54 protein-coding genes and 1 riboswitch (1 of these 55 only partly in view) are annotated in these 54,343 nt (G+C 74.9%); of the genes, 30 read left to right on the forward strand and 24 right to left on the reverse strand.

The window, feature by feature from the left end; genetic code table 11:
• Positions 1-891: the 5' portion of a PP2C family protein-serine/threonine phosphatase gene (locus tag ACWGJO_RS03130; RefSeq protein ID WP_452181873.1), read on the reverse strand. It extends 201 nt beyond the left edge of the window; only the first 891 of its 1,092 coding nucleotides appear in the window; it begins with the start codon at positions 889-891; its stop codon lies off the left edge, out of view.
• A 262-nt stretch (positions 892-1,153) separates the two neighbouring features.
• Here ACWGJO_RS03130 and ACWGJO_RS03135 point away from each other — a divergent pair, with 262 nt between their 5' ends.
• Complete coding sequence (locus tag ACWGJO_RS03135) at positions 1,154-2,131, forward strand: pseudouridine synthase (protein WP_452181875.1); 978 nt, start codon at positions 1,154-1,156, stop codon at positions 2,129-2,131.
• A gap of 28 nt (positions 2,132-2,159) precedes the next feature.
• On the opposite strand, the gene ACWGJO_RS03140 is transcribed toward ACWGJO_RS03135, so the two are convergent.
• The 3 genes from ACWGJO_RS03140 to ACWGJO_RS03150 form a co-directional block, all read right to left on the reverse strand.
• Complete coding sequence (locus ACWGJO_RS03140; RefSeq protein ID WP_452181876.1) at positions 2,160-2,564, reverse strand: nuclear transport factor 2 family protein; 405 nt, start codon at positions 2,562-2,564, stop codon at positions 2,160-2,162.
• Positions 2,565-2,699: 135 nt separating this feature from the next.
• Complete coding sequence (locus tag ACWGJO_RS03145) at positions 2,700-6,383, reverse strand: SpoIIE family protein phosphatase (protein ID WP_452181877.1); 3,684 nt, start codon at positions 6,381-6,383, stop codon at positions 2,700-2,702.
• Positions 6,384-6,623: 240 nt separating this feature from the next.
• Entirely contained in the window at positions 6,624-8,135 is a 1,512-nt protein-coding gene (locus tag ACWGJO_RS03150; protein ID WP_452181878.1) for an MFS transporter, read from the reverse strand.
• A 122-nt stretch (positions 8,136-8,257) separates the two neighbouring features.
• Between ACWGJO_RS03150 and ACWGJO_RS03155 the strand changes: the two genes are divergently transcribed.
• Positions 8,258-8,803 carry a winged helix-turn-helix transcriptional regulator gene (locus ACWGJO_RS03155; RefSeq protein ID WP_452181879.1) on the forward strand — a complete coding sequence of 182 codons (546 nt, stop codon included), beginning with the start codon at positions 8,258-8,260 and terminating at the stop codon, positions 8,801-8,803.
• A gap of 93 nt (positions 8,804-8,896) precedes the next feature.
• Here the strand turns inward: ACWGJO_RS03155 and ACWGJO_RS03160 are convergent, their stop codons facing one another.
• The 4 genes from ACWGJO_RS03160 to ACWGJO_RS03175 all read right to left on the reverse strand — a co-directional run bounded on the left by ACWGJO_RS03160 (position 8,897) and on the right by ACWGJO_RS03175 (position 12,860).
• Positions 8,897-10,099: an alpha/beta hydrolase family protein gene (locus tag ACWGJO_RS03160; protein ID WP_452181880.1), complete on the reverse strand. Its 1,203-nt coding sequence runs from the start codon at positions 10,097-10,099 to the stop codon at positions 8,897-8,899.
• A 145-nt stretch (positions 10,100-10,244) separates the two neighbouring features.
• On the reverse strand, positions 10,245-10,877 hold the full coding sequence (locus tag ACWGJO_RS03165; RefSeq protein WP_452181881.1) for a hypothetical protein: 633 nt from the start codon (positions 10,875-10,877) through the stop codon (positions 10,245-10,247).
• Positions 10,878-11,247: 370 nt separating this feature from the next.
• Positions 11,248-12,312, reverse strand: a complete 1,065-nt coding sequence (locus ACWGJO_RS03170; protein ID WP_452181882.1) for a serine hydrolase domain-containing protein — start codon at positions 12,310-12,312, stop codon at positions 11,248-11,250.
• A 134-nt stretch (positions 12,313-12,446) separates the two neighbouring features.
• Positions 12,447-12,860 carry an HIT family protein gene (locus ACWGJO_RS03175; RefSeq protein ID WP_452181883.1) on the reverse strand — a complete coding sequence of 138 codons (414 nt, stop codon included), beginning with the start codon at positions 12,858-12,860 and terminating at the stop codon, positions 12,447-12,449.
• A gap of 182 nt (positions 12,861-13,042) precedes the next feature.
• Here ACWGJO_RS03175 and ACWGJO_RS03180 point away from each other — a divergent pair, with 182 nt between their 5' ends.
• On the forward strand, positions 13,043-13,375 hold the full coding sequence (locus tag ACWGJO_RS03180; protein WP_452181884.1) for a YegP family protein: 333 nt from the start codon (positions 13,043-13,045) through the stop codon (positions 13,373-13,375).
• On the opposite strand, the gene ACWGJO_RS03185 is transcribed toward ACWGJO_RS03180, so the two are convergent.
• Positions 13,287-13,982: an MSMEG_1061 family FMN-dependent PPOX-type flavoprotein gene (locus ACWGJO_RS03185; protein ID WP_452181885.1), complete on the reverse strand. Its 696-nt coding sequence runs from the start codon at positions 13,980-13,982 to the stop codon at positions 13,287-13,289. The genes ACWGJO_RS03180 and ACWGJO_RS03185 overlap by 89 nt on opposite strands.
• 161 nt (positions 13,983-14,143) lie before the next feature.
• Here ACWGJO_RS03185 and ACWGJO_RS03190 point away from each other — a divergent pair, with 161 nt between their 5' ends.
• Positions 14,144-14,458, forward strand: coding sequence for an antibiotic biosynthesis monooxygenase family protein (locus ACWGJO_RS03190; protein WP_452181886.1), 315 nt, complete (start codon positions 14,144-14,146; stop codon positions 14,456-14,458).
• Between the two features lie 9 nt (positions 14,459-14,467).
• Here ACWGJO_RS03190 and ACWGJO_RS03195 read toward each other — a convergent pair whose 3' ends face one another.
• Positions 14,468-14,716, reverse strand: a complete 249-nt coding sequence (locus tag ACWGJO_RS03195) for an SCO4226 family nickel-binding protein (protein ID WP_452181887.1) — start codon at positions 14,714-14,716, stop codon at positions 14,468-14,470.
• A gap of 237 nt (positions 14,717-14,953) precedes the next feature.
• Positions 14,954-15,081, forward strand: a riboswitch (FMN riboswitch).
• A 224-nt stretch (positions 15,082-15,305) separates the two neighbouring features.
• Between ACWGJO_RS03195 and ACWGJO_RS03200 the strand changes: the two genes are divergently transcribed.
• The 10 genes from ACWGJO_RS03200 (at position 15,306) to ACWGJO_RS03245 (ending at position 24,127) form a co-directional block, all read left to right on the forward strand.
• Entirely contained in the window at positions 15,306-16,043 is a 738-nt protein-coding gene (locus ACWGJO_RS03200) for a riboflavin synthase (protein WP_452181888.1), read from the forward strand.
• A 56-nt stretch (positions 16,044-16,099) separates the two neighbouring features.
• Entirely contained in the window at positions 16,100-16,687 is a 588-nt protein-coding gene (locus ACWGJO_RS03205) for a nicotinamide mononucleotide transporter family protein (protein WP_452181938.1), read from the forward strand.
• Positions 16,688-16,692: 5 nt separating this feature from the next.
• Positions 16,693-17,970 (forward strand): bifunctional 3,4-dihydroxy-2-butanone-4-phosphate synthase/GTP cyclohydrolase II, encoded by a 1,278-nt coding sequence (locus ACWGJO_RS03210; RefSeq protein WP_452181939.1) that lies wholly within the window; start codon positions 16,693-16,695, stop codon positions 17,968-17,970.
• A 113-nt stretch (positions 17,971-18,083) separates the two neighbouring features.
• Complete coding sequence (gene ribH, locus ACWGJO_RS03215; RefSeq protein ID WP_452181889.1) at positions 18,084-18,557, forward strand: 6,7-dimethyl-8-ribityllumazine synthase; 474 nt, start codon at positions 18,084-18,086, stop codon at positions 18,555-18,557.
• A 101-nt stretch (positions 18,558-18,658) separates the two neighbouring features.
• Entirely contained in the window at positions 18,659-18,931 is a 273-nt protein-coding gene (locus ACWGJO_RS03220) for a phosphoribosyl-ATP diphosphatase (RefSeq protein ID WP_452181890.1), read from the forward strand.
• 55 nt (positions 18,932-18,986) lie between these two features.
• Positions 18,987-19,835, forward strand: a complete 849-nt coding sequence (gene hisG / locus ACWGJO_RS03225; RefSeq protein ID WP_452181891.1) for an ATP phosphoribosyltransferase — start codon at positions 18,987-18,989, stop codon at positions 19,833-19,835.
• 144 nt (positions 19,836-19,979) lie between these two features.
• Positions 19,980-20,420, forward strand: coding sequence for a PH domain-containing protein (locus ACWGJO_RS03230; protein WP_359898675.1), 441 nt, complete (start codon positions 19,980-19,982; stop codon positions 20,418-20,420).
• A gap of 224 nt (positions 20,421-20,644) precedes the next feature.
• On the forward strand, positions 20,645-21,988 hold the full coding sequence (locus ACWGJO_RS03235; protein ID WP_452181892.1) for a hemolysin family protein: 1,344 nt from the start codon (positions 20,645-20,647) through the stop codon (positions 21,986-21,988).
• Positions 21,985-23,031, forward strand: a complete 1,047-nt coding sequence (locus ACWGJO_RS03240) for a hemolysin family protein (protein WP_452181893.1) — start codon at positions 21,985-21,987, stop codon at positions 23,029-23,031. Before ACWGJO_RS03235 ends, ACWGJO_RS03240 begins: the two co-directional genes overlap by 4 nt.
• A 109-nt stretch (positions 23,032-23,140) precedes the next feature.
• Entirely contained in the window at positions 23,141-24,127 is a 987-nt protein-coding gene (locus ACWGJO_RS03245) for an NAD-dependent epimerase/dehydratase family protein (protein ID WP_452181894.1), read from the forward strand.
• 86 nt (positions 24,128-24,213) lie between these two features.
• Here the strand turns inward: ACWGJO_RS03245 and ACWGJO_RS03250 are convergent, their stop codons facing one another.
• Complete coding sequence (locus ACWGJO_RS03250; protein WP_452181940.1) at positions 24,214-26,280, reverse strand: AAA family ATPase; 2,067 nt, start codon at positions 26,278-26,280, stop codon at positions 24,214-24,216.
• A 390-nt stretch (positions 26,281-26,670) separates the two neighbouring features.
• Positions 26,671-27,327, reverse strand: coding sequence for a uridine kinase family protein (locus ACWGJO_RS03255; RefSeq protein WP_452181895.1), 657 nt, complete (start codon positions 27,325-27,327; stop codon positions 26,671-26,673).
• A gap of 210 nt (positions 27,328-27,537) precedes the next feature.
• Here ACWGJO_RS03255 and ACWGJO_RS03260 point away from each other — a divergent pair, with 210 nt between their 5' ends.
• Positions 27,538-28,701, forward strand: coding sequence for an acyl-CoA dehydrogenase family protein (locus ACWGJO_RS03260; RefSeq protein WP_452181896.1), 1,164 nt, complete (start codon positions 27,538-27,540; stop codon positions 28,699-28,701).
• Positions 28,702-28,814: 113 nt separating this feature from the next.
• Here ACWGJO_RS03260 and ACWGJO_RS03265 read toward each other — a convergent pair whose 3' ends face one another.
• A complete protein-coding gene (locus ACWGJO_RS03265) occupies positions 28,815-29,336 on the reverse strand; it encodes a hypothetical protein (RefSeq protein ID WP_452181897.1) in 522 nt (173 codons plus the stop codon).
• 229 nt (positions 29,337-29,565) lie between these two features.
• Here ACWGJO_RS03265 and ACWGJO_RS03270 point away from each other — a divergent pair, with 229 nt between their 5' ends.
• The 5 genes from ACWGJO_RS03270 (at position 29,566) to fxsA (ending at position 34,538) form a co-directional block, all read left to right on the forward strand.
• Entirely contained in the window at positions 29,566-30,006 is a 441-nt protein-coding gene (locus tag ACWGJO_RS03270; protein ID WP_030243361.1) for an Lrp/AsnC family transcriptional regulator, read from the forward strand.
• A gap of 31 nt (positions 30,007-30,037) precedes the next feature.
• The gene (locus tag ACWGJO_RS03275; protein ID WP_452181898.1) at positions 30,038-31,645 is read left to right on the forward strand and encodes an amidohydrolase; all 1,608 of its coding nucleotides are present in this window, start codon (positions 30,038-30,040) and stop codon (positions 31,643-31,645) included.
• Between the two features lie 42 nt (positions 31,646-31,687).
• Positions 31,688-32,140: an N-acetyltransferase gene (locus tag ACWGJO_RS03280; protein ID WP_452181899.1), complete on the forward strand. Its 453-nt coding sequence runs from the start codon at positions 31,688-31,690 to the stop codon at positions 32,138-32,140.
• A 95-nt stretch (positions 32,141-32,235) separates the two neighbouring features.
• Positions 32,236-33,834: an apolipoprotein N-acyltransferase gene (gene lnt / locus ACWGJO_RS03285; RefSeq protein WP_452181900.1), complete on the forward strand. Its 1,599-nt coding sequence runs from the start codon at positions 32,236-32,238 to the stop codon at positions 33,832-33,834.
• 125 nt (positions 33,835-33,959) lie between these two features.
• Entirely contained in the window at positions 33,960-34,538 is a 579-nt protein-coding gene (gene fxsA, locus ACWGJO_RS03290; RefSeq protein WP_380630901.1) for an FxsA family membrane protein, read from the forward strand.
• Between the two features lie 180 nt (positions 34,539-34,718).
• On the opposite strand, the gene ACWGJO_RS03295 is transcribed toward fxsA, so the two are convergent.
• The 3 genes from ACWGJO_RS03295 to ACWGJO_RS03305 form a co-directional block, all read right to left on the reverse strand.
• Positions 34,719-35,093 carry an RNA polymerase-binding protein RbpA gene (locus ACWGJO_RS03295; protein ID WP_031071348.1) on the reverse strand — a complete coding sequence of 125 codons (375 nt, stop codon included), beginning with the start codon at positions 35,091-35,093 and terminating at the stop codon, positions 34,719-34,721.
• Positions 35,094-35,409: 316 nt separating this feature from the next.
• Positions 35,410-37,017, reverse strand: coding sequence for a hypothetical protein (locus ACWGJO_RS03300; protein ID WP_452181901.1), 1,608 nt, complete (start codon positions 37,015-37,017; stop codon positions 35,410-35,412).
• A 110-nt stretch (positions 37,018-37,127) separates the two neighbouring features.
• Positions 37,128-37,322 carry a hypothetical protein gene (locus ACWGJO_RS03305; protein ID WP_359827363.1) on the reverse strand — a complete coding sequence of 65 codons (195 nt, stop codon included), beginning with the start codon at positions 37,320-37,322 and terminating at the stop codon, positions 37,128-37,130.
• Between the two features lie 397 nt (positions 37,323-37,719).
• Here ACWGJO_RS03305 and ACWGJO_RS03310 point away from each other — a divergent pair, with 397 nt between their 5' ends.
• The 4 genes from ACWGJO_RS03310 to ACWGJO_RS03325 all read left to right on the forward strand — a co-directional run bounded on the left by ACWGJO_RS03310 (position 37,720) and on the right by ACWGJO_RS03325 (position 40,415).
• Positions 37,720-38,145 carry an ankyrin repeat domain-containing protein gene (locus ACWGJO_RS03310; protein ID WP_452181902.1) on the forward strand — a complete coding sequence of 142 codons (426 nt, stop codon included), beginning with the start codon at positions 37,720-37,722 and terminating at the stop codon, positions 38,143-38,145.
• Positions 38,146-38,168: 23 nt separating this feature from the next.
• The gene (locus ACWGJO_RS03315; protein WP_452181903.1) at positions 38,169-38,684 is read left to right on the forward strand and encodes a GNAT family N-acetyltransferase; all 516 of its coding nucleotides are present in this window, start codon (positions 38,169-38,171) and stop codon (positions 38,682-38,684) included.
• Between the two features lie 48 nt (positions 38,685-38,732).
• Positions 38,733-39,839: a serine hydrolase domain-containing protein gene (locus ACWGJO_RS03320; protein ID WP_452181905.1), complete on the forward strand. Its 1,107-nt coding sequence runs from the start codon at positions 38,733-38,735 to the stop codon at positions 39,837-39,839.
• 75 nt (positions 39,840-39,914) lie between these two features.
• Positions 39,915-40,415, forward strand: a complete 501-nt coding sequence (locus ACWGJO_RS03325) for an NUDIX domain-containing protein (protein WP_452181906.1) — start codon at positions 39,915-39,917, stop codon at positions 40,413-40,415.
• 7 nt (positions 40,416-40,422) lie between these two features.
• Here the strand turns inward: ACWGJO_RS03325 and ACWGJO_RS03330 are convergent, their stop codons facing one another.
• The 3 genes from ACWGJO_RS03330 to ACWGJO_RS03340 form a co-directional block, all read right to left on the reverse strand.
• The gene (locus ACWGJO_RS03330; protein ID WP_452181907.1) at positions 40,423-41,076 is read right to left on the reverse strand and encodes a vitamin K epoxide reductase family protein; all 654 of its coding nucleotides are present in this window, start codon (positions 41,074-41,076) and stop codon (positions 40,423-40,425) included.
• A gap of 106 nt (positions 41,077-41,182) precedes the next feature.
• Entirely contained in the window at positions 41,183-41,995 is an 813-nt protein-coding gene (locus ACWGJO_RS03335) for a DsbA family protein (protein WP_452181908.1), read from the reverse strand.
• A 169-nt stretch (positions 41,996-42,164) separates the two neighbouring features.
• Entirely contained in the window at positions 42,165-42,839 is a 675-nt protein-coding gene (locus ACWGJO_RS03340; protein WP_359909048.1) for a hypothetical protein, read from the reverse strand.
• Positions 42,840-43,070: 231 nt separating this feature from the next.
• On the opposite strand from ACWGJO_RS03340, the gene ACWGJO_RS03345 reads away from it, so the two are divergent.
• The gene (locus ACWGJO_RS03345; protein WP_387688377.1) at positions 43,071-43,949 is read left to right on the forward strand and encodes a CHAD domain-containing protein; all 879 of its coding nucleotides are present in this window, start codon (positions 43,071-43,073) and stop codon (positions 43,947-43,949) included.
• Positions 43,950-44,017: 68 nt separating this feature from the next.
• On the opposite strand, the gene ACWGJO_RS03350 is transcribed toward ACWGJO_RS03345, so the two are convergent.
• Positions 44,018-44,872: a helix-turn-helix domain-containing protein gene (locus ACWGJO_RS03350; RefSeq protein ID WP_452181909.1), complete on the reverse strand. Its 855-nt coding sequence runs from the start codon at positions 44,870-44,872 to the stop codon at positions 44,018-44,020.
• Positions 44,873-44,990: 118 nt separating this feature from the next.
• Between ACWGJO_RS03350 and ACWGJO_RS03355 the strand changes: the two genes are divergently transcribed.
• A complete protein-coding gene (locus ACWGJO_RS03355; protein WP_452181910.1) occupies positions 44,991-45,764 on the forward strand; it encodes an SDR family NAD(P)-dependent oxidoreductase in 774 nt (257 codons plus the stop codon).
• Between the two features lie 50 nt (positions 45,765-45,814).
• On the opposite strand, the gene ACWGJO_RS03360 is transcribed toward ACWGJO_RS03355, so the two are convergent.
• Entirely contained in the window at positions 45,815-46,627 is an 813-nt protein-coding gene (locus tag ACWGJO_RS03360) for a uracil-DNA glycosylase (RefSeq protein ID WP_452181912.1), read from the reverse strand.
• 148 nt (positions 46,628-46,775) lie between these two features.
• Between ACWGJO_RS03360 and ACWGJO_RS03365 the strand changes: the two genes are divergently transcribed.
• The 3 genes from ACWGJO_RS03365 to ACWGJO_RS03375 all read left to right on the forward strand — a co-directional run bounded on the left by ACWGJO_RS03365 (position 46,776) and on the right by ACWGJO_RS03375 (position 48,791).
• Positions 46,776-47,840, forward strand: coding sequence for a slipin family protein (locus tag ACWGJO_RS03365; protein WP_452181913.1), 1,065 nt, complete (start codon positions 46,776-46,778; stop codon positions 47,838-47,840).
• 80 nt (positions 47,841-47,920) lie between these two features.
• Positions 47,921-48,370: a CBS domain-containing protein gene (locus ACWGJO_RS03370; RefSeq protein ID WP_452181914.1), complete on the forward strand. Its 450-nt coding sequence runs from the start codon at positions 47,921-47,923 to the stop codon at positions 48,368-48,370.
• A 253-nt stretch (positions 48,371-48,623) separates the two neighbouring features.
• Positions 48,624-48,791: a hypothetical protein gene (locus ACWGJO_RS03375; protein ID WP_452181915.1), complete on the forward strand. Its 168-nt coding sequence runs from the start codon at positions 48,624-48,626 to the stop codon at positions 48,789-48,791.
• A 21-nt stretch (positions 48,792-48,812) separates the two neighbouring features.
• Here ACWGJO_RS03375 and ACWGJO_RS03380 read toward each other — a convergent pair whose 3' ends face one another.
• Positions 48,813-51,704 carry an FAD-binding and (Fe-S)-binding domain-containing protein gene (locus tag ACWGJO_RS03380; RefSeq protein WP_452181916.1) on the reverse strand — a complete coding sequence of 964 codons (2,892 nt, stop codon included), beginning with the start codon at positions 51,702-51,704 and terminating at the stop codon, positions 48,813-48,815.
• Between the two features lie 88 nt (positions 51,705-51,792).
• On the opposite strand from ACWGJO_RS03380, the gene ACWGJO_RS03385 reads away from it, so the two are divergent.
• Complete coding sequence (locus ACWGJO_RS03385) at positions 51,793-52,029, forward strand: hypothetical protein (protein WP_452181917.1); 237 nt, start codon at positions 51,793-51,795, stop codon at positions 52,027-52,029.
• A 6-nt stretch (positions 52,030-52,035) separates the two neighbouring features.
• Here ACWGJO_RS03385 and ACWGJO_RS03390 read toward each other — a convergent pair whose 3' ends face one another.
• Together ACWGJO_RS03390 and ACWGJO_RS03395 are read right to left on the reverse strand one after the other, a co-directional pair.
• A complete protein-coding gene (locus ACWGJO_RS03390) occupies positions 52,036-53,040 on the reverse strand; it encodes a glycosyltransferase family 2 protein (protein ID WP_452181918.1) in 1,005 nt (334 codons plus the stop codon).
• Positions 53,041-53,257: 217 nt separating this feature from the next.
• The gene (locus ACWGJO_RS03395; protein ID WP_452181919.1) at positions 53,258-53,911 is read right to left on the reverse strand and encodes an aggregation-promoting factor C-terminal-like domain-containing protein; all 654 of its coding nucleotides are present in this window, start codon (positions 53,909-53,911) and stop codon (positions 53,258-53,260) included.
• Positions 53,912-54,343: the final 432 nt, after the last annotated feature.

Raw genomic sequence — 54,343 nt, forward strand, 5'->3', positions numbered from 1 at the left:
GACGTCACCCGGCTCCGGCTCGAAGCGCCGGTCCGGGTACCCGCCGCCGGTGAGCCCGAGCAGCCCCAGCGGCGGCGCCGGGAACGGCGGCTCCAGCTCGCTCACCCGGCCCGCCCGGCGCAGCAGCGGGGGCGGGTGGCCGCAGTTCACCAGCCGCACCGGCCCCCGGTCCGCCGCCACGTCGAGCAGCAGCGCGGTGGCGAACCGCCCCTCGTCCGACGGCCGGGCGGCGAGCGCCGCGTCCAGCCGCTCGGCGAGCCGGCCGGGATCGGGTTCGGTCCGGGCGGCCTCCCGGAACACCCCGAGGACGTCCGCCGCCGTCTCCACCGCCGGCAGTCCGTGCCCCTGGACGTCCCCGAGCAGGATGCGCACCCCGAAGCGGGTCTCCACCACGGCGTACAGGTCCCCGCCGATCCGCGCCTCGGCGGCCGCCGCCACGTACCGCACCGCCACGCGCAACGGCCCGATCCGCTCCGGCGGCGGGCGCAGCAGGGCCCGCTGCGCCGCCTCGGCCACCGTCCGGACCTGGAACAGCTCCCGCTCGCGGGCCGCCACCAGGACGACACTGGCGGCGCTGGCCAGGGTCGAGGCCAGGACGGTGACCTGCACGCTGATCCGGACCGAGAGCGGCAGCTGCGCGTTGGCCGACTCCAGCAGCCCGACGGTGAGCAGCGCCACCGCACCGACCAGCAGCGGCACCCGGGCCCGCCGGGTGGTCGCGCCGGCCAGCACCGGGGCCACCGCGAGCAGCGGGGCCAGGGTGGTTCCGGGCCCGATCGCGAGTGCGGCCACGACGGCGGCGACCAGCAGCAGGAGCGCGCCGTAGAGCAGCAGCCGGGTCCGCCTCGGCAGGTGCAGCGGCGGCACCCCGTCCGGGCCGTCGGCGGTCACGCGTCCTCCAGTGGTGCCGGTCGGTCGGTCCGGCGGGTCGATCCCGGGGGTGGTCCGGCCGGCCGGTGTGCAGGTCGGTCGGATCGGGTCGGGTCGGGTCCGGCCGGGGCGGGTCCGGCCGCACCCCGGTCCGCCGGCCGCCCGGCGTACGGTCGGAGGCCCCCGGCGGAACGAGGGCCTCCGGTCCACTGTCCCTGCCCGGCCCCGGGTCAGCACCTCGGCCGCGGGACGCGCGCCGGCGCGCACTACGCTGGGCCGGGAGATGAGACGCAAGAGCCGCCGACCGGCCTCCCCCCTCCCGCAGCGCCACGGCGTGGACCCGGTGCACCTCCGGCTGCCGCTCGAAGGCCCCTGGTCGACGGTGCGGGACCACCTGGTGGACCGGCTGCCCGCCGTCCCGGCCGAGCGGATCGACGCGGCCCTGCGGGACGGCGAGATCGTCGGCGAGCACGGCCCCGTCGCCCCGGCGGAGCCGTTCCGCCCCGGCGCCCACCTCTGGTTCCACCGGGACCGGCCCGAGGAGGTGCGCGTCCCCTTCGAGCTGGTCGTGCTGCACCGCGACGAGCACCTGGTGGTCGTCGACAAACCGCACTTCCTGGCCACCACCCCGCGCGGCCGGCACGTGGCCGAGACGGCGCTGTCCCGGCTGCGGCACAGCCTCGACCTGCCCGCGCTCAGCCCCGCCCACCGCCTGGACCGGCTCACCGCGGGCCTGGCCATGTTCGTCGTCCGCCCGGAGGACCGCGGCGCCTACCAGACGCTGTTCCGGGACCGCCTGGTGCGCAAGGAGTACCGGGCGATCGCCGCGTACGACCCGGAGCTGAGCCTGCCGCGCACCGTACGCAGCCACATCGTCAAGGAGCGCGGGGTGATCGCCGCGCGGGAGATCGACGCCCCGCCGAACAGCGAGAGCCGGATCGACCTGCTGGAGCGCCGTGACGGCCTGGCCCGCTACCGGCTGCGGCCGCTGAGCGGGCGCACCCACCAGCTGCGGCTGCACATGTGCGGCCTCGGACTGCCGATCCTCGGTGACCCGGTCTATCCGGTGGTGCTGCCCGAGCCGGCCCCGGACGACTTCCGCGGCCCGCTGCAGCTGCTCGCCTCGACCGTCGAGTTCACCGACCCGCTGACCGGCCGCGAGCGCCGTTTCGAGACCCGCCGCACGCTGGCCGCCTGGACCGACCCCCAGGGCTGGGCCGACGGTGCCGCGACCGGGTCCCAGGACGTTCACAGGCCCTGAGGGGCGGTCCGCGCGGGGCGGGCCGCGGTCAGGCCAGCAGCGTCCGGGCCACGTGGTCGGTGTCCAGGTACTCGCGGACGGCGGTGATCAGGCCGTCCGTCACGGTGAACACCCCCAGGCAGCGGTTCTCGTACGCGGCGCCGTTGGCGGCCGTGCCGACGCTGGTCCACTCGGCCACCGCCTGCGGGCCGTCGGCGAGGACGTGGGTGAGGGTGATGACCGGCAGGCCGTCGGCGGCGAACAGGGCACCGACCCGGCCGAGGAAGTCCCCGAAGATCTCCTGCTTGCCGTGCCAGGTGCGGGAGAGCGGGAGGCCGCCCGGGTAGCTCCAGGTGGCGTCCTCGGCGAACAGGGCGATCGCGGCCTCGCGGTCGCCCGCCGCGAGGAGGGTGACGTAGTCGGTGACGACGGTGCGGGCGTCGGGGTGCTGCACGGTGGGCTCCTGCGGTTCGTCCGGGCGGGGCCGTCCCGCTCGTGGCACCAGACAACCGCCGGGGCGGCCCGCCGGGCCAACAACCGCGGCGGCGGCCCGACAACCGTCCGTTGTCCACGCGGGCGGGGCGGCCGTTCAGGCGGGCGGGGCGGTCCCCGGGGGCAGCTCCAGCTCGAACCAGACCACCTTGCCGTCCTTGGTCCGGCGGCTGCCCCAGCGGTGCGCGAGCTCGTTGACCAGGTGGATGCCCCGGCCGCCCTCGTCCTCGGTGCGGGCACGGCGGATCCGCGGCACCTCGGACTCCTGGTCGGCGACCTCGACGGTGAGCACCCGGTTGCAGTACAGCCGCAGCTGGGTGGGCGATCCGGCGTGCACCAGGGCATTGGTGATCAGCTCGCTGGTGAGCAGTTCGGCCCAGTCGGCGAGCGCGTCGAGCCCCCAGGCGGTCAGCGTTTCGCGGGTGAAGCGGCGCGAGTGGGCGACCATGGCGTGGTCCCCGGTGAGCGGGAGGGTGGCGATCCGGTCGGCTCCCCGCGGCCGGACCTGCGCCATGATGACGGCGATGTCGTCCTCGCCGGTGGTCTCGGTGAGCCGACTCAGGACGGCCTCGCAGGTCTGCTCCAGCGAGTCGCGCCGGTCGGCGACGGTCCGGCAGAGCAGCTCCAGCCCCTCGTCCAGGTCCTGGCCCCGGCGCTCGACCAGGCCGTCCGTGTAGAGCGTGAGGATGCCCTCCTCGGGGAGGGTGAACTCGGCGTTCTCGAAGGCGACTCCGCCCACCCCGAGCGGAAGGCCGGACGGCAGCTCGACCAGGTGCGCCCGCCCCTCGGTGTCGGCGACCACGGGCGGCAGGTGCCCGGCGCTGGCCGCGGTGCAGTGGTGGTCCACCGGGTCGTACACCACGCAGACGCAGGTGGCGAACTGGCCCTCGCCGACCGTCGCGGTCGCCTCGTCCAGCCGGTACAGCACCCGCGCCGGGTCCAGGTCCAGGGTTATCAACGTCCTTGCCACCGTGCGGAGCTGGCCCATCGTGGCGGCGGCCCGGATGCCGTGGCCCATCACGTCGCCGACGATCAGCGCGACCCGCCCGGAGGACAGCGGCACCACGTCGAACCAGTCGCCGCCGACCTCGCTGACCACGCTGCTGGGCAGGTAGCGGTAGGCGAGGTCCAGCCCGAGGGTGCGGTGCACCTCCTGCGGCAGCAGACTGCGCTGGAGGGTGAGCGCGGTGTCCCGCTCGCGGCGGTAGAGCCGGGCGTTGTCGATCGCCAGCGCGGTGCGGGCGGCCAGCTCCTCGGCCAGCGAGCGGTCCTCCGGGCCGAACGGTGCCGGGTTGCGGGTGCGGACGAACTCCGCGCCGCCCAGCACGTGTCCGCGCGCCACCAGCGGCACCATCAGGTACGAGTGCACCCCGGCGTCCAGGCTCGGCTGCACCCGGTCGGGCGAGGCGACGATCCGGCGCAGCTCCTCCTCGGTCACCTCGGCGACCAGGATCGAGCGCCGGGTGCGCAGGCTCTGCGCGTACAGGCCGGCCGACTGCGAGGTCTCGCCCACCTCGTCGGCGGCCTCGTGCATGGCGCCGTCCGAGCCGGTTTCGCCGACCGCGACCGCCCGCATCAGCACCGGTCCCTCCGCCGGGACGGCCCCGGGCTCCTCGCCGCTGAGCACCGCCTCGCGCAGGTCCACGGTGACGAAGTCGGCGAAGCGCGGGATCACCACTTCCACCAACTCCCGGGCCGTGCGGTACAGATCGAGCGTGGTGCCGATCCGGTTGCTGGCCTCGTTCAGCAGCGACAGCCGCTGCTGGGCGGCCCACGCCTCGTCCAGCGCCCGCTGCCGGGCGGCGGCCGCGTCGCGCTCGCGGGTGAACAGCAGCGCGTTGTCGATCGAGACGGCCGCCCGCAGCGCCAACTCCCCGGCCAGCGCCACGTCGGCGTCCTCGTACGGGCGCTCGACCAGCGTGCGGTAGAAGCCCGCCACGCCGACCGGCGTGCCGCGCGCGATCAGCGGGACCACCATGAACGACTGCACGTTCTGCTCCCGGACGGCGGCCTGGCGCACCGGGTCCTCGGCGAACCAGGCCATGCCCTCCTCGTCCATCCGCGGCACCAGCACCGGCTTGCGGTGCGCCAGGCACCACGCGTACGGCGAACCGGGCAGGAAGCGGTGCAGGTTGCCGGCGCGGTCGATCGGGGACAGGGTCGAGCCGCGCACCGAGTGGAAGGCCATCCGCCGCAGCAGCGCCGAACCGTCCACCGGGGCGGTCGCCTCGCGCTCGCCGCGGACCAGTTCCTCCAGTACCTCCACCACCACCGTGTCGGCCAGCCTCGGCGTCGCGACCTCGGCCAGCTCCTGGGCGGTCTGGGCGAGGTCGAGCGTGGTGCCGATCCGGGTGGAGGCCACGTTGACCAGCGCCAGGCGCTCCTGCGCGGCCTTGGCCTCGCGCAGCGCCTGCTGCCGGGCCAGCACCGTCCGGTGCTGGCGCAGGTACAGCCGGGCGTTGTCGATCGCGACGGCGGCGCGCGAGGCCAGCTCGTCGCCGAGCGTGATGTCGGCCGCCGCGAAGGACTCCCGCGAGCCGCGCCGCGAGTACACCACCATGCCGAGCGTCGTGCCGCGCGCCACCAGGGGGGTGATCCGCACCGAGCGCGGGCGGTCGCCGAAGAAGGCCTGGCGGCGGCTCTCGTTGAGGCGCTCGCTCAGCGCCGGCAGCTCCCAGGACGGCACCACCACCGTGCGCCCGCCGGTCAGCGCCCGGGCGTACGGGGAGTCCGGCGGCAGCTCGTACACGGCGTCCAGCGGCAGCGCCTCGGCCGGGTACTGGCTGTCGGCGGAGGCGATCGCCAGGCGCCGTACCAGCAAGGGGGAGTCCGGTGGGGACGGCTCGACGCCACGGCCGGCCACCAGCTCCTCCAGCCCGAACACCGCGCTGATGTCGGCGACCCTGGGCACCATCGCGTCGACCAGTTCCCGGGCGGTCTGCCGCAGGTCCAGCGTGGTGCCGATCGAGGCGGTCGCGTCCACCAGCAAGGACAGCCGCTCCTGGGCGCGGGCCGCCCGGGCGTCGGCGTGGAACCGCTCGGTGATGTCGATGACGGTCGCGCACACCCCGAGCACCCGGCCGCCGCGGTCCCTCAGCCGGAAGTAGGAGGCCGACCAGGCGTGGTCGTGGCTCGGGTCGCCCGGGGTGCGGCCGTGCGCGAGGTCGTCCATCACCGGCTCGCCGCTCTCCAGCACCCGGCGCATCACCGCCTCGGACTCGGGGCCGTTGATCCTGGGCAGCACCTCGGTGAGCCGTCGGCCCAGCGGGCCTTCGACGCTCAGGCCGTTGGCTTCCGCCAGCGCCCCGTTCAGCCGGACGAAGCGCAGGTCGGTGTCGAACACCGCCATGCCCACCGGGGACTGGGTGAAGAACCCGTCGAGGAGGGCCAGGTCGGCCTGGAGCCGGTGCAGCGTGGTCACCTCGGAGGCGACCGCCAGCACCATCGGGGCGCCGCCGGGGCCGAGGATCGGATGGGTGCGGAACTCCAGGTCCACCAGGTGCCCGTCCCGGTGCCGGACCGGGAAGACCCCGGACCAGGGCCGGCCCGCCAGGATCTGCCGGAACAGCTGGAGCACCTCCGGCCGGTGCTCGTCGGAGGTCAGCAGGGTCGCCGCCCGGGCACCCACCGCCTCCTGCGCCGGGTGTCCGAGCAGCGCCTCCGCGTCACTGCTCCAGTGCAGGATGCGTCCGTCGGCGTCGATCAGCGCAGTGGCGATCGGCACCATCAGCAGGGCGTCCTGCCGAGGCTGCCCCGCGCGCTGCGCGTAGTGGTCCACCATGGCCAGAGAACCGTCCCAGATACCGTCCGGAGATCGTTCCCACCAGCAACTGCCATCTTCGCACGCGCTCCCGGGCGGCCGCTCACCGTGGCAGCCGGCGCTCGGGGCGCTCCGGGAGGACGTCCGGCCACGGTCCGGGGTCGGCGTCCGGCGACCGGCCCGGGTGGCGCCCGGGCGGCGGCGCCGGTGGAAGCCCGGTCCGGTGGGTGGGGCGTCCGCCCTGGGCCGACGTCCGGTGCGTCACCGCAGGGCGGCGGGCCGGCGGGCCGGCCGTGCGGCGTCCGTCCCCGCGCCCGAGCGGGCTTCGGCGGCGCGGGCGGCGAGGGCGAGCAGCGCGCCGGCCAGGCAGAGGGCGGCCGCGACCAGGACGGCCCGGTCGGCGCCCGCCGCCAGGGCGCGGGCCGCCGCCCCGGGCTCGGGCGAGCCGGGCCGGGCGGATCCGGCGACGGCGACCGTGACCGCCACGCCGAGGGCCGAACCCAGGTAGCGGGAGGTGTTGTTGGCGCCGGAGCCCATCGCCGCCCGGTGCGCCGGGACGCTGCCGATCGCCAGCCGGGCCAGGGCCGCGTTGAGCACCCCGCTGCCGACGCCCGCAACAGCGAGACCCGGCACCAGCCGCAGCCAGGACGAGCCGGGCGCGAGCCCGTACAGTCCCAGCTCGCCCGCGCCGCAGATCAGCAGGCCGAGGGAGACCTGGGTGGCGGCGGACAGCCGGGCGGCCAGGCGGCGGGCCTGGAGCGCGGAGACCACCGACAGGCCCGACCACAGGGCCAGCACGCCGGCCGCGGCCGGACCGGACAGGCCGAGCACGCCCTGCAGCAGGGTGGGCAGGTAGCTCATGAAGCCGACCAGCGACAGCCCGGTGAACAGCGCCCCGCCGGTGGCCGCGACGAAGCCGGGCTCGCGGAACAGGGCGAGGTCCAGCATCGGCTCCCGGACCCTCGCCTCGACCACCGCGAACGCCGCCAGCAGCAGCACCCCGCCGGTCAGCAGCGCCACCGCGGTGGGCCGCCCCCAGCCGTCGCGGCCCTCGGCCAGTCCGGCGATCAGGCAGGAGGTGCCGGCGGCGAGGGTGAGCACCCCGTACGGGTCGAGCGCCCGCGGCCGCTCGGCCCGCGACTCGGTGAGGACGGCGACGGCGAAGCCGGCCACCACGGCCGAGCCCGCCGCGATGCCGCCGCCGACGGCGCGCCACCCGGCCCACTGCTGGACCAGCGCGCCGTACACCGGCCCGACCGCGATGCCGAGGCCGACCGCCGCGCCCCAGACGCCGAGTGCCCGGATCCGGTCGGGCCCGGGCGGGTGGGCGTGGCCGATCAGGCCGAGCGCGGGTGCCAGGACGGCCGCCGAGGCGACACCGAGGAGCACCCGGGACGCCAGGTAGACGGCGCCGCCGGGGGCGAGTGCGGCCAGTGCCTCGGCGGCCGTGAACAGCAGCACGCCGAAGGTGAACACCCGCTTGCGGCCGTGGTCGTCGGCGGCGCTTCCGGCGGTGAGCAGCAGCGCGGAGATGCCGACCAGGGTGCCGGTGAGGATCCAGGTGCGGCCGGCGGCGCCCAGGTGGGCGGCCTGGGCGGTGGCGGCGAGCGAGGCGGTGGGGGCGGTGTACGCGACGGTGGTCAGGGCGGTCGCCGCCGCGGTGGTCGCCAGCGTGGCGGCGGGCCGGAGGCGCGGGCCCGGGGCGGTGGGGGCGGTGGGTGAGGCGGTCGAGGCGGGTGAGGCGGGTGAGGAGCCAGGTGGTGCGGGGGACATGGGTGTTCCCTCCGGGGGGCCGGACCCTTTGGTCTGGTGAATGAACCTTCATCTCGGGCGGCATGCTACCATCGTCAGTCTGTTCATTGAACCCTCAATGGGAGTGGACTAGGCTGACGCCCATGGCCCTGGGAACCGACTACGAGCTGCAGGAGTGCGCACTGGCCCGGGCCCTGGAGGTGGTCGGCGAGCGCTGGAGCCTGCTGATCGTGCGCGACGCGTTCTACGGGGTGCAGCGTTTCAACGACTTCCTCGCCCACCTCGGCATCCCGCGCGCCGTCCTCACCTCGCGCCTCAACGCCCTGGTCGCGGCCGGGGTGCTGCGCAAGGAGCCGTACCAGCGGGCGCCGCTGCGCCACGGCTACCTGCTCACCGGGACCGGCCTCGAACTCTGGGGCCCGCTCTACCAGCTGAGCCGCTGGGGTGGCCGGCACGCCACCCACGGCGGCTCGTACCACCTCTTCGCACACGCCGACTGCGGCACCGACCTCGACCTGGTCGGCGTCTGCCCCGCCTGCGGCGGCGGGCCCGTCCCGCCGACCGCGGTCGTCATGCGCCCCAACCCCGCCCGCGCCGGCTCCCACCGGGAGGACCCGGTTTCCCGCGCCCTGGTCCGCCCCCACCCGCTGCTCGAACCGATCGCCTCGGCGGCGCCCCCGACCGGCTGACCGCCGGCCCGCACGCCGACGGGGCCGTCGGCGTCGTGCCGACGGCCCCGCCCGGAACGGCTGTCACCCGGGAGCGGCGACCGGGGACAGCCCTCAGGAGGTGAAGCGCACCTCCGGGTTGGCGGCGCTCGGCCCGTCGAGCAGCGGCTGCGGGACGCCCTTCAGCTGGAGGTCGAAGAAGGCCCCGACGTACTGCCGGGTGAGCGCGAGGGCGCGCCCGCTCCCGAGGGTGGTGTACGGGCCCTTGGGGAGGCCGAGTCCCTCGATGAAGACCGGGAGGTCGGTGAAGCTGCCGTGGTCGGAGCCGTCGACGGTCAGCAGGCGCTTCCAGCCGTCCAGCCGGGCCCAGCTCGTGACCCAGGACGGGTCCTCGGCGCCGTCGGCCAGCACGTGGCCGATCATCATGAACGGCTTGCCGCCGAGGCCGGACTCGGGCACCAGGTAGTGCATGGTGCCGTCCATGTTCACCCCGGCCCGGATCCGGTCGTCGGTGAGCAGGGCGGGGACGGTGGAGGCGCCACCGGCGGAGTGTCCGGCCATGCCGATCCGGTCGCGGTCGATCAGCCGGGCGTAGCGCCAGGCCGGGTGCGGGCGGTCGGTCAGCCGGTCGATGACGAAGGAGACGTCCTTCGCCCGGCCCGCCTCCAGGCGCGCCGCGGCTTCGTCGCCGACGACCGTGCCGCACGCCGCACAGGGGAGCGTCCGCCCGTCGGGGAAGGTGGTCCCGGTGTTCTCGTGGGTGTGGTCGATCACCGCGACGACGTAGCCGTGGCTGGTCAGGTCCTCGGCGAGGCCGCTGAGCGTGGCGCGCGGCATGGTGAAGCCGGGCGACAGGACCACCAGTGGGTAGTGGCCGCCCTGCGGGCGCGCCCCGGACTCCGACCACGTCCGGGCTCCGGACACCGCCTCGGTCGGGATGGTGTTGCCCGCCACCTTTCCGTCCAGCAGCGCCCGGGCGGCCGCGGGCGTCATGTACGGGGCGGGGGTGCCCGTCCCGGCGTGCGCGGGGTAGTACATCGAGACCATCAGCTGACGCGGACCGGAGGCGGGCACCCACGGGTCCGGACGGGTCCGGTCCACCAGGTGCAGGACCTCCTGCCCGACCGCGTACGGCCCGGTCGGGCGGGGGAGTTCGATCCGGGCGGCGGCCCGGTCGGCCCGGCCGGCGGCGGTGTCGGCGGCTGTGGTGCCGGAGTTGACGGGCGGCGCGGCCAGGGCCGGCACGGCGGCGGCGACGGACAGCGGAAGTGCGAGCAGCAGGGCCGCCGCGGCGGCGGTCGTACGGAGTCGGCTCATGCCGGCGACGGTAGTTCGTGGGCAAGGGAACTGACGTCCGCTCAGCGGCGTACTGATCCCTTCCGGGAAGGGCTGCCGGCGCCCTTAGGGGTGGGCGTCGGAAGGGCGGGCGGGTGCCCGCCCGACGGCGGTCGACCGACGGGAGTCAACCGACTGCGGCCGCCCGGAGGTCCTCCAGGAAGTCCGCGGCCGCACGGGCGTTGGGCACCGCGAGGGCCAGCGGGAGACCGGCCGAGCGGGTCCGGATCTCCAACTCGCCGAGACCGGACGCCCGGGCCGAGCGCACCTCCGCCCACCGGTGGGCCTCCGTCGCGGCGAGCGGGTGCGGCGGCCGGTGCACCAGCCCGCCGGCCGTCACCGTCAGCCGCCCCCGGACGAAGCGCACGCTCCCCTCGGTGCGCAGCGTCTCGTGCAGCGCGGCCCGGAACCCGGGGGAGAGGCGCTCCTCCAACTCCAGGAACAACGCGCCCAGGCCGCGCAGGTGCGCCAGCTCCAGCGGCTCGTCCGCGCCCGCCGGCCATATTCGCCCGTGCTCGGGCACCCCGCGCGGCCCGCCGGGGGAGTACTCGGTGGCCTCCATGGTGCTCCAGGGCAGCGACATCTCCCCGCCCTCGGCCGGGACCAGCACCAGCCCGCCCTCGTGGACCCGGACGGAGCGCAGCCCGGGCGCGTGGCGCAGCCGCTCGTACCCGCTCACCGCCACCACCGCGGCGGCGGCCAGCACGGGCGAGGGCCACCACCCGCCGAGTGCCACGCAGACCGCCACGGATACGACCACCCCGCAGGAGTGCAGCCACACCCGCGCCGCCCAGGACAGCGGCCGGCACCTCCGGTGCACCCGCACCACCGGGCCGAGCCGACCGGCACCACCGCTCGTCCCGGTGGTGCGGGAAGCGCCGGTCGCACCGGCCGAACCGGAAGCGCCGGCCGACCGCACGCGCGTCGGCGACCACGTCACCGCCATGGCGACCCCCTCTCACTCGGCGGAATCCCCCGTCGGAACCGCGACCGCCGGATCCCAGCATCAACCGCTCGTCGCCGCTGGCGACAGTGCCAATCGGCACCTTTTGGCCCGAATCGGCCCCGCTATCATCGCGCCCCGGCCGGGGCCGCCCACCAGCGGGGGTGCGAACGGGGCGGGCCCGCCCTCACCCCGCCGTCGCGAACCCGTTCTGCAGCCCGCGCAGCAGCGCCGTGCCCGCCGGATCGGCCGACCGGCGGGTGTTGACCAGCACCACCGCGCCCACCTGCTTCTCCGGGTCGAAGGCGACGAAGGAACGGAAGCCGCCCGTGCCCCCGTTGTGCCAGATCTGGAGGTGCCCGCCCTGCTGGGCGCGCAGCCGGTGCCCGAGCCAGCCCAGGTGCGTCCAGGCGAACGGGTTGACCCGGTGGCGGGTCTCCCGGGTGAGGTCGATCGCCGGCGACAGCGGCGCGTCCGGCTCGCGCGCGGCGGCCAGTTGGGCCCGCAGGAACACCGCCAGGTCGGCGGCGGTCGAGCGGAGCCCGCCCATGCCGGGCACGGCCGCGAAGGTCCAGGGCGGCACCGGCCGGCCGCCCGGCGTGTGACCGTGCGCCAGGCGCGCGGACCGTTCCCCGTCCGGCCGCAGACCGGTGTCCGCCAGGCCCAGCGGCGCACCGACCTCGCGCGCCACCAACTCCTCGTACCCGAGGCCGGACCGCTGCGCGAGGGCCAGGCCGAGCAGACCCGCGCCGAGGTTGGAGTAGCGGAATCCACGCCCGGGCGCGGACCGCAGCCGCGTCCGCGCGAGCCCGTCGAGCACCTGCTCGGCGGTGCAACCGGCGTACGGATCGGGCATGTTGGGGGACAGCAGCGACTGCAGCGCCATGCCCCGGGGCAGTCGGGGGAGCCCCGAGGTGTGGGTGGCGAGGTGCCGCAGGGTGATCGGTTCCCGGCCCTTGGCCGGGACGACGGCACGACCGCCCGAGGGCCCGGTGAGCACCTCGGCGAGCGGGTCGTCCAGCCGGACCGCACCGTCGAGGGCCAGCCGCGCGAGCACGAGCGAGGTGAACACCTTGGTGACGGAACCTATCTCGAACAGGGTGCGCGGCCCGGGCACCCCACCACCCGGACCGGTCCGCCCGGCGCCGCGGATCTCCACGTCACCGCCGGCCAGCCCGGCGACCACCGCGCCGACGTGGCGGCCCGCGAGCCGGTCGGCCGTCTGCTGCACGAGGCAGGCGAGTTCGTTCATGGTCGCGAGCCTAGACACCCTCACCGGCCCGGATCGTCCGCCCGGAAAACGATATCGACCCCCGCCGGTGCTCCCGCAGACGTATGCCCGGTAGTGGCCCGCACGCCGGCGACGTCCTCGACCCGCCGCGCCCCTCAGCCCTCCAGCGCCTCCCGCAGCCGACCCGCGACCTCCGCCGCCCCCGCCTCGTCCGGATACCGCCGCCGCGGCCAGAAGAACCCGCGCAGCCCGTCCTTCGGATTGCGCGGCACCACGTGGACGTGCAGGTGCGGCACCGACTGGCTGATCCGGTTGTTCGCCGCGACGAAGCTGCCCGCCGCGCCCAGCCCGCGCTCGACGGCCGTCGCCACCCGCTGCACCCGCAGGAAGAACGGTCCCACCTCCGCGGCCGGCAGGTCGGCCAGGGTCGGGTGGTGGGCGCGCGGCACGACCAGCACGTGCCCGGGGAACAGCGGCCGGCGGTCCAGGAAGGCCACCGCGGCCTCGTCGTCCAGCACCCGGTGCGCCGGCTCCTCGCCCGCCACCACCGCACAGAAGACGCAGTCCATCCGTCCATTCAAACCACCGGCGGCAGCCCCGGCACTCCCGCCGACCCCCGCGGATCCGGCTTCACCCGTCCGGCTCCCGCCCGGGTGCGGCCGCCCCGGCGCCGGGCGCACGGTGGCGCCGGGGGCAGGACGGCGGGCGCATCGAGCGTTCCGCGAGGAGGCCCCGCGAGGAGGTGGCCCGGATGCCGGGCAAGTTCGAGGTCTATCAGGACGCCGGCGGCAAGTACCGGTTCCGGCTCAAGGCGGGCAACGGCGAGATCGTCGCCACCGGCCAGGGCTACGCCAGCAAGGACGCCGCCCACAAGGGTGTCGAGGCGGTCCGGCGGGCCGCCGACGGCGCGGCCTTGGAGGACCTTCCCAGGGCGGCGCGCGCGGAGCGGGGTCGGTACGGAGCGGGGTCCGCAAGGCGCCGGCACCTCACTCGTGTCACTCGTACCGGTACAGCAGCGCCTCCCGCTCGTACTGCTCGATCAGCTCCACGGTCAGCGACTCGTCCCGCAGGTGCGAGAGCGTGACCTCCGCCGAACTCGGCTGGGCGTCCTTGGCGAGCCAGTTCTCCGGCTTCCACGCCGAGGAGCGCAGGAAGGCCTTCGGGCAGTGCCCGTACACCTCCTCGACGGCGACCACGATCGCGCTGCGCGGCGGCTTGCCGACGGCGGTCAGCTGCCGCAGCAGCTCCGGCTCGGTCGAGACGCAGGCCCGCCCGTTGACCCGCAGCGTGGCGTCCCGGCCCGGGACGACGAAGAGCAGCCCGATCCGGCCGGTCTCCAGGATGTTGTGCAGGGTGTCCAAGCGCTTGTTGCCGGTGGCGTCCGGAATGGCCAGGGTGTACGGGTCGAGCACCGAGACCAGCCCGGCCGGCCCGCCGCGCGGGGAGACGTCGCAGCGTCCGGCGGCGTCGGTGCTGGCCACGAACACCAGCGGGGAGCAGGCGATCAGGCGCTGGGCGACCTCGTGCAGGTGGTCGACCTGCTTGCGGCGGGCCTGGTCGCCGGGCTGCTCGTAGATCTCCCGCAGCTGGGCGGGATCGCTGAGCGCGCCCGCGTGGAGGGCGTCGAACAGGCCGCCCGGCCGGTCCGGCGCGGAGGTTGACGAAACGGCAGATTCCGGTGTGGTCGTCATACCGGGAATGTAGCCGAGGCCGCTCGGCGCACCCCGCCCCCGCACTCCCGCGGCCCTCCGTGAAATTCCGCCCTCACCCCTCCCCACCAGCGGTTCCACGCTCATAATGGGGGCCAGGGAGCACTGGGACGAGGCCCGCCGGGCAGCCGGAGGTGGTGGTCGTGATCGTCAGAATCTGGACCGGGCAGGTCCTCGCCGATCGACTCGATGAGTTCTGCGCGCACCTGGCCGCCCAGGTGATCCCGGAGCTCGGGCGGACCGAGGGCTGCCTCGGCGGCGAGCTGCTGCGCTCGGTGTCCGAGGACCGGCACCGGGTGCTGGTGCTGAGCCGCTGGCGCGACGAGGAGGCCCTGCGCGGGTACGCGGGGCCGATGTGGCGGATCCGGCCGGTCTGGTCCGAGGGTGAGCTGAGCTACCTCGCCCACCCGCCGGAGGTCACCCACTTCTTGCAGATTGCCGCACCGGCCACGCTCTGAGCCGGGCTCTCACACCGACAGCGGCACCGAATGGATCTCGTCCGCCGGGTGCCCGGAGCGGTCGTGGACCCGCTGCACGGCTTCCTTGGACGGCGCGTCGGAGAGGCAGTACACCGTGCCCGATTCCGGGTCCGCCCAGGCCTGCTGGAAGTGGACGCCCTCCTCGCCCTGGATCGCCAGGTCGGCCGCGTGTGCCTGCCTGAGCTGCTCGGCCGTGATTCCGGTCATCCCGTGGTGGACGTCCATGAACTTCGCCATCGCCCTCGCCTCCGTAGCTTCGACGTGTCATCGGCAGGGCCCCGACTACCAGCCTCGCCCCCGCCGTCCGCCTGCGCCACCAGACCGCCGGGCCCGCGCCCGCGGACCGGCTCGCGCGAGCGGCGGACGGCACCCCGCCGCGCATTCCCCGCACGCCCGTGAAACAGACCACAGGCACGGGGCCTCCCTGCCGTTGCGCCGACCGTGGCACAATGACGGCATCAAGCAGTGACGTTCAGCGCACTCCGGGGTCGGTGAAAATCCGAACCGGCGGTTACAGTCCGCGACCCGTCCGCAGCCAGCGGCCGGTTGACCAGGTGAAATTCCTGGACCGACGGTTAAAGTCCGGATGGGAGGCGTGCGCGGGCGGACGAAGAGCAGTACCCGTGGGTCCAGTGGCGGAGAACCGTCCTCCGGGCCCCGGTCAGGTGAACGACGGGAGCGGTGTCTCCCGTGCCGGGCGAGCGATCTCCCGGCGGCCTCGGCATCCCCGGCGACGGGTGGTGTCCCCGGTCCGTGCGCCGGTGCCCGTCCGTGTCATCTCCCATGCCGCCCCGGAGTCCGCGCCCCAAGCGCGAGGAGAACCCGGGTGTTCACCGGCATCATCGAAGAGCTCGGCGAGGTCGTGTCGATCCAGGAGATCGGCGACTCCTCGCGGATCCGCCTGCGCGGCCCGGTGGTCTGTACGGGTGCCCGGCACGGCGACTCCATCGCGGTCAACGGCGTGTGCCTGACCGTCGTCGACGGCCCGGCGGAACTGGCCGCCGGAACCGGCGAGTTCAGCGCCGACGTGATGGCCGAGACGCTGCACCGCTCCAGCCTCGGCGAACTGGCGCCCGGCTCCCGGGTCAACCTGGAGCGCGCCATGGCGCTCGGCGACCGGCTGGGCGGTCACCTCGTCCAGGGCCATGTCGACGCCACCGGGCGGCTGTTGAGCCGCGAGCCCGGCGAGCGCGACGCGGCGGGCGACCTGCGCTGGGAGGTGCTGCGGTTCTCGCTTCCCGAGACCATCGCCCGCTACCTGGTGGAGAAGGGCTCGATCACGGTCGACGGCGTCAGCCTCACCGTGGTGGAGGCCGCGCGGGACAGCTTCACCGTCAGCCTCATCCCGGCCACCCTCGCGCTCACCACGCTCGGCGCCAAGGGCGTCGGGGAGAGCGTCAACCTGGAGGTGGACGTGCTGGCGAAGTACGTCGAGCGGCTCCTGGAGTCCCGCACCCTCCCGAACCTGCCGAACCTCTCCAACCTGTCCGACCTGTCCAACCTGTCCAACCTGTCCGACCTGTCCGGCCGGCCGGTCGACGGAACCCCGGGGGAGTCCAAGTGAGCTGGCTCAGCGGCGAGGCGTTCACCGTCCTCGGCGAACACGTCAAGTGGGCCGACATGTTCGGCAACATCCTCGGCCTCGGCGGGCTCGCGCTCGGCTGGCGCCGCTCGGTCTGGAGCTGGCCGGTCCAGCTGCTGTCCGGCGCGGTGCTGATCGCGGCCTACTTCGGCGGCCACGTCCCCGGCCTGATCGGCAAGCAGCTGATCGTGATCGCCACCGCCACCTGGGGCTGGGCGCAGTGGCGGCGGGGCCGCCGCGACAGCGGCACGATCGCCGTACGGTTCGCGAGTCGGCCCGAGCGGCTCGTGCTGGCGGCGGGCACCGCGGCCGGCACCGTCGCGCTCGCCCTGCTCTTCACGTCCTTCCCCAGCCTGTCCTGGAGCCCCTGGTCGGACGCCTACATCTTCGTCGGCACGCTGGCCGCGATGGTCGCCCAGGCCCGCGGCTGGGTGGAGTTCTGGTTCGCCTGGATCGCGGTCGACGCGGTCGGCGTGCCGTTCGCCTTCAACAGCGGCTACACCTTCTCCGGCCTCACCTACTCCGTCTACTTCGTCCTGGTGCTGCTCGGCCTGCGTTCCTGGTGGCTGAGCACCCGTGAGCCGCGCGCCAAGTCCGCCACCGTCCCGCAGGGAGCCACGGTATGACCGAGATGACCGGGAACCAGTCCAGCAACGGCGCCACCGGGTCCGAGCCCGAACTCGTCCTCGACCCGGTCGAGCGGGCGATCGCCGACATCGCCCTCGGCCGCGCCGTGATCGTGGTCGACGACGAGGACCGCGAGAACGAGGGCGACATCGTCTTCGCCGCGTCCGCGGCGACCCCCGAGCTGATGGCCTTCACCGTCCGCTACAGCTCCGGCGTGATCTGCGCCCCGATGACCGGCGAGGAGCTGGACCGCCTCAAGCTCCCGCCGATGACCCAGGTCAACGAGGACCGCAAGGGCACCGCCTACACCGTCTCGGTGGACGCCCGCGAGGGGGTCGACACCGGTATCTCCGCCGCCGACCGCGCCCGCACCGTACGGCTGCTCTCCTCGTCCGGCACCCAGCCCGGCGACCTCACCCGCCCCGGGCACGTCTTCCCGCTGCGCGCCGTCGAGGGCGGCGTGCTGGTCCGCCCCGGGCACACCGAGGCCGCCGTCGACCTGGCCCGGCTGGCCGGGCTGCCGCCGGCCGGCGCGATCGCCGAGGTGGTCAACGACGACGGCAGCATGGCCCGGCTGCCCGAGCTGGTCGCCTTCGCCCGCGAGCACGGCCTCGCGATCATCTCCATCGAGGACCTGATCGCCTACCGCCGCCGTACCGAGCTGCACGTCGACCGGGCCGCCGTCACCGCCCTGCCCACCGCGTACGGGGAGTTCACCGCCGTCGGCTACAGGGGCACCATCGACGGCGTCGAGCACCTCGCGCTGGTGGCCGGCGGTCTGGACGCGCAGGGCCGGCTGCCGGACGACGAGGACGTCCTGGTGCGGGTCCACTCCGAGTGCCTGACCGGTGACGTCTTCGGCTCGCTGCGCTGCGACTGCGGCCCGCAGCTGCAGGCCTCGCTGCAGCGGGTCGCCGAGGCCGGGCGCGGCGTGGTGCTGTACCTGCGCGGCCACGAGGGGCGGGGGATCGGCCTGGCCCACAAGCTGCGCGCGTACGAGCTGCAGGAGCGGGGGCGGGACACCGTCGACGCCAACCTGGACCTCGGCCTGCCCGCCGACGCCCGGGACTACAGCATCGCCGCCCAGATGCTGGTGGACCTCGGCGTCCGCTCGCTCACCCTGCTCACCAACAACCCGCAGAAGCTGACCGCGCTCACCGAGCACGGGCTCAAGGTCAAGGGGCGCGAAGCGGTCGAGATCGCGCCCGGCGAGCACAACCTGCGCTACCTGCGCACCAAGCGCGACCGGATGGGCCACGAGCTGCCCGGCCTCGATTCCTGATCCCGGGCCCTGACCCTGACCCTGACCACCCGCACCCGCACCCGCACGACAGCCACCCGCACCCGCACGACAGCCACCCGCACCCGCACGACAGACAGAACGGACGTAGAGACATGAGCGGCCACGGAGCCCCCGAGCTGACCATCGACGGCGCCGCCGACCTCAAGGTCGCCGTCGTCGCCGCCCAGTGGCACGACACGGTGATGAACGGCCTGCTGGACGGCGCCCACCGCGCGCTCAAGGAGCTGGGCGTCGCCGAGCCGGCCGTGCTGCGGGTGCCCGGCACCTTCGAGCTGCCGGTCGCCGCCAAGCGCCTCGCCGAGCGCGGCTACGACGCCGTGGTGGCCCTCGGCGTGGTGATCCGCGGTGGCACCCCGCACTTCGACTACGTCTGCCAGGCGGCCACCGCCGGCCTCACCCAGGTCAGCGTCGACACCGGCGTCCCGGTCGGCTTCGGCGTGCTGACCTGTGACAACGAGGAGCAGGCGATCGACCGCGCGGGCCTGCCCGGCTCCGCCGAGGACAAGGGCCACGAGGCCGTCACCGCCGCCGTCGCCACCGCCGCGGTCCTGCGCGCGGCGCTCTGACGACGAACCGCCCGGTCCCGGAGCACGGACGTCCACTGGACTGTCCACGCTCCGGGACCGTTTACCGTCCGTCCGCCCGCACGCCGTAAGGTGGGCCCATCATGGCTTCGAAGACATTCGAGGAGCTCTTCGCCGAGCTCCAGCAGAAGGCCGCCACCGGCGACCCCTCGTCCTCCCGTACCGCGCAGCTCGTCCAGCAGGGCGTCCATGCGATCGGCAAGAAGGTCGTCGAGGAGGCCGCCGAGGTCTGGATGGCCGCCGAGTTCCAGTCGGACGAGCAGACGGCGGAGGAGGTCTCGCAGCTCCTCTACCACGTTCAGGTGATGATGATCGCCCGCAGACTGACGCTCGACGACGTCTACAAGTACCTCTAGAAACCCCGCTCCCAGAGCACACCCATCCTCCCAACAGGTAAGGAAGCAACCTCCCATGCTGCGCATCGCCGTCCCCAACAAGGGTTCTCTCTCGGGTCCCGCGGCGGAGATGCTCCATGAGGCCGGCTACCGCCAGCGGAAGGACCCCAAGGAGCTCGTCCTCGTCGACCCGAACAACGAGGTGGAGTTCTTCTTCCTCCGCCCGCGGGACATCGCCGTCTACGTCGGCTCCGGCCGCCTCGACGTCGGCATCACCGGCCGCGACCTGCTGCTGGACTCGCACTCCAACGCGGAGGAGGTGCTCGCCCTCGGCTTCTCCGGGTCGACCTTCCGCTTCGCCCGCCCCGAGGGCGTGGACATCGAGGACGTCAAGGGCCTGGAGGGCCTGCGGATCGCCACCTCCTACACCGGCCTGGTCGAGCAGCACCTCGCCGACCACGGCGTGAAGGCGACGGTCACCAAGCTGGACGGCGCGGTCGAGACCGCGGTGCAGCTGGGCGTCGCCGACGTGATCGCCGACGTGGTGGAGACCGGCACCAGCCTGCGCAACGCCGGCCTGGAGGTGTTCGGCGAGCCGATCCTGATCTCCGACGCCGTGGTGATCCGGCCCAAGGGCGCGGGCGAGGACACCCGGGTGGAGCAGTTCCTGCGCCGCCTCCAGGGCGTGCTGGTGGCCCGCCGCTACGTGCTGATGGACTACGACATCCGCGCCGAGAAGGTCGGCTCCGCCGTCGCGCTCACCCCGGGCCTGGAGTCGCCGACCGTCTCCCCGCTGCACACCGAGGGCTGGGTCGCGGTGCGTTCGATGGTGCTCCGCAAGGAGGCCCAGCAGATCATGGACGACCTGTGGGGCATCGGCGCCCGGGCCATCCTGGTCACCAACATCCACGCCTGCCGCCTCTGACCAGGGGGCCCGCCGCCCTCGAACCGCGTGTCCGGGCGACCTGCCCGCCGGCCCGCGGGTAAAGAACGGTTCAATGGGGCGGGGACGCCGACCGCGTCCCCGCCCCTCGTGCTGCCGCAACCAGAACCACCCCGGAGACCCCACGTGTCCACGCCGCCCGTCCAGTTCCCCGTCACCTGGGCGCCGCGCCGCACCCGCGCCGTGCTGCTGCCGGTCTGTGTGCTGCTGGTGGCGCTGTTCTCCGCGATGGCCGTGCTGCTCCCGGAGAACTGGCAGCTCAACGACCGGATCATGATGATGGCCAGCGGCGTCCTGTTCGCCGGCGTCGGCCTGATGCTGGCCCGCCCCCGGGTGAGTGCCGACGCGGAGGGCGTGACGGTGGTCAACTTCGTCCGCCGCCGCCGGCTCGCCTGGGCCGAGATCGTCCGGGTCAACTTCCGCCAGGGCGACCCGTGGGCCACCCTCGACCTCGCCGACGGCACCTCGCTCGCCGCGGTCGGCATCCAGTCCGGCGTCGGCAAGGACCGGGCGATCGCGGACGCCCGCGCACTGCGCGACCTGGTCGAGCAGCACGCCCGGGTCTGAATCCGGACCCGCCCCCACCAGGGGTTCTCCGTTCCCGGCGGGCCGAACAGGCCCCTTACCCCCATCCGGGTATGGTCTACGCTGGTAAAAGCAGGGCAAACTTCGTCCTGCCCGAAATCGAGTGCCCGAACCCGACCAGAGGAGTGACACTCCCCCTCGATGGACGATCCGTCCGGTAGTACCTGCGCCGCCTCGCTTCCCGACCCCGGAAGGCAGGCGGCACTGTGATCACCGCTTGGCTGCTGTTGCTCGCGGCCGTTCTCCTGATCCTCGCCAACGGCCTCTTCGTGGCCGCCGAGTTCGCCTTCGTGACCGTGGAGCGCGGGGAGGTCGACCGGTCCGCCGAGGCGGGCGACGCCAAGTCCCGCCGCGTCGCCGGGGCCCTGCGGCACCTCTCCTTCGAACTCTCCGGTGCCCAGCTCGGCATCACCGTCACCTCGCTGGTGGTCGGCATGCTCGCCGAGCCGGCGCTGTCCACCCTGCTCGCACCCGTGATGTCCGCGATCGGCGTGCCCGACTCGGCCGCCCGCGGCGTCTCCGTGATCGTCGGCATGGTGCTGGCCACCGTCGTGCAGATGGTGATCGGCGAGCTGGTGCCGAAGAACTGGGCGATCTCCCGCCCGCTCCAGGTGGCCCGCGCGGTCGCCGCCCCGCACATGGCCTTCTCCTTCGCCTGCCGCCCGCTGATCAGCTTCCTGAACGGCGCCGCCGACCGGACCGTCCGGGCCTTCGGCATCGAGCCGCAGGAGGAGCTGGCGCACGCCCGCACCCCGGACGAGCTGGTCTCGCTGGCCCGCCACTCGGCCAGGGCCGGCGCCATAGACGAGGAGTCGGCGACCCTGTTCGTCCGGACCCTGGGCCTGCGCGAGCTGACCGCGGAGTCCGTGATGACCCCGCGCGTCGACGTGGCCGCGCTCCAGCGCGACGCCACCGCCTCCGACGTCATCAACCTGACCCGGGCCACCGGCCTGTCCCGCTTCCCGGTCTACACCGACAGCCTGGACGAGGTCACCGGCACCGTCACGCTCAAGGACGCCCTGGCCGTCCCGGCCGCCCGGCGCGGCCTGGTGCGGGTCGGCGAGCTGGCCTCGCCGCCGCTGCTGGTGCCCGAGACGCTGCCCGCCGAGCGGCTGCTCGACCAGCTGCGCCGCCTCCAGCCGATGGCCATCGTGGTCGACGAGTACGGCGGCACCGCCGGCGTCGTCACCGTCGAGGACATCGTCGAGGAGATCGTCGGCGAGGTGCAGGACGAGCACGACCCGGATGACCACCCCGAGCTGTTCCCGCTGCCGCCGGTCAACGGCCGGCCGGTCTGGGAGGCCGACGGCCGCGCCCGGATCGACCAGCTGGAGCGGATCGGCCTGAACGCCCCGGACGGCCCGTACGAGACCCTGGCCGGTCTGGTCTCCGACCTGCTCGGCAAGCTCCCCGAGGTGGGCGAGCAGGCCGAGCTGCCCGGCTGGCGCTTCACCGTCACCGGTGTCGACCGCCACCGCACCACCGAGGTCCGGGTGGAGCGCACCACCGCGCCCGCGCAGTTCGACGAGGACCGGGAGGAGGGCCGATGACCGCCCTGCAACTGGCCGTCGCGCTGCTGCTCCTGCTCGGCAACGCCTTCTTCGTCGGCGCCGAGTTCGCCGTGGTGTCGGTGCGCCGCAGCCAGATCGAACCGCTCGCCGAGGCCGGGCACAAGCGCGCCCGCACCGTGCTGCACGCGCTGTCCAACGTCTCCGCGATGCTGGCCGCCGCCCAGCTCGGCATTACCGTCTGCTCACTGGGCCTCGGTGCCCTCGCCGAGCCGACCATCGCCTCCCTGCTGGAGGGCCCGTTCCACGCGATCGGCGTCCCGTCCACGCTGATGCACCCGCTCTCGTACGGGATCTCGCTCGCCGTCGTGGTCTTCCTGCACATGGTGATGGGCGAGATGGTGCCGAAGAACATGGCCATGGCCGGCCCGGAGCGGGCCGCGCTCTGGCTCGGCCCGCCGCTGGACCGGCTGGCCCGCTGGCTCACCCCGGTGATCCGGGTGCTGAACGCCCTCGCCAACGGCATCCTCAAGCTGTTCCGGGTGGACGCCAAGGACGAGGTCGAGTCGGTCTTCACCACCGAGCAGCTGATGTACCTGCTGGCGGACTCCCGGGACGCCGGGCTGCTCGACGAGGGCCGCCAGGAGCGCCTGGAGGACGCGCTGGAGCTGGGCCACCGCCCGGTCACCGAGGTGCTGCTCAAGCCCGAGCAGCTGGTCACCGTGGACACCAAGGCGACCGCCGCCGAGGTCGAGGAGCTGGCGCTGCGCACCGGCTTCTCGCGCTTCCCGGTCACCGACGGCGACCCGGCCGGCCACGGCTACCTCGGCTACATCCACCTCAAGGACGTCCTCGACGTGGAGGACACCTCGACGCCCGTCCCGGCCCGCCTGTGGCGGCCGATCACGGTGCTGCGCGGCAGCCTCCCGCTGGACGACGCCCTCGGCGCGATGCGCCGGGCCACCTGCCACCTGGCCGCCGTGCTGGACCAGGACGGGCGCACGCTCGGCGTGGTCATGCTGGAGGACGTGCTGGAGGAGCTGGTCGGCGAGGTGCACGACCCGGACCACCGCGCCACGGCCTGACGCCCGCCCGGCAGGTCCGGGCCCCGCTGACGGCGTGTTCGCTCCCGGCGATTTCGCCCAGAGCATGCAGCCGTTCCATGCCGGCCACCCCGGGAGCAGGGTGGTCGGCATGAGACTTCTCCTGCTGGGTGGAACCGAGTTCGTCGGACGGGTCGTCGCCGAAGAGGCGCTGGCCAGGGGATGGGAGGTGACGGCCCTCAACCGCGGCACGCGCCCCGCGCCCGAGGGCGTCCGGACACTGCTGGGCGACCGCACCGCCGAGGGCGGCCTCGCGGCGCTCGGCACCGGGGAGTGGGACGCCGTGGTGGACACCTGGTCCTGGGCCCCCGCGGCGGTGCGCGACAGCGCCCGCCTGCTGAACGGCCGGGTCGGCCACTACGCGTACGTCTCCAGCCGGTCGGTGTACGGCTACCCGCTGCGGGCCGGGGCCGGCGAGGCCGCGCCGGTGGTCGCCTCCTCCCCGGACCTCACCGGCGAGGTGCCCTACGCCGAGGCCAAGCGCGGCGCCGAACTGGCGCTGGAGGCGGAGTTCGGCGGGCGGGCGCTGCTGGTCCGGGCCGGGCTGATCCTCGGCCCGCACGAGAACATCGGCCGGCTGCCGTGGTGGCTCAACCGGATCGCCGAGGGCGGCCCGGTGCTCGCCCCGGGGCCGCGCGGGCTGGCCCTGCAGTACATCGACGTCCGCGACCTCGCGGCCTGGACCCTGGACGCCTCGGCGGCCCGCCTCGCCGGCCCGTACAACCTGGTCGGCCCGTCCGGTCACGCCACCATGGGCGAGCTGCTGGAGGCCTGCGTACGGGCCACCGGCTCGGATGCCGAGCTGCGCTGGACGGACCCGGAGCGGATCCTCGCGGCGGGCGTCGAGCCGTGGACCGAGCTGCCGATCTGGCTGGCGCCCGGCGAGCTGTACGACTTCCTGCACACCGGCTCGGTCGAGCGCGCGCTCGGCGCGGGGCTGCGCTGCCGCCCGGTCGCCGAGACCGTGGCGGACACCTGGGCCTGGCTGCGGTCGATCGGCGGCAGCGCGCCGCGGCGGGCCGACCGGGTCACGGTCGGGCTGGACCGGGAGCGGGAGGCGGCGCTCCTCAACGGCTGAACGGGCGGGCGGGCCGGTCCCCGGGCGGGCGGTGGCCGGTTCCGCCCGTCGGTCGACCCCGGCCGTCGCCCGGTTCGGCCCGCCGGTCAGCTCCGGCCGTCGATCAGCTCCCCGTACGCCTGGACCAGGTCAGGCAGCCGCAGGGTGGCCAGGTCCTCCCGGCCCGGCGGCTCGCGCAGCAGGGACAGCCGCAGGTCCCGGTAGGCGCAGGACTTCTCGTACAGGGTGCGGATGAACCGGCCGTTGCCCAGCTCGTCGATCCAGCCCTCGCGGACCACGTGGGCGCAGATGCTGGCCAGCTCCTCGGCGGCGTCCTCGTCCCAGCCGTCGCCGTCCCGGCCGGCCAGCGAGGCGCCGATCGCGGTCAGTTCACCCGGGCGGTAGCTGGGGAAGTCGACCCGGGTGGTGAAGCGGGAGTTGAGGCCGGGGTTGGTGGCGAGCAGCCGGTTCATGCCCTCGGGGTAGCCGGCCAGGATCACCACCAGCCGGTCGCGGTTGTCCTCGGCACGCTTGAGCAGGACCTGGAGCGCCTCGTCGCCGTACGCGTCGCCCTTGGTGTAGCCGGAGTTGGAGAGGCTGTACGCCTCGTCGATGAAGAGCACGCCGTCCAGCGCGGAGTCGATCAGCTCGTTCGCCTTCACGGCGGTCTGGCCGAGGAACTCGCCCACCAGGTCGGCGCGTTGGGCCTCCACCAGGTGGTCGCCGGAGAGCAGCCCGAGGGCGTGGAAGACCCGGCCGAGGATGCGGGCCACGGTGGTCTTCCCGGTGCCCGAGGGGCCGGAGAAGACGAAGTGGCGCTTCGGCGGCTGGACGGGCAGGCCCTGCTCGGCCCGCAGCCGCGACATTCTCAACTGCGCGGACAGCGCCCGCACCTGGCGCTTGACCGGCTCCAGGCCGACCATCAGCGAGAGTTCGGCCAGGGCCGCGTCCAGCTCCCGCTCGTCGCCGGCGGACCGGGACTCGGGCACGGCGGCGGTCCGGGGCTGAGCCCGGCCGAGGGCGGGCAGCGGCGGGGGTGCGGCGGAGGCCGGTGGCGCGCCGGAGCCGGAGCGTTCCCCGGCGGCCTGGGCGGCGCCGTCGGCCGCGCCGCCGTCCAGCAGGGCGCCGCCGGCGGTCAGGGCGCCGTCGGCCGGGGGCACGTCCACCAGTCCGGCGTCCACCAGCCCGGCGTCCACCGAGGGCCCGCCGTCCGACGGGAAGCCGCCGGACAGGGCGCCGGTCGACACCCCGTCGCCGGAGACGGTCGGCCCGCTCGGCCCGCCCGCGTCCCCGAATTCCTCGCCGTACCCGGGCAACCCGCCGTACCCGGGCAACCCGGCGAACCCGGCCTCGTCCGGGTACTCGGCGTCGAAGCCGGGGGCGTCCGGCAGGGCGGCGTCGGCCGCTCCCGGGCGCCCGCCGGCCGGCAGGCCGTCCGCGATTGCGTCCATGAGTCCGTCCGCGAGCGCGTCCTCGGCCGCGATGGCCGTCAGCCGGGTCGCGGTGTCCATGAACGCCGGGTCCGCCCGGTGCACCGCCCGGTAGAGCGGCAGCGCCGCGGCGCTGCGTCCGGCGCCCTCGTACGCCCGGGCCAACCAGTACCGCAGTTCCTTGCGCTGGGGCTGTTCGGAGCGGCAGCGGGCCAGCGAGACGGCCAGCGGCGCCTGCGCCTGGGCGCACATGTCGAGGCGCACCCGCGCCATGCCGGCGAACAGCCCGGCCTCGATGCCGAGCAGCGGGTCGTCCAGCAGTCGGTCGGTGTCCCTGATCAGCTGCTCCCAGTCCTTGAGCAGGTAGGACCGGCAGGCGTACAGGAAGCGGGCGCAGGGGTCCTCGCCGGGCGCCGGGCACTGTTCCAGCGCCCGGTCCAGCTCGGTCAGGTGGCGGCCGTCCAGCCAGTGCGAGGCGTGCGCCAGCGCGAGGTCGCGGGCGTCCTCCAGTACCGGCTGCACCCACCAGCCCAGCCAGTACCAGGAACTGAGCGGCCGTCGGTGCAGCCGCCGCTGTTCGCCGAACCGCTTCTGGTGGCGGTACATGGCCAGCAGTGCGGCCGAGGTGTCGCTGCGCAGCGCGTGCAGTCCGAGCCAGGCGTCGGCCATGCCCGGGTCCAGCCGGACGGCGGCCCGGAACTCCTCCTCGGCCCGGGTGTACGCACCGGCCGTGTAGGCGTCCATGGCGCGCAGCCAGGCGCGGTCGGCGAGCCGGTCGGGCCCGCCCGCCGTGCTGTCGGAACTGTCCACCGTCGTCACTCACGCCCCCCGCGGTGCGGCCCGGGGCTCGGCCGGCGGGTTGCCTGCGCCTAGCCTGGCCGGTGGTCGTCGACCCCCTTGCGGCGCATCTGCGCCTGCCAGGAATCGTACCGGCGCGGCGCTGATCCGGAAGGGTGCCGAACAGGGTCAAATGCGATCGCACGAGCGGCCGTTGAGCGGCCGGGCGACGAAACGGGCTGCCGGGGAGCGAGTTTCGGAAGGGGACCGGACGGCGTCCCCGGCTCACGGGGGAACAAGCCGGGGGCGCCGGGTCCGAGGCAACCGGAAGCTTTCGTTCCGGCGACTGAGGAGAACCTAGATCCTGGCGACGTCGCAGGTCAAGGCGATGGTTGAAGTTTCACCGACGGTGCCCGGGGCGATCCGGCCGGTCACCCCGTCGACCCGTGTCGCGGCGTACGGACGGCTCGGATCGGCGGCGAAATGCGCCGATTCGGCCCGGGCCCAGCCCGCCCAGAACTCGGCCAGTTCCGGACCGTCCCGCTCCTCACCGCGCCGCCGGGCCGAAGCGGCGTCCAGCTCCATCCAGATCACCCGCGCCAGCCACGGCCGCACCGCCCGCCGGCCCGCGCCGACCCCCTCGACCAGCACCACCGGGGCGGCCGGCACCGCGGCCGTGCCCGCGAAGCGGCGCAGCGTCCAGTCGTACACCCGGTACTCGGCGTCCCGCCCGGCCGCCAGCGGCTCCAGCACCTGCCCGCGCAGCCGTCCGGTCCACCCGAACGGCTCGCGGTGGGTGGCCAGGTCGTCGAGGTGGACCACCGGGGCCCCGCCGAGCGCCGCCGCCAGCCGTCCGGCGAAGGTGGTCTTGCCGGACCCCGCGTGCCCGTCCACCGCGACCAGCCGCACCGGCCCGCAGGAGGGCGGCAGCGCGCGCAGCTCCGCCGCGAGCGCGGCCGGTAGGTCGTCCGGAGCGGGCCGGGGAGGGGGCGGGAAGGGTTCGGATGCAGCCACAACGTCAACCCTACGGTGCCGTAGCCCGCCACTGCGGACAGTTCATCTGTGCAGGTCGTGACGGCAGCGCGGGTTTCGGGCATACTCGCCTTCGCCACGACTGTGAACGGCCGTTCACCGCAACCCGGTGCCGGTCGGTCCGACAAGCCGCACCCCGCCGGGTCAGCCGACACCTCGGTCCGGCGCCCGATCGAGGAGGCGACCACCGCCATGACCCCCTCCCCTGTGAAAGCCGTGGAGCGCCAGCTGCCGAGCGAGGAGGCCCGCGAGCTGCTGAGCCTCACCCGCGACCTGGTCCAGCGCGAGCTCCAGCCGCGTGCGGCGGAGGACGAGGCCGCCGACCGCTTCCCGCGCGACGTCTTCCGCACCCTCGGCGAGGCCGGACTGCTCTCCCTCCCGTACGACGAGAAGTACGGCGGCGGCGAACAGCCCTACGAGGTGTACCTGCAGATACTGGAGGAGCTCGCGGCCGGCTGGCTGGCCATCGGCCTCGGCGTCAGCGTGCACACCCTCTCCTGCCACGCGCTGGCCACCTTCGGCACCGACGAGCAGCGCGACGCGTGGCTGCCCGCCCTGCTCTCCGGCGAGCAGCTCGGCGCCTACTGCCTCTCCGAGCCGCAGTCCGGCTCGGACGCGGCCGCGCTGCGCACCCGCGCCGACCTCGACGGCGAGGCGTACGTGGTGAACGGCACCAAGGCCTGGATCACCCACGGGGGCCAGGCCGACTTCTACAGCGCCCTGGTGCGCACCGGCGTCGACGGCCCCAAGGGCATCAGCTGCCTGCTGGTCCCCGGCACCCAGCAGGGCCTCTCCGCGGCCCCGCCGGAGCACAAGATGGGCATGCGCTCCTCGCCGACCGCGCAGCTGCACTTCGACGGCGCGCGCGTCCCGCGCGAGCGGCTGATCGGCGAGGAGGGGCAGGGCTTCCAGATCGCGCTCGCCGCGCTGGACTCCGGCCGCCTCGGCATCGCCGCCTGCGCGATAGGCGTGGCCCAGGCCGCGCTCGACCTCGCGGTCGACTACGCCCGCACCCGGCGCCAGTTCGGCCGAGCGATCGCCGAGTTCCAGGGCCTGTCCTTCATGCTCGCCGACATGGCCACCCAGATCGAGGCCGGGCGCTCGCTCTACCTGTCCGCCGCCCGGCTGCGGGACGCCGGCCGGCCGTTCTCCAAGGAGGCGGCGATGGCGAAGCTGTTCTGCACCGACGCGGCGATGCGGGTGACCACCGACGCCGTCCAGGTGCTCGGCGGCTACGGCTACACCCAGGACTTCCCGGCCGAGCGCTACATGCGCGAGGCCAAGGTGCTGCAGATCGTCGAGGGCACCAACCAGATCCAGCGCCTGGTGATCGGCCGCCACCTCACCAAGGGCTGACGCCCGGGGACCGTCCGGCGGGGGAGCCGCCGGAGCGCCCCGATCCCCCCGCACGGCCTCCGGCCGTCACTCCAGGGTGCGGAGTGACGGCCGGAGGCGTTCCCGGCGGAGCGTCAGCTCGCCTTGGCGGTGCGGCCGGTCAGCGCCGGACGACGGCGGCGCTGCTCCGGGATGGCGGCCCGCAGCGCCGCGACGGCCGGGACGGCGGGCGCCACCGGGGCGGCCTCGGGGACCGCGGCGAGCCGTACCGGGCAGTGCGCGACGGCGTGCGAGAACGGCTGGGTGCGCCAGTCCAGCCCGCTCGGAAGCTTGAACAGCGCGTCGAAGCCGGCCGGATCGGCGTCCTCCTGGGCCTCGACCTCGGCCAGGTCGTCCGTCGGCGTGCCCGAACCCGGGCAGATCGCGGGGGAGAAGGGGTTCCAGGCGGTCGGCAGCAGCGCGTGTTGCGGCAGCCGCTCCTCGTCCGCCACCAGGGCGATCGGGCGGCGGCACTCGGGGCAGTCGACCCGGAAGATGTCCCAGGTCTCCGCCTCGCCGGGGTCGGTGCCCGGCAGGTGGCCGACCGCGAGGTCCTCGCGGTCGGCCATATCGTCGGTCTCGTCGGAGCCCAGCACACGCTGGTCGGTAGCAGGCATGAGGATCCCCCTAGGATCGGGCCCGGCGTGGTCGTCCAGGGCCACAACCAGCACTTCCCTGTGATCCGGACTCATAATCCTGCGGTCCCGTGCACCGTGATGCACCGGGTGTGTCCTTGGCCACACCGGATGCCACATTCGCCCGGCATGTGCCCGCCCGGCACCTGCGAACCCGTCCTGTGCCACCGCGTGCGCCCCCCGTGCTCCCGACCGGGTAGGTTTGCGCACTGTGGAGGATCTCGACCAACGCATCGTCCAGCTGCTCCTCGAAGACGGCCGGATGAGCTACACGGACCTGGGCAAGGCCACCGGCCTGTCCACCTCGGCGGTGCACCAGCGGGTGCGCCGCCTCGAACAGCGCGGGGTGATCCGCGGCTACACCGCGATCATCGACCCCGACTCCGTCGACCTGGCGCTGACCGCGTTCATCTCGGTCAAACCCTTCGACCCGAGCGCCCCGGACGACACCCCCGAGCGGCTGGCCGGCCTGCCCGAGATCGAGGCCTGCCACAGCGTCGCCGGCGACGAGAACTACATCCTCAAGGTCCGCGTCGGCGCCCCCGGCGACCTGGAGGACCTGCTCGCGCGCATCCGCAGCGCCGCCGGTGTCTCCACCCGCACCACCGTCGTCCTGTCCACCCCGTACGAGGCACGCCCCCCGAAGCTCTGACCGCGAACCGGTGGGGTGCAGACTTGGCGGCATGACCGAACGCACCTCCTGGACCGTCCTGCTGCGCGGCGGCGCCGTCTACAGCCCCGCCGACCCCTTCGCCACCGCGATGCTCGTGGAAGGCGGGCACGTCGCCTGGGTCGGCAGTGACGGCGCCGCCGAGGCGTACGCCGCGACCGTCGACGAGATCGTCGAGCTGGACGGCGCCCTGGTCACCCCCGCCTTCGTGGACGCCCACGTGCACGCCACCGCCACCGGCCTGGCGCTCACCGGCCTCGACCTCACCGGCAGCCCCTCGCTGGCCGCCGCCCTGGCCGCCGTCACCGCCTTCGTCGACGCCCGGCCCGAGCCCGGCGGTGTGCTGATCGGCCACGGCTGGGACGAGACCGGCTGGCCCGAGGGCCGCCCGCCCACGCTCGCCGAACTCGACGCCGCCGCCCGTGGCGCCGCGCTCTACCTCTCCCGCACCGACGTGCACTCCGCGCTCGCCACCACCGCGCTGCGCACCCTCACCGAGGGCCTGGCCGGGGCGCCCGGCTTCAACCCCGAGGGCCCGCTCACCAAGGACGCCCACCACGCCGTGCGGCAGACCGCGCTGGCCCGCCTCACCCCCGGGCAGCGCCGCCGGGCCCAGCGCGCCACCCTGGCCCGCGCCGCCGAACTCGGCATCGGCGCCCTGCACGAGTGCGCCGGCCCGGAGATCTCCTCGGAGGCCGACCTGGCCGCCCTGCTGGCCCTGGCCGCCGAGGGCGAGGGGCCCGAAGTCTTCGGCTACTGGGGCGAGTTGGGCGGTGTCGAGACCGCCCGCAGGCTCGGTGCGGTGGGCGCCGGAGGCGACCTCTTCGTGGACGGCGCGCTCGGCTCGCACACCGCCTGCCTGCACGCCCCGTACGAGGACGCGGAGCACACCGGCACCGCCTACCTGACCGCCGAGCAGGTCGCCGACCACGTCGCCGCCTGCACCGAGGCCGGGATCCAGGCCGGGTTCCACGCCATCGGCGACGCGGCGGTCACGGCGGTCCTCGACGGCGTCCGGGAGGCCGGCGCCCGGGTCGGCGCCGCCCGGGTCAAGGCCCTGCGCCACCGCGTCGAGCACGCCGAGGCCCTGGACGACAAGGCCGTCGCCGCCTTCGCCGAACTCGGCCTGACCGCCTCCGTCCAGCCCGCCTTCGACGCCGCCTGGGGCGGCCCGGACGGCATGTACGTCCAGCGCCTGGGCGCCGAGCGGGCGGCCGCCCTCAACCCCTTCGCCACGCTGCTGCGGGCCGGCGTCCCGCTGGCCTTCGGCTCGGACGCCCCGGTCACCCCGCTCGACCCCTGGGGCACCGTCCGCGCGGCCGCCTTCCACCGGACCCCGGAGCACCGGATCTCGGTCCGCGCGGCCTTCACCGCCCACACCCGCGGCGGCTGGCGCGCGATCGGCCGCGACCAGGACGGCGTGCTCGTCCCCGGCGCCGTCGCCAGCTACGCGATCTGGGCGGCCGGCGAGCTGGTCGTCCAGGCTCCCGACTCCCGGGTGGCGGGCTGGTCCACCGACCCGCGCTCCGGCACCCCCGGGCTGCCCGACCTCACCCCGGGCCACCCGCTGCCGACCTGCCTGCGCACCGTGGTCCGCGGCCGCACGGTGCACCAGCGGTAAACCCCGTGGAACGTCGGGCGGGCACGCCCTAGGTTGATCGGCATGATCGAACCGGTGCCCGCCGACTTCACCGTCCCGCGCGAGCTGCTCGCCCCGGAGTTCCGCCTGGAGCCCCTGGGCGAGCGGCACAACGCCTCCGACCACGCCGCCTGGACGAGCAGCATCGACCACATCCGCGCCACCCCCGGCTGGGCCGGCCGCGGCTGGCCGCCCGCCGACGGAATGCCCCCGGAGCGCAACCTCGACGACCTGCGCCGCCACGCCGCCGACTTCGAGGCCCGCACCGGCTTCACCTACACCGTCCTGGAGCCGGACCGCGACGAGGTGATCGGCTGCGTCTACATCTACCCGGACCGCGAGGACCCCTCGGCGGTCTCGGTCAGCTCCTGGGTCCGGGCCGACCGCGCCCACCTGGACGAGCCGCTGCACCGCGCCGTCTCCGACTGGCTCACCGGGCACTGGCCGTTGCGGGATTTCCGCTACGCCCCACGCTGACCCCGCCGTCACCCTCACCGCACGGGCCACCGACGTTCCGGGGTACCTTCTTCGCACAGCGTCCGAACAGCAAGCCCCAGGAAGATGGTGCGCCGGTGGCCACTCCCGTCACCCAGGAACGGCCCGAGGCCGTACCCGAGCCGCAGGAGCCGGCGCCCCGACCGAGCCGCGGAGCCCGCGCGCTCGCCAGGATCCGCGCCGGGCTCCCGCGCACGGGCCTCGCCGTCCTGGCCGGCCTGCTGCTGGCCCTCGCCTTCCCGCCGTACGACCTGTGGCCGCTGTCGCTGCTCGGGGTCGCCGCGCTCTCGCTGCTGACCCGGGGCCGCACCTTCCGCCAGGGCCTGTGGACCGGCTTCGCGTTCGGCCTGCCGTTCTTCCTGATGCTGCTCAGCTGGCTGCGGGTGGTCGGCTGGGACGCCACGATCGGCCTGTCGGTCGTGGAGGCGCTGTTCCTGGCCCTGCTGGGCGGCGCCCTGGCCGTCACCTCCCGGCTGCCGGGGTGGCCGCTCTGGGCGGCCTGCCTGTGGGTCACCCAGGAGTGGGCCCGCGACCGGCTGCCGCTCGGCGGCTTCCCCTGGGGCCGGCTCGCCTTCGCCAACACCGCCAGCCCGTTCACCCCGCTGGCCGCGCTCGGCGGCGCACCGCTGGTGACCTTCGCGGTCGCCCTCTGCGGCGCCCTGCTGGGCTGGGCCGCGCTGCGGGTGCGCGGGCCCGGCAGGGCCCCGAGGGCGGCCGCGCTGGCGGCGCTCGGCGCGGTGGCCGCGCTGCTGGCCGGCTACCTCGTCCCGGTGCCCACGGTCGCCGACGACACCGTCAAGGTCGCCATCGTCCAGGGCAACGTGCCCAACCCGGGCATGGACTTCCTGGGCCGCCCGATGATGGTCCTCAACAACCACGCCTCGGCCACCGAGCGGCTCGCCGCCGACATCAGGGCCGGCAAGGTCGAGCGCCCCGACATCGTGATCTGGCCGGAGAACTCCTCCGACCTCGACCCGTTCAGCGATCCGCTGGCCCGCCAGCGGATCGACCAGGCGGTCAAGGCGGTCGGGGTGCCGACCCTGGTCGGCACCCTGGTGGACGGCCCGGACGCGCAGCACGTCCAGAACGAGGGCATCGTCTGGGACCCGGTCACCGGCCCCGGCGCCTCCTACACCAAGCAGCACCCCGTCCCGTTCGGCGAGTACGTGCCCTTCCGCGCCCAGCTGATGACGGTGATCACCCGCCTCCAGCGGGTCGCCCGGGACTTCTACCCCGGCGACCACAACGGCGTGATGCAGCTCGGCCCGGCCAGGATCGGCGACGTGATCTGCTTCGAGGTCGCCTACGACGAGATCGTCCGCGACACCGTGGACAGCGGCGCCCGGGTCCTGGTCGTCCAGACCAACAACGCGACCTACGCGAAGACCGGGCAGCCCGAGCAGCAGCTGGCGATGAGCCGGCTGCGGGCCGTCGAGCACGGCCGGGCGGTGCTGATCGCCGCCACCAGCGGCATCAGCGCGGTGATCGCCCCGGACGGCAGCGTCCAGCAGCGCACCGAGGAGCTGACCGCGGCCGAGCTGTCGGCGACCGTCCCGCTGCGCGACGGCACCACCGTCGCCGACCGGGTGGGCGCCGCCCCGGAGTGGACGCTGGCCGTCGGCGGCCTGCTGGCCTGCGGCGCGGCCCTGCTGGTCGGACGGCGCCGGAAGGCGTAGGGCGCGGCGCCCGGGCCCGGTCGCCGGAACACCGGCGGCGCGGGAATCGTTGGAGCAGGTGGTGCCGTAGCCGGCCCGGACCTCCCGTGCGGCGCGCAGAGCACCGCTTGGAGTGGATTCGTACCGTGACCCAGCAAGCTACCCCCACCCGTCCGGCCCCGCGCAGCAGGCTCCGCCGGGTGCTGCCGCTGCTGATCACCGCCTGGTTGGTGCTGGAGATCTGGCTGCTGGTCCAGGTCGGCTCCTGGCTGGGCGGCTTCACCGTCGTGCTGCTGCTCGTCGCGGGCGCCCTGATCGGCGGCTCGCTGATCAAGCGGGCCGGGCTGAAGGCGCTGTCGGCGGCGATCGAGCAGAGCAAGAACCCGCAGTCCCAGCAGCCGCAGACCGGCACCAGCATGACCGTGCTGGGCGGCCTGCTGCTGATCGTCCCCGGCTTCCTGTCCGACCTGCTGGCCCTGACCCTGCTCCTCCCGCCCACCCGGGCCCTGTGGCGGGTGCTCGGCCGCCGGGTCGCGGACAAGGCGCTGCGCAGCGCCTCCGTGGCCGGCGCCGACCCGTTCGCGGACGCGATGCGGCTGCAGGAGCAGCTGCGCATCCACCGCCCGGACGGCAAGGTGATCCAGGGCGAGGTCGTGGACCCGGAGGCCGGTCCGCGCGGCCCGCAGGGTCCGGACACCACCTACCGCCCGCCGATCGCCGGCTGACCCGCCCGTTCCGATGGAGCCCCCGGGGCGCGGAGAACCCGCCCCCGGGGGCTCCTCGCGTGCACGGCACGGCCCGGCGGACGGCGCCGGGAAGGCTGGCACGCCGCCGGACAACGCGAAAGGGACCCTGGTGACCAGGGTCCCTTTTCGCGTCCTCCCGCGCGGGGCGGGAGAGAGGTGTCAGGCGCTCTTACGGGTGTCTCGCGGGTGCACCGCGAGGTTCATCCCACCGGAGCGGAGCACGGCCAGCCGTTCGGCCAGCACCTCCTCCAACTCCTCGCGCGTCCGGCGCTCCATCAGCATGTCCCAATGGGTGCGCGTCGGCTTGGTCTTCTTCTCCTCCGGCTCGTCGCCGTCGAGAAGTGCCGCCTCCTGGCCGCAGAAGCGGCATTCCCAGGTCGCGGGGATCTCCGCCTCGACCGAGAAAGGAACCTCGAAACGGTGTCCGTTCTGACATGCGTACTCGACGGTCTGGCGGGGAGCCAGATCGATACCACGGTCGGTCTCGTAGCTAGTGGCCCCGAGTCGCGTGCCGCGGAGAGCTCGCTCGCTCATGAATCGTGCCTCCCGGGCTTATGGCCCACAGGACTAGTGGTCGCTGTTCTTCGTCGTTCGGTCAACGCTCGGCTTCCGACGAAGATTCCCGTCCCGGGACATGCGTCGTCTTGTAGTGCCGCCCCTGTTTGTACCCACCCGCGCCCGATTTGTCACATCTGGCCGGTGATATCACCCCAGGTGTCACCTATTTCACATCTGGTGATCGTGCGGACTTTCTGTGACGAGCGTACCGGGAGGGGATTCGGCGCCGGGCGCCGACCCCTGCCGGGAGCCGAAAGCCGGCCGGGGACGGCCCGGGGAGGCGGCCCGGCCGTCAGGAGATCGGCCGTGAACGGATCATCGGCTCGCCCTTGGCCAGGTCGACCGGACGGGCCGGATCGGCCGCGGGCACCACCGGCGGGCGGTCCGGGCGGGGCGGCTCGGCGGCGGCCGCCTCGGTGCGGGTGTCCCGGTGCGGCAGCAGGGCGATCACCGCGTCCCGCAGCGCGGCCGGGACCTCGTCGTCCAGCGGATCGACGGTGGCGGGCACCTGGAGCCGGACCGGGGCGCCGTTGCCGATCCGGGCGTAGCCGCGCCCGATCGGGGCGTGGGCGGCGGGCACGATGTCCAGCGGCGCGCCGAGCGCTTCGCGCCCCTCGTCCGGGCCGGCCGGGCCGAGCACCACGCGGGCCCGGGTGGTGGCGCGGACGGTGGCGGTGATCCGGTCCCGGGCCTCCAGGTCGTCGGCGACCACCACGGTGACCCGGGCGGCCCGGCCGTGGCGCAGCGGGAGCTCCAGGAGGTCCTGCGGGTCGGGGCGGCCCTCGGCCCGGGCGAGCTCGCTCAGCTCGGTCGGGTGGTCCAGCAGCAGCCACAGCGGCCGGGTGACGTCCTCGGGCGGGGCGGTTCCGGCGTGCCGGGCGGCGTTGAGCGCGGCGAGCCTGCGCTCCGTCTCGCCGACGGCCCAGTCCAGGGCGGCCAGCGCGCCGTGCAGGCTGGTCTCCACGGTGTGCACGCCGGGCCGGTTCACCAGGCAGGCGTGCTCGCCGGTGCCCGCGCCGTCGACCACCACCAGGTCGGCGTACGGGAGGGCCTGGAGCGCCACCGAGCGCAGCAGGCTGGAGGTGCCGTAGCCGGTGACGCCGAGCACCAGCAGGTGCGGCTCGGCGGAGCGCGGGCCGGTGCGCCAGACCACCGGCGGCCGCTGGACGGTGGTGCCGCCCCGGACGACCGGGATGGTCCGGGCGGTGCCGTCCTCGTCGGTGAAGCCCAGCACGATCTCGCCGGGGGCCGCCACGAAGCGCTGGGCGGCGATGTCGGCGGCCAGCGGGGCGAGGGCGGTGATCCGCAGCCGGTTGGACTCCTCGTCCCAGTCGAAGCGGTACTCGCGGGCCCGGCCGGCCTTGCCCTGGACGACCTGCTCGATCCGGGCCCGGGCGGCCGGCTCGGTGTCGGTGAAGTAGGCGGGGTAGGTCATCTCCAGCCGGGAGAGCCTGCCCTCGCCGTCGAAGTCCCACGCGCTGAAGGCGTTCTTGTGGCTGCCCTCGAAGTGGTACAGCGGGTTGGCGTCCTCGGGTCCGCACAGGTACGGGGTGAGCGCCGCGTAGAGGGCCGCGAGCTTGACGTCGGCGACGTCCGGGGCGGGCGGTGCGGGCGTCGCCCTGGGGGCCCGGCCGGCCCAGGCGGTGCTGGCCATCAGGGTGATCAGGGCGAACAGCAGGCCGTGCGGCAGCAGGTAGACGCCGATCAGCAGGGCGGCGGTCAGGAACAGCGTCGGCCCGCGGCGGTCCTTGGGGGTGGCCTGCCAGCGGGACTTGGCCCAGTCCACGTGGTGGCGCAGGCCGCGGCCGATCACGGAGAGCGGGGCGAACATGTCGGAGGCGTGGTCCCCGGCGGTCCGGGCGATCGCGCGGCCCTTGGTGAGGTGGCGGTGGAGCGGCATTCCTTGACTCCCCGAACGGCGGGACGGGTGGGGTGGCGCGGGTGGGCAACGACGGGGCCCGGGGCGGTGGGATCCGCGCCCGGGCCGGTACGGAGGAGATCCGGACGTGGTCAGAACTTGATGCCGCTGAGCAGGCTGGCGAGGCTCGCGCCGCCCGCGGTGATGCTCGGTGCGATCGAGGAGCCCGCGATGTAGAAGCCGAAGAGGGCGCAGACGATGGCGTGGGAGACCTTTAGTCCGTCCCGGCGGAAGAAGAGAAAGGCGATGGTGCCGAACAGGACGATGCCGGAAATCGAGAGGATCACGTTCCGCTCCTCAGGAAGGGGGGACAAGCGGGGGTGTTACGGAAAGTGCATCAATCGTGACAAAAAGTAATAGATGATGGAACGGTGCAAATGGGTGGTTCTGCCGTCCAATACCGTTCCGGTGACCGGGTGGCGGTATGCGACCCGGCCGGAGTGGGGCCGGGTGCCGAGAGGATTCGATGTGCCGAGGCATTCCCGGGCGGAGGACGGGAAGCTTCCGGGGGGTCCGGGAAGTTCGCTCGAATGGCTGCGCAACGCGCGCGGCCGTGTGTCGTGGCGGGCGCGGGCCGTCATCCGGATTCCGGACGCCCGCTGGCCCGTTCCGGCGCCGGCCGCTACCGTGCCCTGGGCGCAGCCCCGAGACCGCCCGACGACCCGACCGGAAAGGCCGCCCGCCATGACCGACGCCGCCAGCCAGCAGCCCGCCGACGCCCCCGACGCCCCCGACGCCGAGGTGATCGCGCTCGCCGGGAAGCTCTTCGACGCCGCCCGGGCCGGGGAGACCGAGACCCTCTCCGCCTACCTGGACGCCGGGGCCCCGGCCGACCTCACCAACGGCCGCGGCGACACCCTGGTGATGCTCGCCGCGTACCACGGCCACGCCGCGACGGTGGCGGAGCTGCTCCGGTACGGCGCCGACCCGAACCGCGCCAACGACCACGGGCAGACCCCGCTGGCCGGGGCCGTCTTCAAGGGCGCCACGGACGTGCTGGACGTCCTGCTGGCCGGCGGCGCCGACCCGCGGGCCGGCGCCCCGAGCGCCGTGGACACCGCCCGGATGTTCGGCAAGGACGACCTGGTCGCCCGGTTCGAGGCCCGCTGAGCGGGGATCGTAGGCTTTTCGGCATGAGCACCAGCACCGCCCGGGACACCGGCACCGTCGAGTTCCGCATCACCGGCTACGCCCACCCCGACGCCCAGACCCTGTCGGCCGAGGTGCAGCAGGAGTACGTGCGCCGCTACGGCGACCCGGACGAGACCGTCATGCGCCCCGAGGACTTCGAGGCGCCGGCCGGCCTGTTCATGATCGCCTACCTGGACGGCCGGCCGGTCGCCTGCGGCGGCTGGCGGGCCAAGCAGGCCGGCCCGGACGGCCTGCGCGACGGCGACGCGGAGCTGAAGCGGATGTTCGTGGTCCCCGCGGCCCGCGGCCGCGGCCTGGCCCGCGCGGTGCTGGGCCGCCTGGAGCGGACCGCGATCGAGGCCGGGCGGACCCGCTTCATCCTGGAGACCGGCACCGAGCAGCCCGAGGCCGTCGCGCTGTACCGGTCCGAGGGCTACGACGCGATCCGGAAGTTCGGCATCTACAAGGATCACGCGCAGAGTATCTGCCTCGGCAAGGAGCTCGCCGCGGCGGTCTGAGCGACCGCTGTGCGGGGAAGGCTTCCGTCGGCCCGAAGGGGGAGACGGATGAGTCACCGAGCACCCGGAGCCGACCGGCTCCCCGACCCGGACGCGCCCGGCGGGGAACTGGACCGGCTGGTCCGGGAGGGCGCGCGCACCGTCGGGGCGGGAGCCGTCTGGGCCGTCGGCGACGCCGGCGGCACGCTCGGCGGCGGCAGCCACGGTGTGCTCGGGCAGGGGCCGTACGCGCGGCTGCGGCCCGGGCCCGACACGCTGTACGACCTCGCCAGCCTCACCAAGGTCGTCGCGCTCTGGCCCTGCGCGGGGGTGCTGCGGCAATCCGGGCGGCTCCCGCTGGACGAGCCGCTCGGCCGCTGGTGGCCGCCGGCCGCCGGACACCCCGCCGGCGAGGTGACGGTCCGTCAACTCCTCACCCACACCGCGGGAATGCTCCCGTACACCCGCTTCGAGCAGCTCTACGGACGCGACCCCGCGGCGATCCGGGCCGGAGTGCTCGCCGCCCCGCTGCACCGCCCGCCGGGCACCGCCGTCGAGTACACCGACCGCGCCGCCGTCCTGCTCGCCCACCTGGTCGAGGACCTCGGCGGCGCGCCGCTGGACGGGCTCGCCGCGCGCTGGGTCTGGGGGCCGCTCGGCATGACCGACACCCGGTACGGCCCGCTCGGCGGCGCGCTCGCCGCCCGCACCGCGCCCACCGAGTACGAGGAGGGCGCCGGCACCCACCTGTGCGGCGTCGTCCACGACCCCTCCGCCCGGCTGCTCGGCGGGGTCTCCGGCAACGCCGGGGTCTTCTCCACCGCCCGCGACCTCGCCCGCTTCCTCACCGCGCTGCTCGTCCCGCCGCCCGGGGCGTTCTGGGGCGAGCCGTGGATCGACGAATCGCTGCGCGAGCACACCGGCGGCCTCGCCCCCGCCCGCGGCCTGTCCTGGCTGCACGCTCCCGGCACCGACCCGGCCGAGGGCACCTTCGTCCACTACGGCTTCACCGGCACCGGCTTCTGGGTCTCCCGCAGGCTCGGCCGCTGGGCCCTGCTGCTCACCAACAAGGTGCACTACGACCGGGGGATCCAGCAGCTCACCGACCTGCGCAACGCCTTCCGGCGGGCCGTGTTCGAACAGGCGCCCCCACCGGCACTCATTCGGGTGGATTAGGAGCCGACCGGCTTTCCCGGGGCCGCGATCGCGGCAGAGTGGCCGCGAGGACGGGAACCCGGCGGAGGAGGCGCGATGACGGACACCTGGGCACTCTCGGAGGAGGAGTGGCTCGCCGGGATGGTGCGCGCCTACGTCGGCTGCAGCGTCCTGCTCACCGACGGGCCGGGCCGGGTCCTGCTGCTGAAGGCCAGCTACCGCGACCAGTGGCAGTTCCCCGGCGGCGGGATGGACCGGGGGGAGGGGCCCGCCGAGTGCGCGGCCCGCGAACTGTACGAGGAGACCGGGCTGTTGGCCGGGCCGCTGCGGCTGCTCGTCGTGGAGTGGCGCGACTCGATCCCCGACCAGGGCGAACACGCCCACCCCGCCGTGCAGTTCATGTTCGACGGCGGGACGGTCGCGGACGGCACGGCGGTCCGGGCGCAGGCCGAGGAGGTCGCCGACCACGGCTGGTTCACCCCGGCCCGGGCCGCCGTCCTGCTGCAGCCCGGTGCGGCGCGCCGGCTCACCGCGGCCCTGGAGGCCCGGCGGACCGGCGCCGCCGCACTGCTGCACTCGGACGGGTACGTGGGGTGACGGACGATCAGAGCAGCGTGCTCCAGTAGGACCAGAAGCGGTTGAGGACCAGCAGCGCGATCACCGCCGCCCACAGCACCGGCAGCGCCCAGTGGTAGCGCGCCGCCTCCCGGACGACCACCCCCGCCCGCGGGCCCGCCGGGATCACGCCCGTGCGCAGGTTGTGCAGCGTCGTGTACCAGAACAGCACCACCACCGTGGCCCACACCACCATGCAGTACGGGCACAGCGCGCCGATGTCGTACAGCGCCTGGTAGATCAGCCAGTGCGCGAACACCACGCCCAGCGCGGTGCCGGCGTTCAGGCCCAGCCAGAACCAGCGCCGGTACCCGGCACCGGCGAGCAGCCCCGCGCCGATCGCCGTCAGCGCGCCGAAGGCGGCCAGCCCGAGCAGCGGGTTCGGGAAGCCGAAGACCTCCGCCTGTTCGGTGCGCATCACCGAACCGCAGCTGATGATCGGGTTGATGTTGCAGCTGGGGACGTAGGAGGGGTTCTCCAGGATGCGGAGCTTGTCGAAGGTCAGGACGGCCGAGGCGGCCAGCCCGACCAGGCCGCCCAGGAACAGCAGGAGGGCGTAGGCCCGGCTCGCGCCGATCGGGGCCCGGGCGGCGGCGGCATCGGGAGCGGAGCGGGACGGGTGCACGGTGGTAGCGGCGGTCATGACAGCACACTCCGGTGGCTGGCTGGGAGGAGCCGGCCCGGCCGGGAGTTCGGCCGGGCCGGGTGGTGCCGTACGGTGCGGTGGTGCGCGGGGGCGGAGGCGCGGCCTACTGGAGGCCGGCGGCCTGCTTCACCTGCGCGGTGAACTGCTCGGCCGGGACCACGGCGTTGCCGGCGAACAGGGTGATCTGCTTGCCGTCCACCTTGACGGTCGGCGTGCCGGTCACCCCGCTGCCGTTGAACGCGTCGGAGACCTTGGCAGCCCACGGGGCGTAGGTCTTGTCGGTCACCGCCTTCACGAAGGCGTCCGTCTTCAGCCCGGGCACCTGGCCGGCCAGGTCCAGGATGCGGTCGACGTCGCCGAAGCCGTCCTCGCGCTCGTCCGGCTGGTTGGCGTACAGCACGTCGTGGAACGCCTTGAACTGGTCCACGCCCTCGTTCAGCGCGGCGCCGGCCGCGGCCAGCGCGGTGCGCGAGCCCTTGCCGCCGAGGTTCTTGTCCAGGAACGCCGCCAGGTGGAACTCCACCTTGATCCGGCCGTCCTCGGTGAGCTTCTTGACGGTCTCGCCGTTGGCCACCTCGAAGTGCTTGCAGACCGGGCAGCGGAAGTCCTCGTAGATCTCCATGGTGTGCGGGGCGTCGGCCTTGCCGTAGGTGATCACCGTGCCGTTCGGGCCGGAGGCGTTGGCGGGGGTGACCAGCGGGGCCGACGCGGCGGCGGCGGACTTGTCGTTCTTGTCCGAGGCCGAGTTGATCGCGACGGCGACACCGCCCGCGAGGGCCAGCACGACGACCGCGGAAACCGTCACGACGATCCGCTGACGGCGCTTGGCGGCCTGCTGCTCGCGGCGCTGCGCCTCCTGGATCCGCTCACGGGCACTGATGCGCTTGGCCTGCTGCTTGCTGGGGGCCTGAGCCATGGGGAAGTCAACTCCTGTACGCGGCGCGCGGGTGCGCGCGGGGAGCCGCACCGGGTGCGGCGGGGTCGGTGAACGCGGGAGTCGTGCGCACTGCCTGCGGGCGTACCGGGGCCGTCCGGCCGGGTACGGGGGTGATCAGGTCGGGACGGTGATCAGGTCGGGACGGTGATCAGCAGGCAGGCGCGAAGGCGGGCGGGCCGCGCCGGGGCGCCGGGCTCAGCACCACGTCCTCGCGGCGCGGCCGGGCACGGTCCGACACCGGCAGCGGCACCCGCAGCACCGGACGCACCGGCGCGGGGAGCAGCAGGACGACCAGGGCGCGCAGCGGGCCGGCCAGCGACTGGCGCAGCGCGCACAGCGCCCGGGCCAGGCCGGACAGGGCGGCGTCGCCCATCCGCAGCCAGGCCGAGGCGGCGAGGGCGATCACCACGTGCACCAGCAGGAGCAGCAGCTGGGTCGCGGCGGGGGCCAACTGCCCGGCGTGGCCCAGCGGGCCGCTCAGCAGCGAGCCGTCCACCGACCCGCCGCCGCAGACCAGCAGGTTCACCCCGCGGGCGGGCACCTGACCGGCCAGCACCGGCGAACAGCCGGCCTGGCCCAGGTTGAACGTGGTGTTGAGCAGCAGCTCGACCGGCACCATCACGCCGGAGATGTGCAGCATCCGCCGTTCCCCGCCGGCCAGGACGGCCGCGACCAGGAAGACGACGGCACCGGCCGAGGCCACCAGCGACAGCGGCAGCGGGCGGCCCGTGATGACGACCTGGCCCAACGCGGCCATCGGCACGGCGAGCGCGGTGAACACCGCGGCCCGCAGGGCCCTGGTCGCACGGGAGGAGGTCGTCACGCTCCGGAGTATGTCATGGCGCTCGCATCCGGCACGAGGGCCCGTAGGTCCCTGGTCCGGCTGACGCGGGATCAGTAGCCTGCGGGGTTCGACAGCGGGTTCGACAGCGGGTTCGACAGCGGGCCCGGCCGCCCGCGGGGTCGCCCGCCCGGCTGCCGCGCGGGCGACAGCGGCCCGACGCGGATTAGCCTGGAAGGCGTTCCCGCTGACCCGACGAGGGGGCGAGCGTCCATGGCGAGACCCGACACCACGGTGGGGCAGGTGCTGCTGGCCCGCCTGGAGACGCAGGCGGCAGTGCTGGCCGGCCTGGACGACGCCGTCCGGGCGGACGAGCCGGACGCCGTGCACCGGATGCGGGTCGCATGCCGGCGGCTGCGCAGCGCCCTGCAGACCTTCCGGCGGCTGGTCGCCCCCGGAGCGACCGACGAGCTGGTCGCCGAGCTGCGCTGGCTCGGCGGCGTCCTGGGCAGGGCGCGGGACCGCGAGGTGCTGGCCGCACGGCTGGCCGCCGAGGCCCGCGAGCTGCCCGCCGGGTGCGGCCCGCAGCGGGTCGCCGCAGCGCTGGACCGGTGGGGCGAGGCCGAGTACCGCGCCATCTGGCCCGAGGTGGTCGCCGCCCTGGACAGCCCCCGCCGCCGGGCGCTCGGCGAGGCTCTCGCCGGCTTCCTCGCGGACCCGCCGCTGCGCCGGCGTGCCGCCCGCAGCGCCGTCCCGGAGCTCTCCCGCATCGCCGCCCGCGAGCAGCGTCGTACGGCCGGGCGGGTCGGGGCGGCCCTTGCAGCCGCCCCCGACGAGCGGACCCGCGCGCTCCACGAGGCCCGCAAGGCGGCCAAGCGCGCCCGCTACGCCGGTGAGGCCGCCGCCCCGGCGGCCGGCGCCCGGGCCGAGCGCTACGCGAAGCGGATGAAGGCCGTCCAGGAGGTGCTGGGCGAGCACCAGGACGCCGTGGTGGCCGCGACCGCCCTCGCGACCCACGCGGTCACCGGTGGCGAGCCGTTCGGGTACGGCGCCCTGTACGGGCGTCAGCTGGCGTCGGCCGAGGCCGCCCGGCGGCGCCTGCCGGATGTCTGGCGGCGGGCGGGCAAGCGGAAGCTGGCCCGGTTCGGGTAGGGCGTGTCCCGCGGATCTCCGCTCTCCGCCGGGTGCGCGAAGAGTCGCGGGACCCCCCGGGGCGGCGGCTACCCCGGGGCGGCGGCGGTCCGGGGCCGGTCCCCGCCGGCCGCCGCGAAGGCGTGCCGGGTGGGGCTGTCGGGCGGGGCGAGGAAGGCGAAGAGGTGGCGGCCGTCCTCGGGGAGGGGCAGGACGGTGTAGTCGAGGACGGTGGCGGCGAGGGCCGGGTGGCGGACATGGAGGCGGCCGGGGCGGGGCGGGGCGGCGCGGTGGCGGTCCCAGAGCTCGGCGAAGACGGGGCTGTCGGCCGACAGCCGGTGGACCAGGGCGAGCAGGGCGCGGTCGCGGGGCCGGTCGGCGTGCTGGGCGCGCAGTGAGGCGACCAGGTCGGCGCCGATCGAGCCCTCGGCGGCCGTGTTGCCCTGTGAGCGGTCCCGGTACGGGCAGCAGAACACCTGCCAGAGCAGGTTCCGTTCACGGGCCGGCCGTCGTTCCGGCCCGGCCAGCAGCAGGGCGGCGGGCCGGTTCCAGGCCAGCAGGTCGAAGGTGGGGCCGGTGACGAAGGCGGGCGCGGCGTCCAGGGTGTCCAGCAGGGCGAGGGTGGTCGCAGGGAGCGCCGGGGCTTCGGCGGGCGGCGGGGCCGGGCGGTGCGGGCGGGCGGCCAGCCGGTGCAGGTAGCCGCGCTCGGGGGCGGTCAGTTGCAGGGCCTCGGCGAGGCCGTCGAGGACCGGGCCGGTCGGCACCCGTTGGCGGCCCTGTTCCAGGCGGGCGTAGTAGTCGGCCGAGATCCCGGCGCGGGCGGCGACCTCCTCGCGGCGCAGTCCGGGGGTACGGCGGCGTCCGGAGGCGGGCAGGCCGGCGTCGGCGGGCGCGAGTCGGGAGCGGCGGGCGCGGAGGAAGGCGCCCAGCGGGGTCTCGGGCATGCGCGTCAGGCTGCCACAGCTCGCCCGGGACAGCCAGGACCTGGCTGTCCCAGGAAGCCGGTTCCCGGGGAGCGTCCGGCCGCTGGTGGGCCGGCGGGTACGGCGGCAGGCTCGCCGCATGGGACTTCTCGACGACAAGGTCACGATCGTCACCGGCGCCGGGCGGGGCATCGGCGCGGCCGCCGCCCGGCTGTTCGCCCGGGAGGGCGCGCTGCTGGTGCTCGCCGCCCGCTCCGGCACCGAGGTGGAGGAGCTGGCCACCGAGTTGCGCGCCACCGGGGCCGAGGCGGTGGCGGTCGCCGCCGATCTGACCACGGCCGCCGGTGCGCGGCGGACGGTGGACACGGCACTGGAGGCTTTCGGCCGGCTGGACGCGGCCTTCGACAACGCGGGCAACGGCCTGCCGCCGGTCCCGCTCACCGAGCGTTCGGAGTCGGAGTGGGACGACACCCACGCGCTCAACCTGCGCGGCACCTGGCTCTGTCTGCGGGCCCAGCTGCGGGCGATGACGGAGGCCGGGCGCGGCGGCGCGGTGGTGCTCAACTCCGGTGTGGGGGCGCTGGTCGGGGGCTTCGGCGACGGCGCCCAGCAGGCCGCCAAGCACGGTCTGAGCGGTCTGGTGAAGGCGGCCACCGCCGATCACGCCCGGCACGGCATCAGGGTCAACGCCGTCGCGCCGGGGGTGGTGCGCACGCCGGGTACCGAGCCGTTCTTCGGGTCCGGGCCGGAGTTCGCCGCACTGGTGGAGCGCTCCACGCCGCTGGGCCGGCCGGGTACGGACGAGGAGGTGGCGCAGGCGGCCGCCTGGCTGCTGAGCGACCGGGCCTCGTACGTCGCGGGCGTGACGCTGCCGGTGGACGGCGGGATCACGGCCACCCGGCGGTTCGACTGACCGGCCCGCGCGAGCGGGGTCGAGCGGGCGAGGCCACCGGCGGGGGCGCGCTACCGGGGGTCGAGCCCCGCCGAGCGGGCCGCCTCGCGCAGCAGGTCCCGGAGCATAGCGGTGGTCAGCCGGCCGGTGTTCGTGTTGCGCGGGCTCACGTGGTAGCAGCCGTACATCCGCAGGTCCGGGCCGCCGTCGCGGGCCGGGAAGACGGCGAGGGCGGCGTGGCCGAAGGCGGGGCGGGGGCGGGGGACCCGCCAGCCGGCGTCCGCGATCACCGGCAGCATCGCCTGCCAGGCGAAGCCGCCGAGGGCGACGACGGTGCGCACGGTGGGGCGCATCAGCTCCAGCTCCCGGGTGATCCAGGGCCGGCAGGTGTCGCGTTCGGCCGTGCTGGGCTTGTTGTCCGGCGGGGCGCAGCGGACCGGGTCGGTGATCCGGACGCCGGACAGCTCCAGGCCGTCGCCGTGGCGGACGGACTCGGGGCGGTTGGCGAACCCGAGCTCGTACAGGGCGGCGTAGAGCAGGTCGCCGGAGGGGTCGCCGGTGAAGATCCGGCCGGTGCGGTTGGCGCCGTGGGCGGCGGGGGCGAGGCCGACCAGGACGAGCGGGGCGTCCGGCGGCCCGAAGCCCGGGACGGGGCGGGCCCAGTAGTCCCAGTCCCGGTAGGCGCGGCGCTTGGTCCGGGCGGTCTCCTCTCGCCACTGGACCAGGCGCGGGCAGGCCCGGCAGCCGGTGACGACGCGGTCCAGCGCGGCGAGTCCGCCGGCCCGGACGGCCGCCTCGGCGGGATGGCGGGGGTCGGCGGGATCGTCGGCGGGGTCGTCGGCGGGGTCGTCGGCGGGCGAGGAGGACGCGGCCACGGTCGGCATGGCCAGGATCCTAGAGGCTCCGGGACGTTCGCTCCGGCGCGGACCGGGCAGGCGTAGCGTGGAATCAGTTGTTCCGGCGGTCCCCGGCCGATCAGGGTCGGCGCAGGCCGGACACGCCGGTGTGCGCGCGGGCCACGAGGAGGCCGCCATGATCGTCGATGCGGTGCTGGGGGCCCTCGGAGCACTGGCCGGGCTGGGGGCGATCTGGGCGAGCCTGAGCATCAGGGTCGTCCAGCAGTTCCAGAAGGGCGTGGTGTTCCGCTTCGGGAAGGTGCGCGACGAGGTGCGCGATCCCGGGCTGGTGGCGCTGATGCCGATCGCGGACCGGCTGCGCAAGGTGAACGTGCAGATCGTGACGATGCCGATCCCGGCGCAGGAGGGCATCACCCGGGACAACGTGACCGTGCGGGTGGACGCGGTGGTCTACTTCCGGGTGGAGGACCCGGTGAAGGCCACGGTCAACGTGCAGGACTACAACTTCGCGATCTCCCAGGTCGCGCAGACCTCGCTGCGCTCGATCATCGGCAAGAGCGAGCTGGACGACCTGCTGGCCAACCGGGAACCGATCAACCAGGGGCTGGAGTTGATGATCGACAGTCCGGCGCTGGGCTGGGGCATCGAGATCGACCGGGTGGAGATCAAGGACGTCGCGCTGCCGGAGTCGATGAAGCGCTCGATCGCCCGGCAGGCGGAGGCCGAGCGGGAGCGGCGGGCCCGGATCATCACGGCGGACGGCGAGTACCAGGCCTCGGAGCGGCTGTCGGACGCCGCGGCGGTGATGAGCAAGACCCCGGCCGCGCTCCAACTGCGGCTGTTGCAGACCGTGGTGGAGGTGGCCGCGGAGAAGAACTCGACGCTGGTGCTGCCCTTCCCGGTGGAGCTGCTGCGCTTCCTGGACAGCGCGACGGAGGTCCAGCAGCGGAACCTGCTGACGGCTGCCGCGGTCGCGGCCGGGGCGAAGGCCGTGGAGGAGGCGGTGGAGAGCGGCGAGGTGTCGGAGGAGGAGCTCGAACCGGAGCAGCCCAGGCACGAACCCCCGCCCCTGGAGGAGGTGTTGGAGAAGTCGCCGCTGGTCGGTCCGGAGTCGCCGGACGGCGGGGTCGGGCAGGGCGGCCGGGTTGAGGAGAGCGGTCGGGTCGAGCAGGGCGGCGGGGCCGAGCAGGGCGGCGGGGCCGAGCAGGGCGGCCGTACGGGCCCGGCCGGGGGCGGCTGAGCGCGCCGGCCCCGGTGGCGTCGGCCACCGGCCCGGACCACGATGGACGGGGGAGGGGAAGCCAGGCCAGGAGGCGGACCATGACCATAGCCAGCGACATCATGCACCCGGGCGCCGAGTGCATCCGCGAGCACGAGACGCTCGCGGCCGCCGCCCGGATCATGCGGGAACGCCATGTGGGCGCCCTGCCCATCTGCGGGCCGGGCGACAAGCTGCTGGGGATCGTGACCGACCGCGACATCGTGCTGCGCTGCGTCGCCGAGGGCCGTGACCCGGCGTCGGTGACGGCGGGCGAGCTGGCGCAGGGGCGCCCGATGACGGTGGAGGCGGACGAGGACTGCGAACAGGTGCTGCGGGTGATGGAGCAGTACCAGGTGCGCCGGCTGCCGGTGATCAACCACCCCGAGCACAAGCTGGTCGGCATGATCAGCGAGGCGGACATCGCGCGCGGTCTGCCGCGGGCGCGGGTCGCCGAGTTCGTCTCGGCGGTCTGCGCGGAACAGGAGCCCGCGGGGGCCGCCCGGGGCTGACACCGTCGAGCGCCCGCGGGCGCGGAAGCCGGGTGCCGGGGGCCGGGTGTCAGGTGCCGGGCGGGTCATCCCAGGGCGTGGACGGCGGTGGCGTGGGCGGCGGGGTCCTCGGTGCCGCCGGTGCCCCCGGTGTCTTCAGCGCCTTCGATGACGAGGGTGATGTCGAGGAAGGCGCCGGAAGAAGTGGCCGGAGGCCGTCAGCCGTCCGGTGGCGCGCCCGGGATCGCTTCGACTGTTCGGCGGAACAGTCGAGTTGATCGAGGACGCGGCCGCCGGCGGCTGGCGCTGGACGGCCGCCGGCGCCGACGGCACGACCGGCGGGGCCGCCGTCGGCCACCCGACGAGGGAGGAGGCGGCGGCGCACGCCGGGGCCTTCCTCGCGGCGCACGCACCCGGCAAGGAGCCGCAGGGCACCCGATAGGGCGTGCCGGACGCGCCCTCGTCACCTCCCGGACCGCAGCTCCCGGGCGATCAGTTCCGCCAGGTGCAGGGCCTGTTGCCCGTCGGCGAGTTGGGCGATCTGGGTGCGGCAGCTGAAGCCGTCCGCGAGGACCACCGTTCGTGGCCCGGCGGCCCGCACCTCGGGCAGCAGCACCCGCTCCGCGATGGCCTCGGACACCTCGAAGTGGCCCCGCGCGAAGCCGAAGTCGCCCGCCAGGCCGCAGCAGCCGGAGTCCAGCACCCGGTTGTTCAGGCCGAGCCGGGCCTCCACCCGGCGGTCGGCGGCGCTGCCGAGCACCGCGTGCTGGTGGCAGTGCGTCTGGGTGAGGGCGTCCAGCGGGATCCGGGGGAGCGGGGCGTCCGGGGCGTACTCGTCGAGGAACTCGGCGAAGGTGCGGGTGCGGTCGGCGAGCGGGCGGCCCTGTGTGCCGAGCAGCCGGGGCAGGTCCTCGCGCAGCATCGCGGTGCAGCTGGGGTCCAGGCCGACCACGGGGGTGTCGGCCTGGACCCCGGCTCCTGTCAGCGCGCGCAGGCTGCGCCGCAACACCCTTCGGGCGGTTACGAGTTGGCCGGTGGAGTACCAGGTGAGGCCGCAGCAGACCGGTCCTGCGGGCAGCCGGACGTCGAAGCCCAGGTGCTCCAGCACCTCGACGGCCGAGCGCAGCACGTTCGGCTGGAGGTGGTCGGAGAAGGTGTCCGGCCACAGCAGCACCGGCCGGGCGCCCGCCGGGGCCGGGTGGGCGGCGCGGTGCCGCCGGTACCAGGCGGTGAAGGTCTCCGGCGGGAGGACGGGCAGCACCCGGCGCGGGTCGATCCCGCCGAGCCGTTTGATCGGCCCGCCGGCCCGGGAGCGGGCGAGCGTGTTGGCCGCCCCGGGGGCGAGCGCGACGGCCCGCAGCCAGAGCGGCAGCCAGCCCATCGAGTAGTGCGCGAGCGGCCGCGGCCGGTGCCGGTAGTGCTGGTACAGGAACTCGGACTTGTAGGTCGCCATGTCGACGTGGACCGGGCAGTCGCTCGCGCAGCCCTTGCAGCTCAGGCAGAGGTCCAGCGCCTCCCGGACCTCCTCCGAACGCCAGCCGTCCGGGACGGCGTCCCCGCGCAGCATCTCGGCGAGCAGCCGGGCCCGCCCCCGGGTGGAGTGCCGCTCCTCGCCGGTGGCCAGGTAGCTCGGGCACATCACCCCGCTGCCCGGGGCCACGCACTTGGCGACGCCCACGCAGCGGTGCACCGCCTTGACCAGGCTGCCGCCGTCCTGTTCGTACGGGAGGGCCAGCGGCAGCGTGCGGCGCGGGGCGGTGACGAAGCGCAGGTCGGCGTCGAGCGGGCGGGGATCGACCAGGGCGCCCGGGTTGAGCAGGTTCTCCGGGTCCCAGATCCGCTTGAACTCGCCGAAGAGGCCGATGACTTCGGGTGGGTACATGCGTGGCAGCAGCTCGGCCCGGGCCTGGCCGTCGCCGTGCTCGCCGGAGAGCGAACCGCCGTACGAGACCGCCAGATCGGCCGCCTGCTCCAGGAACTCCCGGAAGACCAGCACCCCTTGGGGTTCGTCCAGCGGGAAGTCGATCCGCAGGTGCACGCAGCCGTCGCCGAAGTGCCCGTACGGGACGCCGCGCAGGCTGTGCCGGCGCAGCAGGGCGCGCAGGTCCCGCAGGTAGTCGCCGAGCCGCTCGGGCGGGACGGCGGAGTCCTCCCAGCCGGGCCAGGCCTCGCCGCCCCCGGGCAGCCGGGTGACGATTCCCGCGCCGGCCTCCCGGACGGCCCACAGCTGGCGCTGCTCGACCGGGTCGGTGACCAGGGCGACGGAGGCCGAGCGCTCGCGTCGCACCGCGTCGCCCAGCCGGCGGGCGGCCTGGTAGGCGGCCAACGGGGTGTCGCCGCCGGTCTCCAGGAACAGCCAGCACTCGCCGGCGGGCAGCCGGTCCAGGGCGGGCGGGCGCGGGCCGGCGGCGAGCAGTGCGGCGATCAGGTCGGCCGCCATGCCCTCGGCGGTCAGCGGACCGTACGGGAGCAGCGCCGGGACGGCGTCGGCGGCGGCGCCCTCGTCGGGGTAGCCGGCCACCACCAGGGCCCGCGCGGGCGGGTCCTCGACCAGGCGGACGGTGGCGCCGAGCAGCAGTGCGCAGGTGCCCTCGGTGCCGGTGAGCGCCCGGGCCAGGTCGTGGCCGTGCTCGGGCAGTAGCGCGTCCAGCGGGTAGCCGGAGGTGCGGCGGGGCAGTTGCGGCATGCCCTGCCGGATGACGGCGAGGTTGCGGTCGGTGAACTCCTGCAGCTCGGTGTGGAGTTCGCCGACCCGCCCGGGCCGTGCGGCGAGCGCGGCGCGCTCCGCGGCGGTGAGCCGCCCGCCGACGGTCAGCTCGGTGCCGTCCGCGAGCAGCAGCTCCAGCCGCTCGACGTTGTCGGCGGTGCGCCCCCAGGCCAGCGAGTGCGAGCCGCAGGAGTCGTTGCCGATCATGCCGCCGAGGGTGCAGCGGCTGTGCGTGGACGGGTCGGGGCCGAAGCGCAGTCCGTGGGGCCGGGCGGCGCGCTGGAGGTCGTCCAGCACGGTGCCGGGCTGGACGCGCGCGGTGCGGGCCCGCGGGTCGAGCTCCAGCACCGCGCCGAGGTGGCGGCGGAAGTCCAGTACAACCGCCCCCGGGCCGATCGCCTGCCCGCCGATGCTGGTCCCGGCCCCGCGCGCCACCACCGGCACCCGGTGCTCGCGGCAGAGCGCCAGCGCGGTGCGCACGTCGTCGAGGTCGGCGGGCTTGACCACGCCGAGCGGCAACTGCCGGTAGTTGGAGGCGTCCTGACTGTAGACGGTGCGTTCGGCGGCGCCGAAGCGGACCTCGCCGCGCAGCACGGCGGACAGCGCGCGGGCCAGCTCGGCCCCGGGGGCGGCGGACGGACGGCTCACCAGGGACCTCCCAGGAGTACGGCTCCGCCGATGATCGCAGCCGTACCGCCGCACCGGTACCGGGCACGACGGGGGTACCGCCGACAGGGTGTCCTGCGGCACGCTCGGCGGCGTCGGCCGGGTCCATGTGAACCGCTGGGGCGACGGTTCCGCGCACCTGCACCTGTGGCTGCTCGCCCGGCCCGAGGGGATGGCGCAGCTGCGCGGCTCGACCCTGCCGCTGTGGATGGACGTGCTGCCGTCGATGCCCGCCGGGGTCCGGGCCGAGCGGGCCCGCCGGATCGCCGCCGCGATGGCCGCCGAGGGCGGCGTGGCGCAGGTCTGAGCGGGGTCATTTCCGCCCGGTGAGCGTGCCTCGCGCGATGTGGGAGAGCTTGGCAACCTCGAAGGCCGGGTAGGCGCCGCCCGCCAGCAGCGAGAACTTGATCCCCTCGCGGCCGCCCGGCCGGCGGTGGCCGGGCGGCTGGAAGCGGCGGTGGTGCTCGGCGGCGCGGTGGAAGAACTGCGGCCGCTCGGCACGGGTGACGCAGCCGGCCAGGTCGAAGACGAACAGGTAGTGCCGGATCATCCGGACGAACAGCGCGTCGCGCACCGCGTACAGGTGCGGCTGCTCCTCCAGCAGGGCGAAGCTGCGCTCGTACTGCTCGAACAGGTCGAAGACGCTGCTGCCCGGGCCGCCCGCCGGGTGGACGGTCTCCCGGCGGCGCAGCTGCACGCACTCGCGTGCCAGCGCGGCGGCCTTCCGGGCGCCGAGCAGCGCGGCGTGCGCGACCGGGACCTCCTCGTAGCGGCCGGGCGGGAAGGCCAGGCCCAGTTCGGCCCAGTGGCCGCGGCGGATCAGCCGGTCCCAGATCAGCGGCGGCGCGCCGAACAGGGCGGGCCGGTCGAAGGGGGCGAACGGTTCGGGGCCGGCCTCGGCGAGCAGGGCCTCGGCCCCGCCCGGCCAGTCCCGGTCCTGGTGCCGGCGGGAGTGGCCGAACAGCAGCACGTCCACCGGGCCGGTCTGCTTGAGACGGTCGGCGAGCGTCCGGAGCGCGTCCCGGGGCAGCAGGTGGTCGGCGTCCAGGAACAGCAGGTACTCGCCGCTCGCCCGTGCCGCGCCCGCGTTCCGGGCGGCCCCGACCCCGACCGCCGCGGTCAGGTGCAGCACCGACACCCGCGGGTGCCGGGCCGCGTACGCGTCGGCGAGCCCGCCGGCCGCCCCGGGGGACCGGTCGGCGACGACGATCACCTCGACGTCGGCCAGGGACTGTGCGAGCAGCGAGTCCAGGCAGTCGGCGAGCTGTTCGTGCTGGTCGTAGGCGGGGAGCACGACGCTGATCAGGGGTGAGGGCATGACGCCGGAGCGTAAGAGGGCCTGCGGACCGTGGCAAAGGCCTGACGGTCCGTAATTACGATCAATCAGTGGCAAATCGTACGAGTGCGCGCCATATCTTCACGCCGCCTTCCGGACGTGTCCACGCCCGTACCGGCTCCCGGCCTGCGGGAACGTGCGCCGGGGCCCGCGACGCGGGGTGCGTCACGGGCCCGGGGAGCCGAACCGGTGGTCCGGCCTAGTACCAGTGGTGGGCCTGCCAGAACGACCAGGCGGCGCAGGGGCTGCCGTAGCGGGTGTTCATGTAGTTCAGGCCCCACTTGATCTGGGTGGCCGGGTTGGTGCGCCAGTCGGCGCCCGCGGAGGCCATCTTGGAGCCGGGCAGGGCCTGGACCAGGCCGTAGGCGCCGGAGGAGGCGTTGACCGCGAGCGGGTTCCAGCTGCTCTCGCGGAACACGATGTTGCTGAAGCACTGGAGCTGGCCGGCGGGGACGATCTGCGCGGCGATCTGCTGCGGGGTGCCGGAGTAGGCGGCCGGGGCGCCGGTGAGGTCCTGGCGCTCCTGGGAGCGGGAGGCGGCGGCCTCGGCGTCGGCCTTGGCCTTGGCGTCCGCCTGGGCCTGCGCCTCGGCCTGGGCCTGCGCCTCGGCGTCCGCCGCGGCCTTGGCCTGGGCCTCCTGGGCGGCCTGTTCGGCCGCAGCGGCAGTGGCGGCGGCGTCGGCCGGGCCCTGGTCGGCGACCGGCTCGCTGTCCACCGAGACGGCGGCCACGGGGGCGGCCCCGGCCGCGTTTCCGGCCTGCGGGATGGCGAGGGCGGCGGTGGCGGCGCTCGCGACCACGAGGGTGGCGACACCGGTGATCAGGGAGTTGCGGCGGGCATGGCTGAGCTGCATGGGCGGGCGATCCTTCTCCGTCGGGGGCCGTGCCGGTGGCACCGGGGGCGGGGCGTCGTACGGGCTCCGGGCGGGTGGGGCTCGTGCGGCCGCCCTGGGCGGCCGTGGCGCCCCGGCGGTAGCGGCGGGGGCGGGCGGGCCGTTCGGCGGCGGAGGCGGTCGGCTGCGCTGCCTGGCGACGGGCCATTCTTGGCAGGGCCGAGGACGGGTGGCAAAGGCGTTCGCTACTACGCGGCATCGTGGTTGCGGGGTGGCCGCGGCGGGCTTCGGTGATGGCTTTGGTGGTATTTGTCCGAATTGCACACCTGAGGTGGGGGCCGGGTCGCCGACGACGGATCGCAGGGGCGACAGCCGTGGTGGCCTGTGTTCTTCAGGCGGGGCGGGGTTGTGGGCGGCCCGGTCCGGGTGCCTCGGCGGCGCCGGGCGGGGCGT

The organism is Kitasatospora sp. NPDC054795 (genome assembly GCF_053611565.1).

Coding starts and splice junctions, on each gene's coding strand:
- ACWGJO_RS03135 (WP_452181875.1), top strand. CDS start 1,154: ATGAGACGCAAGAGCCGCCGACCGGCCTCCCCCCTCCCGCAGCGCCAC.
- ACWGJO_RS03145 (WP_452181877.1), bottom strand. CDS start 6,383: ATGGTGGACCACTACGCGCAGCGCGCGGGGCAGCCTCGGCAGGACGCC.
- ACWGJO_RS03150 (WP_452181878.1), bottom strand. CDS start 8,135: ATGTCCCCCGCACCACCTGGCTCCTCACCCGCCTCACCCGCCTCGACC.
- ACWGJO_RS03155 (WP_452181879.1), top strand. CDS start 8,258: ATGGCCCTGGGAACCGACTACGAGCTGCAGGAGTGCGCACTGGCCCGG.
- ACWGJO_RS03160 (WP_452181880.1), bottom strand. CDS start 10,099: ATGAGCCGACTCCGTACGACCGCCGCCGCGGCGGCCCTGCTGCTCGCA.
- ACWGJO_RS03170 (WP_452181882.1), bottom strand. CDS start 12,312: ATGAACGAACTCGCCTGCCTCGTGCAGCAGACGGCCGACCGGCTCGCG.
- ACWGJO_RS03175 (WP_452181883.1), bottom strand. CDS start 12,860: ATGGACTGCGTCTTCTGTGCGGTGGTGGCGGGCGAGGAGCCGGCGCAC.
- ACWGJO_RS03180 (WP_452181884.1), top strand. CDS start 13,043: ATGCCGGGCAAGTTCGAGGTCTATCAGGACGCCGGCGGCAAGTACCGG.
- ACWGJO_RS03185 (WP_452181885.1), bottom strand. CDS start 13,982: ATGACGACCACACCGGAATCTGCCGTTTCGTCAACCTCCGCGCCGGAC.
- ACWGJO_RS03195 (WP_452181887.1), bottom strand. CDS start 14,716: ATGGCGAAGTTCATGGACGTCCACCACGGGATGACCGGAATCACGGCC.
- ACWGJO_RS03205 (WP_452181938.1), top strand. CDS start 16,100: ATGTTCGGCAACATCCTCGGCCTCGGCGGGCTCGCGCTCGGCTGGCGC.
- ACWGJO_RS03210 (WP_452181939.1), top strand. CDS start 16,693: ATGACCGGGAACCAGTCCAGCAACGGCGCCACCGGGTCCGAGCCCGAA.
- ribH (WP_452181889.1), top strand. CDS start 18,084: ATGAGCGGCCACGGAGCCCCCGAGCTGACCATCGACGGCGCCGCCGAC.
- ACWGJO_RS03220 (WP_452181890.1), top strand. CDS start 18,659: ATGGCTTCGAAGACATTCGAGGAGCTCTTCGCCGAGCTCCAGCAGAAG.
- hisG (WP_452181891.1), top strand. CDS start 18,987: ATGCTGCGCATCGCCGTCCCCAACAAGGGTTCTCTCTCGGGTCCCGCG.
- ACWGJO_RS03240 (WP_452181893.1), top strand. CDS start 21,985: ATGACCGCCCTGCAACTGGCCGTCGCGCTGCTGCTCCTGCTCGGCAAC.
- ACWGJO_RS03245 (WP_452181894.1), top strand. CDS start 23,141: ATGAGACTTCTCCTGCTGGGTGGAACCGAGTTCGTCGGACGGGTCGTC.
- ACWGJO_RS03250 (WP_452181940.1), bottom strand. CDS start 26,280: ATGGACGCCTACACGGCCGGTGCGTACACCCGGGCCGAGGAGGAGTTC.
- ACWGJO_RS03260 (WP_452181896.1), top strand. CDS start 27,538: ATGACCCCCTCCCCTGTGAAAGCCGTGGAGCGCCAGCTGCCGAGCGAG.
- ACWGJO_RS03265 (WP_452181897.1), bottom strand. CDS start 29,336: ATGCCTGCTACCGACCAGCGTGTGCTGGGCTCCGACGAGACCGACGAT.
- ACWGJO_RS03275 (WP_452181898.1), top strand. CDS start 30,038: ATGACCGAACGCACCTCCTGGACCGTCCTGCTGCGCGGCGGCGCCGTC.
- ACWGJO_RS03280 (WP_452181899.1), top strand. CDS start 31,688: ATGATCGAACCGGTGCCCGCCGACTTCACCGTCCCGCGCGAGCTGCTC.
- ACWGJO_RS03295 (WP_031071348.1), bottom strand. CDS start 35,093: ATGAGCGAGCGAGCTCTCCGCGGCACGCGACTCGGGGCCACTAGCTAC.
- ACWGJO_RS03300 (WP_452181901.1), bottom strand. CDS start 37,017: ATGCCGCTCCACCGCCACCTCACCAAGGGCCGCGCGATCGCCCGGACC.
- ACWGJO_RS03310 (WP_452181902.1), top strand. CDS start 37,720: ATGACCGACGCCGCCAGCCAGCAGCCCGCCGACGCCCCCGACGCCCCC.
- ACWGJO_RS03315 (WP_452181903.1), top strand. CDS start 38,169: ATGAGCACCAGCACCGCCCGGGACACCGGCACCGTCGAGTTCCGCATC.
- ACWGJO_RS03320 (WP_452181905.1), top strand. CDS start 38,733: ATGAGTCACCGAGCACCCGGAGCCGACCGGCTCCCCGACCCGGACGCG.
- ACWGJO_RS03325 (WP_452181906.1), top strand. CDS start 39,915: ATGACGGACACCTGGGCACTCTCGGAGGAGGAGTGGCTCGCCGGGATG.
- ACWGJO_RS03330 (WP_452181907.1), bottom strand. CDS start 41,076: ATGACCGCCGCTACCACCGTGCACCCGTCCCGCTCCGCTCCCGATGCC.
- ACWGJO_RS03335 (WP_452181908.1), bottom strand. CDS start 41,995: ATGGCTCAGGCCCCCAGCAAGCAGCAGGCCAAGCGCATCAGTGCCCGT.
- ACWGJO_RS03345 (WP_387688377.1), top strand. CDS start 43,071: ATGGCGAGACCCGACACCACGGTGGGGCAGGTGCTGCTGGCCCGCCTG.
- ACWGJO_RS03350 (WP_452181909.1), bottom strand. CDS start 44,872: ATGCCCGAGACCCCGCTGGGCGCCTTCCTCCGCGCCCGCCGCTCCCGA.
- ACWGJO_RS03355 (WP_452181910.1), top strand. CDS start 44,991: ATGGGACTTCTCGACGACAAGGTCACGATCGTCACCGGCGCCGGGCGG.
- ACWGJO_RS03360 (WP_452181912.1), bottom strand. CDS start 46,627: ATGCCGACCGTGGCCGCGTCCTCCTCGCCCGCCGACGACCCCGCCGAC.
- ACWGJO_RS03365 (WP_452181913.1), top strand. CDS start 46,776: ATGATCGTCGATGCGGTGCTGGGGGCCCTCGGAGCACTGGCCGGGCTG.
- ACWGJO_RS03370 (WP_452181914.1), top strand. CDS start 47,921: ATGACCATAGCCAGCGACATCATGCACCCGGGCGCCGAGTGCATCCGC.
- ACWGJO_RS03390 (WP_452181918.1), bottom strand. CDS start 53,040: ATGCCCTCACCCCTGATCAGCGTCGTGCTCCCCGCCTACGACCAGCAC.
- ACWGJO_RS03395 (WP_452181919.1), bottom strand. CDS start 53,911: ATGCAGCTCAGCCATGCCCGCCGCAACTCCCTGATCACCGGTGTCGCC.